Annotated in this window: 56 protein-coding genes (1 of these 56 running past the window's edge); 35 read left to right on the top strand and 21 right to left on the bottom strand. The window is 37.7% G+C overall.

Annotated features, from left to right (window positions below; genetic code table 11):
* Nucleotides 1-1257, top strand: partial view of a T9SS type A sorting domain-containing protein gene (locus V3Z67_RS16515; protein WP_330444365.1) — the 3' portion only. Its footprint begins 960 nt before the window's first position; 1257 of the gene's 2217 nt are visible here — the last part of the coding sequence; the start codon falls outside the window, past its left edge; its stop codon occupies nt 1255-1257.
* Between the two features lie 48 nt (nt 1258-1305).
* Here V3Z67_RS16515 and V3Z67_RS16510 read toward each other — a convergent pair whose 3' ends face one another.
* The 3 genes from V3Z67_RS16510 to V3Z67_RS16500 all read right to left on the bottom strand — a co-directional run bounded on the left by V3Z67_RS16510 (nt 1306) and on the right by V3Z67_RS16500 (nt 4154).
* Entirely contained in the window at nt 1306-1851 is a 546-nt protein-coding gene (locus V3Z67_RS16510) for a DUF4136 domain-containing protein (protein WP_330444364.1), read from the bottom strand.
* A gap of 60 nt (nt 1852-1911) precedes the next feature.
* Entirely contained in the window at nt 1912-3900 is a 1989-nt protein-coding gene (locus V3Z67_RS16505) for a urocanate hydratase (protein ID WP_330444363.1), read from the bottom strand.
* A gap of 74 nt (nt 3901-3974) precedes the next feature.
* On the bottom strand, nt 3975-4154 hold the full coding sequence (locus V3Z67_RS16500; protein ID WP_035135946.1) for a DUF5522 domain-containing protein: 180 nt from the start codon (nt 4152-4154) through the stop codon (nt 3975-3977).
* 31 nt (nt 4155-4185) lie between these two features.
* On the opposite strand from V3Z67_RS16500, the gene V3Z67_RS16495 reads away from it, so the two are divergent.
* The 3 genes from V3Z67_RS16495 to V3Z67_RS16485 all read left to right on the top strand — a co-directional run bounded on the left by V3Z67_RS16495 (nt 4186) and on the right by V3Z67_RS16485 (nt 6290).
* Nucleotides 4186-4509: a hypothetical protein gene (locus tag V3Z67_RS16495; protein WP_330444386.1), complete on the top strand. Its 324-nt coding sequence runs from the start codon at nt 4186-4188 to the stop codon at nt 4507-4509.
* An 80-nt stretch (nt 4510-4589) separates the two neighbouring features.
* Nucleotides 4590-5087: a DUF1761 domain-containing protein gene (locus V3Z67_RS16490; RefSeq protein ID WP_330444362.1), complete on the top strand. Its 498-nt coding sequence runs from the start codon at nt 4590-4592 to the stop codon at nt 5085-5087.
* 57 nt (nt 5088-5144) lie between these two features.
* Nucleotides 5145-6290 carry an 8-amino-7-oxononanoate synthase gene (locus V3Z67_RS16485; protein ID WP_330444361.1) on the top strand — a complete coding sequence of 382 codons (1146 nt, stop codon included), beginning with the start codon at nt 5145-5147 and terminating at the stop codon, nt 6288-6290.
* Here the strand turns inward: V3Z67_RS16485 and V3Z67_RS16480 are convergent.
* Nucleotides 6283-7170: a diacylglycerol/lipid kinase family protein gene (locus V3Z67_RS16480; RefSeq protein ID WP_330444360.1), complete on the bottom strand. Its 888-nt coding sequence runs from the start codon at nt 7168-7170 to the stop codon at nt 6283-6285. The genes V3Z67_RS16485 and V3Z67_RS16480 overlap by 8 nt on opposite strands.
* Before the next feature lie 66 nt (nt 7171-7236).
* Here V3Z67_RS16480 and V3Z67_RS16475 point away from each other — a divergent pair, with 66 nt between their 5' ends.
* A complete protein-coding gene (locus tag V3Z67_RS16475; RefSeq protein WP_330444359.1) occupies nt 7237-8205 on the top strand; it encodes an App1 family protein in 969 nt (322 codons plus the stop codon).
* Nucleotides 8206-8285: 80 nt separating this feature from the next.
* Complete coding sequence (locus V3Z67_RS16470; protein WP_330444358.1) at nt 8286-8567, top strand: hypothetical protein; 282 nt, start codon at nt 8286-8288, stop codon at nt 8565-8567.
* A gap of 28 nt (nt 8568-8595) precedes the next feature.
* Here the strand turns inward: V3Z67_RS16470 and V3Z67_RS16465 are convergent, their stop codons facing one another.
* Entirely contained in the window at nt 8596-10509 is a 1914-nt protein-coding gene (locus V3Z67_RS16465; protein WP_330444357.1) for an ABC-F family ATP-binding cassette domain-containing protein, read from the bottom strand.
* A 51-nt stretch (nt 10510-10560) separates the two neighbouring features.
* Here V3Z67_RS16465 and V3Z67_RS16460 point away from each other — a divergent pair, with 51 nt between their 5' ends.
* Entirely contained in the window at nt 10561-10953 is a 393-nt protein-coding gene (locus V3Z67_RS16460; RefSeq protein WP_330123329.1) for a DUF983 domain-containing protein, read from the top strand.
* On the opposite strand, the gene V3Z67_RS16455 is transcribed toward V3Z67_RS16460, so the two are convergent.
* The 7 genes from V3Z67_RS16455 to topA all read right to left on the bottom strand — a co-directional run bounded on the left by V3Z67_RS16455 (nt 10943) and on the right by topA (nt 20539).
* Nucleotides 10943-11983 (bottom strand): NAD(P)/FAD-dependent oxidoreductase, encoded by a 1041-nt coding sequence (locus V3Z67_RS16455; RefSeq protein WP_330444356.1) that lies wholly within the window; start codon nt 11981-11983, stop codon nt 10943-10945. The two genes, V3Z67_RS16460 and V3Z67_RS16455, sit on opposite strands and share 11 nt — an antisense overlap.
* A 70-nt stretch (nt 11984-12053) precedes the next feature.
* Nucleotides 12054-12980: a type IX secretion system ring protein PorN/GldN gene (gene porN / locus V3Z67_RS16450; protein ID WP_330444355.1), complete on the bottom strand. Its 927-nt coding sequence runs from the start codon at nt 12978-12980 to the stop codon at nt 12054-12056.
* Nucleotides 12981-13024: 44 nt separating this feature from the next.
* The gene (gene porM, locus V3Z67_RS16445) at nt 13025-14578 is read right to left on the bottom strand and encodes a type IX secretion system motor protein PorM/GldM (RefSeq protein ID WP_330444354.1); all 1554 of its coding nucleotides are present in this window, start codon (nt 14576-14578) and stop codon (nt 13025-13027) included.
* Between the two features lie 60 nt (nt 14579-14638).
* On the bottom strand, nt 14639-15271 hold the full coding sequence (porL, locus tag V3Z67_RS16440) for a type IX secretion system motor protein PorL/GldL (RefSeq protein ID WP_197429415.1): 633 nt from the start codon (nt 15269-15271) through the stop codon (nt 14639-14641).
* 65 nt (nt 15272-15336) lie between these two features.
* The gene (porK, locus tag V3Z67_RS16435) at nt 15337-16716 is read right to left on the bottom strand and encodes a type IX secretion system lipoprotein PorK/GldK (protein ID WP_330444353.1); all 1380 of its coding nucleotides are present in this window, start codon (nt 16714-16716) and stop codon (nt 15337-15339) included.
* A 163-nt stretch (nt 16717-16879) separates the two neighbouring features.
* Nucleotides 16880-18031, bottom strand: a complete 1152-nt coding sequence (locus V3Z67_RS16430; protein WP_330444352.1) for a formimidoylglutamase — start codon at nt 18029-18031, stop codon at nt 16880-16882.
* Nucleotides 18032-18034: 3 nt separating this feature from the next.
* Complete coding sequence (gene topA, locus V3Z67_RS16425; RefSeq protein WP_330444351.1) at nt 18035-20539, bottom strand: type I DNA topoisomerase; 2505 nt, start codon at nt 20537-20539, stop codon at nt 18035-18037.
* A 220-nt stretch (nt 20540-20759) separates the two neighbouring features.
* Between topA and V3Z67_RS16420 the strand changes: the two genes are divergently transcribed.
* The 11 genes from V3Z67_RS16420 (at nt 20760) to V3Z67_RS16370 (ending at nt 33934) form a co-directional block, all read left to right on the top strand.
* On the top strand, nt 20760-21464 hold the full coding sequence (locus tag V3Z67_RS16420) for a hypothetical protein (RefSeq protein WP_330444350.1): 705 nt from the start codon (nt 20760-20762) through the stop codon (nt 21462-21464).
* A gap of 78 nt (nt 21465-21542) precedes the next feature.
* On the top strand, nt 21543-22991 hold the full coding sequence (miaB, locus tag V3Z67_RS16415) for a tRNA (N6-isopentenyl adenosine(37)-C2)-methylthiotransferase MiaB (protein ID WP_330444349.1): 1449 nt from the start codon (nt 21543-21545) through the stop codon (nt 22989-22991).
* Between the two features lie 174 nt (nt 22992-23165).
* A complete protein-coding gene (locus tag V3Z67_RS16410; RefSeq protein WP_330444348.1) occupies nt 23166-24455 on the top strand; it encodes a sigma-54 interaction domain-containing protein in 1290 nt (429 codons plus the stop codon).
* A 9-nt stretch (nt 24456-24464) separates the two neighbouring features.
* Complete coding sequence (locus V3Z67_RS16405; protein WP_330444347.1) at nt 24465-24974, top strand: LptE family protein; 510 nt, start codon at nt 24465-24467, stop codon at nt 24972-24974.
* 36 nt (nt 24975-25010) lie between these two features.
* On the top strand, nt 25011-25514 hold the full coding sequence (locus tag V3Z67_RS16400) for an LptE family protein (RefSeq protein WP_330444346.1): 504 nt from the start codon (nt 25011-25013) through the stop codon (nt 25512-25514).
* Between the two features lie 32 nt (nt 25515-25546).
* Nucleotides 25547-26587, top strand: a complete 1041-nt coding sequence (locus V3Z67_RS16395) for a tetratricopeptide repeat protein (RefSeq protein WP_330444345.1) — start codon at nt 25547-25549, stop codon at nt 26585-26587.
* The gene (secG, locus tag V3Z67_RS16390; protein WP_330444344.1) at nt 26580-26933 is read left to right on the top strand and encodes a preprotein translocase subunit SecG; all 354 of its coding nucleotides are present in this window, start codon (nt 26580-26582) and stop codon (nt 26931-26933) included. Before V3Z67_RS16395 ends, secG begins: the two co-directional genes overlap by 8 nt.
* A 145-nt stretch (nt 26934-27078) precedes the next feature.
* Nucleotides 27079-27354 (top strand): co-chaperone GroES, encoded by a 276-nt coding sequence (locus V3Z67_RS16385; protein ID WP_035135923.1) that lies wholly within the window; start codon nt 27079-27081, stop codon nt 27352-27354.
* A 43-nt stretch (nt 27355-27397) separates the two neighbouring features.
* Nucleotides 27398-29032: a chaperonin GroEL gene (groL, locus tag V3Z67_RS16380; protein WP_330444343.1), complete on the top strand. Its 1635-nt coding sequence runs from the start codon at nt 27398-27400 to the stop codon at nt 29030-29032.
* Nucleotides 29033-29154: 122 nt separating this feature from the next.
* Nucleotides 29155-31530, top strand: a complete 2376-nt coding sequence (locus tag V3Z67_RS16375; RefSeq protein WP_330444342.1) for a hypothetical protein — start codon at nt 29155-29157, stop codon at nt 31528-31530.
* A 55-nt stretch (nt 31531-31585) separates the two neighbouring features.
* Nucleotides 31586-33934 carry a hypothetical protein gene (locus V3Z67_RS16370; protein ID WP_330444341.1) on the top strand — a complete coding sequence of 783 codons (2349 nt, stop codon included), beginning with the start codon at nt 31586-31588 and terminating at the stop codon, nt 33932-33934.
* Nucleotides 33935-33965: 31 nt separating this feature from the next.
* Here the strand turns inward: V3Z67_RS16370 and V3Z67_RS16365 are convergent, their stop codons facing one another.
* The 4 genes from V3Z67_RS16365 to V3Z67_RS16350 all read right to left on the bottom strand — a co-directional run bounded on the left by V3Z67_RS16365 (nt 33966) and on the right by V3Z67_RS16350 (nt 38554).
* Nucleotides 33966-35264, bottom strand: a complete 1299-nt coding sequence (locus tag V3Z67_RS16365) for a hypothetical protein (protein WP_330444340.1) — start codon at nt 35262-35264, stop codon at nt 33966-33968.
* A gap of 170 nt (nt 35265-35434) precedes the next feature.
* Nucleotides 35435-35788, bottom strand: a complete 354-nt coding sequence (locus tag V3Z67_RS16360) for a heavy-metal-associated domain-containing protein (RefSeq protein ID WP_330444339.1) — start codon at nt 35786-35788, stop codon at nt 35435-35437.
* A gap of 38 nt (nt 35789-35826) precedes the next feature.
* On the bottom strand, nt 35827-38064 hold the full coding sequence (locus V3Z67_RS16355; protein WP_330444338.1) for a TonB-dependent receptor: 2238 nt from the start codon (nt 38062-38064) through the stop codon (nt 35827-35829).
* A gap of 67 nt (nt 38065-38131) precedes the next feature.
* The gene (locus V3Z67_RS16350) at nt 38132-38554 is read right to left on the bottom strand and encodes an HYC_CC_PP family protein (protein WP_330444337.1); all 423 of its coding nucleotides are present in this window, start codon (nt 38552-38554) and stop codon (nt 38132-38134) included.
* A 148-nt stretch (nt 38555-38702) separates the two neighbouring features.
* On the opposite strand from V3Z67_RS16350, the gene V3Z67_RS16345 reads away from it, so the two are divergent.
* From V3Z67_RS16345 to V3Z67_RS16320, 6 genes are all read left to right on the top strand, one after another.
* Entirely contained in the window at nt 38703-39158 is a 456-nt protein-coding gene (locus tag V3Z67_RS16345; RefSeq protein ID WP_330444336.1) for a GAF domain-containing protein, read from the top strand.
* Nucleotides 39159-39292: 134 nt separating this feature from the next.
* The gene (gene rpsO, locus V3Z67_RS16340) at nt 39293-39562 is read left to right on the top strand and encodes a 30S ribosomal protein S15 (protein WP_035135916.1); all 270 of its coding nucleotides are present in this window, start codon (nt 39293-39295) and stop codon (nt 39560-39562) included.
* Between the two features lie 149 nt (nt 39563-39711).
* Nucleotides 39712-41955, top strand: coding sequence for a polyribonucleotide nucleotidyltransferase (locus V3Z67_RS16335; protein ID WP_330444335.1), 2244 nt, complete (start codon nt 39712-39714; stop codon nt 41953-41955).
* A 78-nt stretch (nt 41956-42033) separates the two neighbouring features.
* Nucleotides 42034-42627 (top strand): TetR/AcrR family transcriptional regulator, encoded by a 594-nt coding sequence (locus V3Z67_RS16330; protein WP_330444334.1) that lies wholly within the window; start codon nt 42034-42036, stop codon nt 42625-42627.
* A 76-nt stretch (nt 42628-42703) separates the two neighbouring features.
* The gene (locus V3Z67_RS16325) at nt 42704-43156 is read left to right on the top strand and encodes a hypothetical protein (RefSeq protein WP_330444333.1); all 453 of its coding nucleotides are present in this window, start codon (nt 42704-42706) and stop codon (nt 43154-43156) included.
* Nucleotides 43157-43158: 2 nt separating this feature from the next.
* Nucleotides 43159-43467 carry a DUF3817 domain-containing protein gene (locus V3Z67_RS16320; protein ID WP_330444332.1) on the top strand — a complete coding sequence of 103 codons (309 nt, stop codon included), beginning with the start codon at nt 43159-43161 and terminating at the stop codon, nt 43465-43467.
* 141 nt (nt 43468-43608) lie between these two features.
* Here V3Z67_RS16320 and V3Z67_RS16315 read toward each other — a convergent pair whose 3' ends face one another.
* On the bottom strand, nt 43609-44211 hold the full coding sequence (locus tag V3Z67_RS16315) for a CDP-alcohol phosphatidyltransferase family protein (RefSeq protein ID WP_330444331.1): 603 nt from the start codon (nt 44209-44211) through the stop codon (nt 43609-43611).
* 84 nt (nt 44212-44295) lie between these two features.
* On the opposite strand from V3Z67_RS16315, the gene V3Z67_RS16310 reads away from it, so the two are divergent.
* Together V3Z67_RS16310 and V3Z67_RS16305 are read left to right on the top strand one after the other, a co-directional pair.
* Nucleotides 44296-45267, top strand: coding sequence for a hypothetical protein (locus tag V3Z67_RS16310; protein ID WP_330444330.1), 972 nt, complete (start codon nt 44296-44298; stop codon nt 45265-45267).
* An 11-nt stretch (nt 45268-45278) separates the two neighbouring features.
* The gene (locus V3Z67_RS16305) at nt 45279-45731 is read left to right on the top strand and encodes a GNAT family N-acetyltransferase (RefSeq protein WP_330444329.1); all 453 of its coding nucleotides are present in this window, start codon (nt 45279-45281) and stop codon (nt 45729-45731) included.
* A gap of 46 nt (nt 45732-45777) precedes the next feature.
* Here V3Z67_RS16305 and V3Z67_RS16300 read toward each other — a convergent pair whose 3' ends face one another.
* Nucleotides 45778-47304 (bottom strand): DUF6770 family protein, encoded by a 1527-nt coding sequence (locus tag V3Z67_RS16300; RefSeq protein ID WP_330444328.1) that lies wholly within the window; start codon nt 47302-47304, stop codon nt 45778-45780.
* A gap of 2 nt (nt 47305-47306) precedes the next feature.
* The gene (locus tag V3Z67_RS16295; RefSeq protein ID WP_330444327.1) at nt 47307-48593 is read right to left on the bottom strand and encodes a M48 family metallopeptidase; all 1287 of its coding nucleotides are present in this window, start codon (nt 48591-48593) and stop codon (nt 47307-47309) included.
* A gap of 175 nt (nt 48594-48768) precedes the next feature.
* Here V3Z67_RS16295 and V3Z67_RS16290 point away from each other — a divergent pair, with 175 nt between their 5' ends.
* From V3Z67_RS16290 to V3Z67_RS16250, 9 genes are all read left to right on the top strand, one after another.
* A complete protein-coding gene (locus V3Z67_RS16290; protein WP_330444326.1) occupies nt 48769-50304 on the top strand; it encodes a helicase HerA-like domain-containing protein in 1536 nt (511 codons plus the stop codon).
* A 115-nt stretch (nt 50305-50419) separates the two neighbouring features.
* Nucleotides 50420-51283: a sigma-70 family RNA polymerase sigma factor gene (locus V3Z67_RS16285; RefSeq protein WP_020212501.1), complete on the top strand. Its 864-nt coding sequence runs from the start codon at nt 50420-50422 to the stop codon at nt 51281-51283.
* 303 nt (nt 51284-51586) lie between these two features.
* Nucleotides 51587-52249, top strand: a complete 663-nt coding sequence (gene rpe / locus V3Z67_RS16280) for a ribulose-phosphate 3-epimerase (protein ID WP_330444325.1) — start codon at nt 51587-51589, stop codon at nt 52247-52249.
* Between the two features lie 38 nt (nt 52250-52287).
* A complete protein-coding gene (locus V3Z67_RS16275; RefSeq protein WP_330444324.1) occupies nt 52288-53730 on the top strand; it encodes a glycoside hydrolase family 30 protein in 1443 nt (480 codons plus the stop codon).
* A gap of 241 nt (nt 53731-53971) precedes the next feature.
* Nucleotides 53972-54397: a DoxX family protein gene (locus V3Z67_RS16270; protein WP_330444323.1), complete on the top strand. Its 426-nt coding sequence runs from the start codon at nt 53972-53974 to the stop codon at nt 54395-54397.
* Nucleotides 54398-54428: 31 nt separating this feature from the next.
* The gene (locus V3Z67_RS16265; RefSeq protein WP_330444322.1) at nt 54429-54983 is read left to right on the top strand and encodes a dihydrofolate reductase family protein; all 555 of its coding nucleotides are present in this window, start codon (nt 54429-54431) and stop codon (nt 54981-54983) included.
* A 22-nt stretch (nt 54984-55005) separates the two neighbouring features.
* On the top strand, nt 55006-55536 hold the full coding sequence (locus V3Z67_RS16260) for an SRPBCC family protein (protein ID WP_330444321.1): 531 nt from the start codon (nt 55006-55008) through the stop codon (nt 55534-55536).
* 14 nt (nt 55537-55550) lie between these two features.
* Entirely contained in the window at nt 55551-55967 is a 417-nt protein-coding gene (locus tag V3Z67_RS16255; protein ID WP_330444320.1) for a VOC family protein, read from the top strand.
* A 66-nt stretch (nt 55968-56033) separates the two neighbouring features.
* Nucleotides 56034-56531, top strand: a complete 498-nt coding sequence (locus tag V3Z67_RS16250) for a DinB family protein (RefSeq protein ID WP_330444319.1) — start codon at nt 56034-56036, stop codon at nt 56529-56531.
* On the opposite strand, the gene V3Z67_RS16245 is transcribed toward V3Z67_RS16250, so the two are convergent.
* Together V3Z67_RS16245 and V3Z67_RS16240 are read right to left on the bottom strand one after the other, a co-directional pair.
* On the bottom strand, nt 56521-57330 hold the full coding sequence (locus V3Z67_RS16245; RefSeq protein WP_330444318.1) for a zinc-dependent peptidase: 810 nt from the start codon (nt 57328-57330) through the stop codon (nt 56521-56523). The genes V3Z67_RS16250 and V3Z67_RS16245 overlap by 11 nt on opposite strands.
* 155 nt (nt 57331-57485) lie before the next feature.
* The coding region (locus tag V3Z67_RS16240) for an OmpA family protein (protein WP_330444317.1) at nt 57486-57671 on the bottom strand (186 nt) is incomplete at its 5' end.

Here is a 57671-nt window from a genome sequence, read left to right as displayed (position 1 = left end):
TGTGGACTTGGCGCCCATTTTGGAACTGTTTATCTTGACGATATTTGTGGTACCACCTGCGACAATCCACCTTTTGGATCTATACAGCTAAACGATCAGGGATATAACTGCCCTACTGATCCTTTTGATGTATGTGGTACACTTACAGACCCCGAAGGCTCTGTACTTAGCTCAGTTGTATTAAATATACTTGATGAAAACGGAAGTATTTTTACCAGCGTTACTAACCCTACAATGAATGGCAGTGCATTTTGTTTTGAAGTTGATCCTGCGGTATTCAATAATACAGGGGAATATACTTTCCAGGTAATCGCCACCTACACAATAGTAACTTTTGTTTATACACTTTCGGCAACGGGAGCAACAGAAGCAACAGATTTAAGCTTCTCTAACGGAGCTAACATCCTCAACTCTTATGTAATTGAAGGCCAGTTATACTGGACAGACTCCGATGTTAGTTATGACTTAGAGTTTGTAGGAGACCCTACATGCTGCCCAGACGTTACTCATACCAACCCAAGAACAAATTATTTTGCAACTACTGTAGAGGAAAATAACATCAACCTTTACTACGTAGCTTATATGCTGAATTACGAATGTTTTAGATGGCGTATTAGAACAAGTTGCGGGAACTGGTCTGAATGGTGTTGTTTAACGACATCACAGGGTAACGACTTCCCTCCGGAAGCTGACTGGGGTAACCCTTATGAACCTGCCTGTTATGACGAAAATACAAACCTATGCGAGCAGTATTTATATGAAGATGAAAATGTACCGGCTGACGAGACATCATTTGAACAACGTGAAATTAGTATTACTGCTGTAAATACTATCAACGCCAATAATGGTAGAGCGATTTACAAAGCAGGTCATTTTGTAGAATTACTACCTGATTTCCATGCTGAATACGGAAGTTTCCTTATTGCAGAAATTGAAGAATGTGTACCACAAACAATATTCAACAATATCGCACTTAAATCTCTCGACGGAGGATTACAGGAAATTGCCCTTGTACAGCAAAGCTTACAGCCTGAAAATGGGTTTAAGGTATACCCTAATCCAACCAATGGTAGTATAACTGTACAGTTTGAAGAGGATGTAAATGAGTTTATCCTGTATGACGTTACCGGAAAACAATTAATGAATATTTCAAACACTTCAGAAAATGAAGCAGAAATTGATCTTTCCAATCTTGCACCGGGAGTTTACTTCCTAACTGCAGACGGAGCACCTATTCAAAAAATTGTAAAGAACTAATTTACCTTACACCATAAAACTAAAAAGCCGCTCAATGAGCGGCTTTTTTTATTTCTTATTGTCTTTTTGTGGCGGGAACTGAGCAAGTATATTAGAAACAAATTCTTTTATACGTTCCTCCTTCTTATCTCGGTCCAGTGTTAAAACTCCGGTACCTACCCCCTGCCACACTAAATCTTTTTTCCTGGTATCTATAAGGTCTATATACAACGTACCTTCGGTTGATGTGCTAACAGTGGTATAGTTACCTCCCCAGCCCCAGGGATAACCGTAATAGCCTCCCCAGCCCCAGCCTCCATAAAACTGGTTTACATTGACTTCTTTACGGGCTTTGGTAAAAAAGTTCACCATAAAATCAGGATTTTCACTTTTAGTAAATCCTTTTTTGGCAAACTCTTCATCAATGGCACGAAGAATCCTTTTCTTGTCAAGGTCAGATATATCAGCCTTATCTATACCCGGCTGAAAATAAGCATACGTCCTGTAAGTATTAAATTCGACAGCATCATCATAATCAGCAGCTACTTTAATAGAATTACAGGAACCTGCAAGGACCAAAACAAATAGTAACGATAGCAATTTTATTGTTTTCATAATCCAAAGAGTTAATAGTTCTTATTAATATACAAACTAATAACCTGCTCTTTGTGATTATTAGCCCAACAATGCGTCGTCTACCATATTAGGCATAGTCACTTTTAAAAGTGGCTGCACTTCCATTGCTCGTTTTATAGCAAAAACAGCCCCTTCGTTTCTCGCCCATCCTCTTCTTGCGATACCATTATTCACATCCCAGAAAAGCATTGATTCTAAACGTCTTGACGCATCTTTAGAACCATCAAGAACCATACCAAATCCGCCATTCATAACCTCTCCCCAGCCTACGCCTCCACCGTTGTGGATGCTTACCCAGGTAGCTCCCCTAAAGCTGTCGCCTATCACATTGTGGATAGCCATATCAGCAGTAAAGCGGGAACCGTCATAAATATTGGAAGTTTCACGGTAAGGAGAATCAGTACCAGATACATCGTGGTGGTCACGTCCTAAAACAACATAACCTATCTCTCCCTTAGCGATTGCCTGGTTAAAAGCTTCGGCAATTTTAATTCTTCCTTCTGCATCTGCATAAAGAATACGTGCCTGAGACCCCACTACAAGTTTGTTTTCCTGAGCTCCTTTAATCCATTTTATATTATCCTGCATCTGCTGTTTAATTTCAGTAGGTGCCGTTTTAGACATCTCCTCTAGTATATTTAACGCAATAGCATCGGTCTTGGCAAGATCTTCAGGTTTTCCTGAAGCACATACCCAACGGAACGGACCAAATCCATAATCAAAGCACATAGGCCCCATTATATCCTGTACATAACTTGGATATTTAAAATCGATACCGTTTTCAGCCATAATATCGGCTCCTGCGCGCGAAGCCTCTAGCAGGAATGCATTACCATAGTCAAAGAAATAAGTACCCTTAGCTGTGTGCTTATTGATTGCTGCAGCATGTCTTCTAAGTGTTTCCTGTACTTTTTCCTTAAAGGTTTCCGGCTCTTCAGCCATAAGCCTGTTAGATTCCTCAAAACTGATTCCGGCCGGGTAATATCCTCCCGCCCACGGATTGTGAAGCGAGGTTTGATCACTACCTAAATCAATATATATATCTTCTTCATCAAATTTCTCCCATACATCTACTATATTACCCTGATAAGCAATAGATACAACTTCTTTATTGACTTTTGCCTCAAGCACCCTTTTCACTAGAGCATCGGTATCGGTCACTACTTCATCAACCCATCCCTGAGAATGACGTGTATGAACTGCTTTCGGGTTAACTTCGGCACAAACCGTAATACAACCCGCAATGTTACCTGCTTTTGGCTGAGCACCACTCATACCACCAAGACCGGAAGTAACAAATACTTTTCCTTCAAGACCTTCTCCGTTTTTAGAGATTTTTCTACCACCGTTCATAACTGTAATAGTAGTACCGTGTACAATACCCTGCGGACCTATATACATATAACTACCGGCAGTCATTTGCCCGTACTGAGTAACACCAAGCGCATTGAATTTTTCCCAATCGTCCGGTTTAGAGTAGTTAGGAATCATCATACCGTTTGTAACAACCACCCTTGGCGCATCTTTATGCGAAGGGAACAATCCCATTGGGTGACCTGAATACATAACAAGCGTTTGTTCTTCGGTCATTTCACTAAGGTATTTCATAACCAGCCTGTACTGTGCCCAGTTTTGAAACACCGCACCGTTACCACCATAGGTAATAAGCTCATGAGGGTGTTGTGCCACAGCATAGTCCAGATTATTTTGTATCATCAGCATAATGGCTTTTGCCTGCTCTGATTTCCCCGGATATTCTGAAATAGGCCTTGCATACATTTCGTAATCAGGACGAAAACGGTACATGTAAATACGTCCGTATTTCTCCAGCTCATCAGCAAATTCTTTAGCCAGTTCGGCATGGTGCTGCGGTTCAAAATAACGTAATGCATTGCGTAATGCCAGTTTCTTTTCTTCTGCCGAAAGTATTTCCTTACGCTTAGGCGCATGGTTAATAGTTAGGTCATACGGCTTCGGTTGTGGTAACACCGAAGGGATTCCTTCCTGTATCTGCTCCTTAAATGTCATAGTCTCAGTATTCAGTTGTTAGTGTTCGTTTCTTATTACCTTTAGCAACATAAGCTGTTGTTATAGGCAAGTGCTTATTTCTTTTTAAATGTTCCGGTATTTTTATCGTAGCCGTAGGCACAATGCCTGCAGCCGTTTTTACAGCAATAGCCTCTTTTTAAATGAAACTTTTCAGTAAAAACTTTATAGCCTTCGGGTGTAAGATAATAATCTTCACCTTCTATTAATTTATTTTCAGAATTTTGCCCACTCATGCGCGCAAATTTATGAACTTTACATTTAATGATGGTAATTGTATCTAAATATTTAATTCCGAAAGGATATACTGCAATAACCCTATTCCCTTTTATCATTTTAAGAAAAGAGGAATATAAGGAGAATGCAATTTTGCTTAATCATGAAAAAATCCATTTAAGGCAACAGCTTGAATTGCTTATACTGCCTTTTTATCTTTGGTATTGTATTGAATTCCTTATACGCTTAGTGATACACAAAAAATGGCATAAAGCTTATAGAAACATAAGCTTTGAACGGGAAGCTTATGCTAAAGAAAACGCTCCCGGTTACCTAAAAAACAGAAGACTACTTTCTTTCATATTATTCATTTAAAAACCAAAATTACCAACAACACAATATTTATTAAGCCAATTAATTATACATTTACCATTACAAACACTAAAAAAATAATTATGAACATTAACTGGCTTGCAGTTTTAGTAGCTGCATTATCTACACTTGTTGTAGGTTTTATTTGGTACAACCCAAAGGTTTTTGGTACCGCATGGATGAAGGAAACAGGCATGACTGAAGAAAAAGCAAAAGGCGCTAACATGTTTAAAATTTTTGGTATGGCTATACTTTTTGCTTTTTTTATCTCATTTATCCTGCAATTTATGGTAATTCACCAGTTTGGACCTATGGGCATGGTAGGCGGACCTGATTTCTTTGCTTCAGCAAAACCGTCTTACGCTGCTTTTATGGCTGATTACGGAGGTGCATACAGAACTTTTAAACACGGGGCACTTCATGGCTTTATGGCCGGACTCTTTTTTGCCCTTCCTGTTATCGGCACCAATGCTCTTTTTGAAAGAAAAAGTGCTAAATACATACTGATTAACGGAGGCTACTGGATTGTATGCTGTACCATTATAGGAGGCATAGTTTGCTCATGGCCTCTAACCAAATAAAAATATAACACAATAAAAATCTCCCGAAGGAGATTTTTTTATTTTCTTTGCTTCACTTTGAACACCACATTTTCTTATACTATTTTCAAATCGGCGCAATCCCTTCCTCATGAATGGGACAATATTGCTGCGCAAAATATTTTCCTTTCCAAAAACTACCTCTCGGTACTCGAAAATGCTTCGCCTGCAAACATGGAATGTCACTTTATTGGCTTATTTAAAAATGACATCCTTTGCGGTATTGCCATAGCACAGTATATAGACCTTACCAGAATAAACACTTTTGGTGAAGAACAGGAGAAAAGATTCAACATTAAGGATTACCTGTTCAAAAAGTTTTCGTCACACATCCTTATTTTAGGAAACAACAAACTTACCGGACAAAACGCCTATTGCCTAAACCATGACATTGAGGAAAAAGTAGCGCTATCATTATTTAAACAGGCACTTAAAAAATTACGAAAACAGTACCTAAAAAAATGCACTCCTATTAACCTCACACTGGTAAAGGATTTTAATAAAAAAGAACTGCCCGAGTTTAACACTGCAGGGTTTAAGAACTACTATCAGTTTTGTACACAGCCCAACATGATTTTTGATATTATGCCTGGATGGGAATCTGTAGATGATTATCTGGTCGCACTCAACACCAAGTACAGGACACAATATAACCGAGCTCGCAAAAAAGCAGAAGGGATAGAGAAAAGAAAACTTAACGAACAGGAAATAAAAGAACAGGAAAACCGTATCCATGAACTATACTTAACCGTAGCACAAAACGCTCCGTTCAATACCTTTTTCCTGCCTAAGGGGCATTTTTACACTTTTAAGCAACAACTAAAAGACAGGTTTCTATTTTATGGCTATTTCTCTGGCGACACCTTAATAGGGTTCAGCACCCTTATTAAAAACAACAGTGATATGGATACCTATTTTTTAGGTTATGACGAGACCATACAAAAAGAAAAAATGTTATACCTCAATATGCTATATGACATGGTAGCCTACGCTATAAAAAAACAGTTTAAGCATGTAATTTTTGCCCGATCGGCTATGGAGATAAAAAGCTCAGTAGGCGCCCATCCCGAAGAGGTATATGGTATTATTAAGCATCATAATTCACTACTCAATATTTTTATGAGCAGGCTATTCCCCTATTTTGACCCTAAAATACAATGGAAACAGCGTAATCCGTTTAAGTAGCAACGGGCACAGCGACCTTCATCTGTTTGTGCAGTATTTTAATATCAAGTCGGTCTATTTCTCCGCAAAACTCTCCGTCTATCTGAAAACACACAGGAACATCGGTAGTTATAAGAGCTTCATCTGTAGATATAATTTCCACGTCCTCACTTTTATCCAAGGGCATTTTACCTGCCAATATACGCCCTATAAAAAACACATCCAGGCTTTTTAGTATTACAATCTCAAATTTACCGTCATCCATTTTCCCAACCGGATTTATGGTTACACCGGTACCATAGCGCTGAGTATTGGCAATAACAACCATACGCGCCTTGGTTTCAACCGTATCTCCGTTTGCTTCAATAATCACATGAAAAGGATCACGAAGCTCGGTTAGGGTATTTAAAGCCTGAAGCATATACCCCAACTTACCTCGTACATTACTATTCTCGTAATTACGTATCAGTTCGGCATTAACCCCTATATCACTTAAATGCAGACTCTTTTTATTGTTAATACTCACCATATCCATCTCCATATAACCTCCGTTAAAGGCAATTTCAAGATTCCCCTCCACATCTTCAGGCAATTTCAGGTCAACCGAAAGTCCGTTTGCCGACCCGGCAGGCAGCACTCCAATTACCACATCCTCATGACCTATGGCTTCGGCTATCATTTTTACAGAACCGTCTCCACCTGCCACTATAACCCTTTTGGGTTTATGTTTTTCGTAAAGTTCCTTAATCCTGCTTTCATCATCTTTACCCGTAGTTTCATATTCAAGTAACAAAACATCCTGATTTTTGGCATATTCACGGGCAGCCTCTATCAGGTCTGTTTTATCGTTACCTCCTGCTATGGGATTTACCACTAGTAAATATTCCTTTTGCGCTTTCATTTTCTTTTTTCATTAAATTTAATTAATTTACAGCAACGAACCTTCTTACAAAAATCATAAATTTTAATGAAACCAATTTTACGATTGTACCGCGGCTATGCCAATGAAGATGAACTAATAGTTTTTGGTCACGTATTTAAACCCAACAAATCCAATAGTTATGAGTTTGAGAAGAAGCGCTTTAAGAATGCTAAGTCCATTATCAGGATGTTCAGGCTAAAGACAATAGCAAATGCCGACGTGTATCTTGAACATAACGGCAGGAAAATACACACCAAAACACTTGATGACGGCTACTTTAAGTTTTGTATCCCTTTAAAAGAGAAAATAGGCCATGGCTGGAACGATTACCATGTAAGCACCACCTATAAAGGAAAACAAGTTAGGGAGCACGGTACTTACATAAGACCTTATGAGGGCAACTTGGGCTTTATATCTGATATTGATGACACCTTTTTAATATCGCACACCCGTAACCTTTTCAAAAAGCTTTACATCCTTTTATGGAAAAACATTAACGGTCGTAAAATTTTTGAGGGAGTAGTCCCCCATTATCAGGCATTAAGTACCGCGGGGCGTAATAAGAAAGATGAAAAGAATGCTTTTTTTTATGTTTCCAGTAGCGAATGGAACCTTTATAAATTTATTGTGAAGTTTACCGAGATTCACGAACTGCCACGTGCCGTACTCCTTTTAAAGGATATTAAAACCAGCCTGATGGACTTTTTTGTTACCGGGCGTGGAAATCACGGACATAAGTTTGATAAAATAAAACACATACTGGAATTTTATCCCCACTTGGAATACACCCTTTTAGGAGATGATTCACAAGATGATCCTTACCTGTATGAGCACATCTGTAAAATATTTCCTGTAACGGTAAGAGCAGTATACATAAGGCAAACCGGACACAGTAAAAAAGATAAAACTAAAAAGGCACTTAAAAACATTGAATCATTAAACATTGCCACCTGTTACTTTAAAGAAAGCCATGAAGCTATTAAACACTCTAAAAAAATAGGCCTTATTCAGTAAACTTTAAGTTTACCTTACCTCTTTTTTAACAATTTAAACCTTACCTTTATCATGTAACCTTTTTAAATACCTAAGTGATTATGAAAAGATTAATGATTTTATCAGGAATTATGGCTATGTTATTTGTAGCATCCTGTAAGGACAAAAAAGAGACACCACCAACACCGGCCCCGGTAGAAAACCCGGCACCTCCGGCAACGCCACAACCAACAACAACAGCTCCTGCTGAAGAAGAGCCTGACGGAACTTCAATAAGCATTAGCAAAGACGGAGTTAGTTATGAGAACAAAAATGGTGACAGCGAGAGTAAGGTAAATGTCTCAGGAAAAGATTCTGAGGTAGAAATAAAAACCAAAGAATAAAAAAAGCCCTGCTAATGCAGGGCTTTTTTTATTGCAAACTTTCCAGTTCTTCCTGAACGGTTTCCCATTCTTCCATCAAACCTTCAAGATCTTTTTTCTTTTTCTCATAGGCAGAAAAAAATGAAGCATCAGCCATGAGTTTCTCATAATCGGTTTCCAGTCGTCTGTCATCTTTCTGAATATCGCTTTCCAGACTTTGTATCTGCCCTTCAATTTTATTCAGTCTGTTTTGCAGGGTTTTGTTCTTTTTCTGATCCTCATAAGAAACCTGCTGTTTTACCTCCTTAGGACCTTCTTTTACAACAACATCTTTTTTCTCCACCTCTCTCATATTCTGAAGGTTTCGCTGTTCCAGATAGAAGTTAATATCACCCAGGTATTCTCTTATTTTCCTGTCCTTAAACTCATAAACGGTATTAGCCATTCCCTGAAGGAAGTCCCTGTCGTGAGACACAAGCAGTAAAGTACCCTCAAATTTCTTTAGGGCTGCCTTTAAAACATTTTTAGACTTAATATCAAGGTGATTAGTAGGCTCATCCATTACAAGCACGTTAATTGGCTGTAAAAGCATTTTACAAAGCGCCAAACGGTTTCTTTCTCCTCCCGAAAGCACTTTTACTTTTTTCTCAACATCATCTCCCCTAAAAAGGAATGCACCAAGCATATCTCTAACCTTAGATCTATTAGTATCGGTTGCGGCATTTTCCATGGTTTCCAAAAGTGTAATCTCACCATCTAGATATTCTGCCTGATTTTGAGCAAAATACCCTAACTGAACGTTATGTCCCAATTTTATATTACCGGTATAGTCAATTTCCTCAACAATAGCTTTTATCAGTGTAGATTTACCCTGACCATTTTGCCCCACAAAAGCAATTTTACTTCCGCGTTCAATAAGCAGGTCAATATCACTCAATATGGTTTTCTCTCCATACTTTTTAGTCACATTTTCGGCTTCAACCACAACCCTACCCGGAGTAACAGAAACAGGGAAAGAAATATTCATAACTGAATTATCGTCTTCATCAACCTCAATACGGTCTATTTTATCCAGTTTCTTGATAAGCGACTGTGCCATGGAAGCCTTAGAGGCTTTTGCCCTGAATTTTTCAATCAGCTTCTCTGTCTGCTCAATCTTCTTCTCCTGATTCTTTTGTGTAGCGAGTTGTTTTTCCCTTATCTCCTCCCGTAGGACCAAGTATTGGGTATAAGGTTTATTAAAATCGTATATCTTACCAAGTGATATTTCGATAGTTCTGTTTGTTACATTATCAAGGAACATCTTATCGTGCGATACAATGATTACCACCCCCGGATAGTTACGTAAAAACTGCTCTAACCAAATGATACTCTCAATATCAAGGTGGTTGGTAGGCTCATCCAGCAGAAGCACATCATTATATTGAAGCAGAAGCTTTGCCAGCTCGATTCTCATTCGCCATCCGCCCGAAAAGGTATCGGTTAACTTATCAAAATCCTCTCGCTTAAAACCAAGACCTAAAAGTATCTTCTCGGTATCTCCTACATAGTTATACCCTCCCAGTATTTCGTAGTGGTGTGTATGATCACTTAAATCTTCTATCAGCTTAGAATACGATTCACTTTCATAATCTGTTCTTGTGGTAAGCTGCTCATTGATTTCTTCAATCTTAGCCTCAGCCCTCTTAATCTCCTCAAAAGCCTGATACGCCTCCTCAAGCACAGTTCTTCCTCTCACAAAATCAATATCCTGGCGCAGGAAACCTATTTTAACCTCTTTCTCAGTAGCGATCACACCCGAATCTGGTGGTATATCGCCCGAAAGGATTTTTAGCATGGTAGACTTACCGGCACCGTTTTTACCAACTAGTCCTACCCTGTCTCCGGCACCAAGTCTAAAGGTTACTTCTTCAAACAAATAAGTTCCGCCAAAAGAAACCGATAAATTATGTATGTTAAGCATTATCTGTTTTTATTTAATTGTAAATTTGTATGAAAATCAAATTTTTTGCAAATGTTAAAAAAAGGATCCAAACTATATAGCATTTTAACAGGAACATGTCCTCGTTGTCAGGAAGAAAGCATGTACATAGATAAAAACCCTTATAATTTGAGCAAGGTATACAAAATGCATGAAAATTGCAGCCACTGCGGACTGCATTATAAAATAGAGCCTTCCTTTTTTTACGGAGCAATGTATGTTAGCTATGCCGTTGGTGTTGCCTTTAGTGTTGCGGCCTTTATAATTAGCTATGTTTTTTTTAACAGCAGCCTTAAAACAGCCTTTATTGCTATTGTAACTACACTTATAGCCCTAATGCCTGTTAGCATGCGTGTATCCAGAAATATTTGGATTAATTTCTTTATTAGCTACGATAAAAACTGGAAAAACAATACTAACGCTTAAAGCGAAGGAAACTTACTGTTTTATCTACAGGAATATCATTCTCAATAGAATCAAACAAAATTTTAGCCATAGGCGGACCTAACATTACACCACGTGTACCCAGTCCGTTTAAAAGGTGTACTCTTTTATACAACTCATGGGTACCAACCAATGGTTTCCTGTCTTTAACTGTAGGGCGTATACCTGCCAAATGTTCAAGGATTTCATAGTCACACGAAATTACCTCCTCTATTTTTTCTGTAAGTTCTTTTTTTCCCGCTTCGGTAGGAACAGGTGTTTTATCATACCATTCGTAAGTAGCTCCCACCTTATAAATATCATTACCAATAGGCAATATAAACACGCTTGCATTTATTGCTACATCAAGCCTTAGCTCTGGTGCTTTTATAACTAATAACTCGCCCTTAGTACCATCCAAAGGCAACCCTGTAAAGTATGGATTATCGTGTAGGCCAAAGCCTTCAGCAAAAACAATATGCTTTGCTTTTATCCCTTTATACTCAACACAATCAGCAGTAACGTTTAGTTGAGTATAATCAAAGGTTTCCTTTATAAGCTGATGGTTGTTTTCAAGATATTCCTGATAAGCATTTAGATAGACTCCGGTATCAAGATACCCGGTATGCAATACTTTACCAAAGCCATAAGGAGAATCAATACCGTTATACTTAGTATGAATAACTGAAGTAGACAAAAAAGGTGATAAAGCAGGCTTATCGGCCGCCTCAAACCAGTTATTTTGTTCTTCGGCCGAAACGAATTTTCTGCAAATAGGAATAGGAACATCAAACTTTACATTAAGCCTGTCCTGAATAGTACTGTAAAACGGCTTTATATATTCAATATGCTCTTTAGCATTAAGAGGCATACTAAATCGTTTTAATATTACAGGATTATATAATCCGGCTGCTACATAGCTTGAGTTTTGTGAAGCATCACTAATAACCGTAAATGATTTATCATTCAAAAATGCTGTTTCAGCAAAACTTACACCTGCCAACCCGGCTCCAACAATTATATAATCTTTCATGGTGTAAAAATAAAAAACTCTTACTTAAAAAAGTAAGAGTTTTTCATATTGTATATAAGACAACTACTTATTAGTAATTCCACATATCCTGTTCGAAGTTACGAATAACCTCTTTTAAACGCTCAGCTTCAAGAAGCTGCATTTGTGAATTATCTTTTAAATAGTCCTCAATAAGTCTGTCACCATATTCGTTTTCAACTTTAATCATAGTAGCTGAAAAACGTCTTGAGTTTAACAGGTGATCAAAAGTAATTGGCATTGCAGAGTTTCTTGGGTTGAAGGCATCCTCTCTGTGCAGAATATCTCTTGCAGCAGGGAAGTAAACCCAGAATAATTGAATTGGCTCAGCCTCAGACCCTTGTCTCATTTTAGTAAGAGCATCAACAGCCATAGGACATATACCTATCATTCTGTATTTTAATTCACCCTGTCTCTTGTCAAAATACCAGTACCCTTCAATCATGTACTTAGTAACATCGGCAGCAGTAACTTCGGAAGTATCATAATGCTCAACGGTTAAAATACCTTTTGCTTTAAGTTCTTCCTCAGATGTACCGATATATTGGTTCATCGTTTCAATACCGTAGTTGTTAAGCTCTTTGTAGCTAAATAACTGTTCGATATTTTCAGGAGTAATTTTATCCCTGAAATAAGAATCACCATATACTTCAGTTAATTCTCCGTCTTTGATTGCAGTTGTTAAAACATTGAATAGAGACTTTCTATTTTCGCCCAGGTTATCTTCAACCGGAAAATACAAAGGGAAATTAATTCTCTCGTCAAGGTCTATCACTTCCCATACTCTTTTGCTGAACAGGATATCTCTATCCCCAACATATCCATACGGAAGTGGGTTATCGTTGTCCGCAACCATCTCAGCTTCGGTTTTCTTACCTATCTCATCCGGAGTCTTAGCGTTAAGCACATTAGATTGAGCAAAAGCAGAACCAGCACCTAACATAAAAAGAGCCGCTAATAAAATTTTTCTACTATTCATATTTTAATTTTAAACTGTAAAAGAAAAACGTTCTTTTAAAAATATTATTGTACTTCCCAAACAAAAGGATTAGAAGGCTTAACCCTGTAACCAGGAGCACCTTTAACTGTTACCTTAACTTGGTTAATAGTAATTTGATCTCCTCTTGTAGCTTTAGAGATAGCTTTTAGAGCCTGAGCATTAAATCTGTTACCCTGACAAATAATAGCTGGGCTACCAGGAACATAAACTTCAAAACTTACTACAGTTGTCTCAACATCAAATACGAAATCTGAGAACACCGCATTGATTGTAGAGTTACCTAAGTCATTTTTGTTACCTTTTGCAGAACCCGTTTTACCTCTTACAGAAGCATTAGGTTGAGGAATATCTCTTACATTAAATGTTTTCTTATCAACAACTTTAGAACCGTCTGGTAAAGTACCGGTAACTGTTACAACAGCACTTGTACCCTGTACTCCGTTAACGTTCCAGTTGTACTGACCTGGCTTGCTCCCTTTAGAAAGCCCCTGAGCAGAAACAGACACGTTGTTATCAGAAATACCTGCGAAAGATATAGTCATAGGGTTTGAAACACCTCTATAAACAGAATTCATCTTATCTGCAGAAATTGTAGCTGAGTTTGGTCTTGGCACTACAACGTAGTTACCTTCGATTGGAATTTCAACCTCTTTACCATCCTCAAGGAACAAGAATTTACCTTTAATGTCGTGCTCACCTGTACCTCCTGCAGAGATTTCGAAATTAGCCTGACCATTTTTCATTTCAACTTTACCACCTTCAACGTTAACGCCAGTTGGAACAGTTGATTCGTCATAACGACCAAGTACTACTCTACCTGTTACAGCCTCACCAGAGAAGAACGCTGATTTATCAGTAACAACGATAGCTTTATAATTCTTCATATTGTTAGCCTCAAGAGCTGCTTTACCAAGAGCGAAGTTGTAAACGTTAGCCTCAAGCACTTTAACGTTATTCTGCATTGCAGAAAGTTTTGTTAAAGATGCAATTGCAGGGAAACCTTTATAGTGGTAATCAAGATACATCTTTTTAACACCTTCGTTATCCTTAACATCACTAATGTCGAATTTTTTATCAACATCACTAACAATTCCTTTGTATTTTACGTCGTTACCAACAGCAGCCTTAATATCAGACTTGTACTTATTGATAGTAGCAATAATTTCTTTACCCTTTTGAGAGTAACCATCACCACTAAACCAAAGTTCATCAATTTTATCACCCTTATCCATTGCTTCATAAGGAAGTTTACCTTCCTCTTTTTCAATATCTTTGGTGATATCAGTTTTCAGAGACTCTATGTACGCATAAAAATCTGCTGATATTTTTTTAACTTTATCTGCTATTTTTTTAGCTTCACCAAACTGAGCTGGCGCATCCTTAGCTTTCTGTTCGATTGCAGCATACATTAATTTGTTACTATCAGTAGTATCATTGTTTGAAGTCTCGAACTGCTCGTTCATCAAACCAAAAGCGGTAAGAACCTCTTTTGACATATTAAGAGCCATCATAGCGATGAAAACCAGATACATCAGGTTAATCATCTTCTGCCTAGGGGTTAATTTTCCTCCTGCCATTTCCTAATTAGTTTTTTTGTTTTTTGGTTAAAAAATATTTAAATAAAACTAATCAGTCAATTAGCCTCTGTTACCCATAGCAGAAAGCATTCCGCCATAAACATTGTTTAATGAAGCAATGTTTTGAGTCATTTGCTGCATTTGTTGCTTTAATTGAGAAGCGTTCTCAGCAATCTCTTTGTTAGCTTCAGCATTACGAGAAGCACTTTCTAACTGTACTTTGTAAAGACTGTTTAGAGACTCCATTTGAGCTGCTGCTGTAGACATCTCTTCGCTGTATTTTTTCTGAGAAGCGATAGAATCTACTGTAGGAGAAATTCCTTTAGCTGCAGATTCGAAGTTTTTGATACTGTTACCTAAGCTAGCCATTAACTCACCGTCAATTTTAGCGTCTTTTAACAGGTTATCTAATTTTTGAGATAATAATCCCTGAGCCTCTTTCGGATCTTCTTTTTTCTGACCTTTTTTAGTTGGTTCTCCACCAGCTAATTCAGGATAAACAAGAGACCAGTCTAATTCTTTCTCAACTGGATCAAAAGCAGAAAGACCGAAGATAAATGCCTCAACACTTAGACCGATGATAAGCATTGGACTTGCACCTGGCCAGTGCATAAGCTTAAATAATGCTCCGATGATTACAACTGCTGCCCCCATACCGTAGGCGAAATTCATAACTCTTTTAGGTAGTGCCATAATAAATAATTTTTAGTTTTTAGTTAAGTTAATCAATTAAATATTCAAGTTATTAAAATTGGTTATTAGTTAATTGTGTTACGTGTGTTTTGAGTACCCATGTAATCCTGTACTGTTCTGAAACCAATAAAGCTTCTTGCAGAATCTGCATACTCATAATCTCTCGTACTCACCTGAAGGAAGTAAGCAACATCCTTCCATGATCCTCCACGGATTACCTTACGTTGATTTTGGTGATCTGTAACGTTAGGGTTCATTGTAGAAACATACTCATAAGATGAAGCATCATATGAAGAATCTGTCCACTCAGAAACGTTACCCGCCATATTGTAAAGATTGTAATCGTTTGGATCGTATGACTTAGCTTCTACAGTGTATAGTGCACCGTCTGCAGCATAGTCACCTCTGTTTGGCTTAAAGTTAGCAAGGAAACAACCTCTGTCACCTTTAGCATATGGACCACCCCAAGGGAATGTACCTGATTCCAGACCTCCTCTTGCAGCATACTCCCATTCTGCCTCAGTTGGTAAACGGAAAGAGTTTACAAACTGTCTTCCTTTATCTTTTTGATAAGCATTTTTGTAAAGTGTTCTCCAAGCACAAAACGCTTTTGCCTGTTGCCAAGTCACACCTACAACCGGATATTCTCCATAAGCCTGATGCCAAAAATAATCATTATGCATTGGCTCATTGTAAGAGTAAGCAAAATCTTTAATCCAAGCTGTTGTATCAGGATAAACATCTACTTTTTCTTTAATCAAGTACTTACTTCTCTTAGTTCTTGTATTCTTAGACTTATCTTTTGCAGCCGCCTGAATATCCATCCACGAATAAGCAAATACAAGCTTAGAAACATCAATAGTTCTTAAACCATTGTATGACTCAGAAGCAGGAAGATACATAGAATCCATAACCTCTACATAGTACTCATCCGGGTATTTTTGAGGATCATCGATAAGCTTTACTTTATGGTTAAGCTTTCTACCGGCAAACGGATCATCATCTGTACCAATACTATAGTAGTTATCATACATATACTGATCGTAAGGAGATTTCTCCTCTTCTGTCTGATCCATGAATGCATACTCACCGATACCACCGCTACCTGGAGTCTGACCCATTTCTTCTGCTAGAATAGCTAGTCTTGTTCTGATAGTAGAATCCTTAACCCACTCTACAAACTGACGGTATTCACTATTGGTAATCTCTGTTTCATCCATGTAAAACGAACGAACAGTTACAGTCTTAGTTGGAGCATCCTGTACATTAGCCAAATCGTCGTCCGATTTACCCATAATGTAAGCACCTCCAGGAACCAAAGTCATACCATAAGGCTTTTCAGGCCTCCACTTTTTACCTTTAACACCTACAAGCTCTCCGCGGTCGCTAGAACCACAGCTAATTAAAAATGTTAAAGTTGCTGTTAATGCAATGAACTTCTTCATATAAAATTGGGTTATTAATGTAATTCTATTTTTTAAGGGCGTAAACCTATTTATTTATTTTCAAAAAAACAATTTTTTTCCTAAAAAAACCTAAACAAAAAGTAATCTAATGGTAACTTTAAGAAAATCTAAATAAAACTATGCTCTTTTTATAACATTATCATCAAATAATGTTTTTTCGCTGGGCCTTCCACCATCTTTCAGGTATCTCACTCCCGCAAGCACCCTTGTAATCTTCATGTGTACAAGGTAACAACGTATTTCTTGTTAATTTATTATTAACATGAGACACATACGGTATCTCTATCCACCATCTGTCTGTTCTGTCGCTCTTATAAAAAACCAGTTCCTCGTCTTCCAGAGGAACAATATATTTAAGGTAGTGCTCTTTACTCCCAAAAGGATATTCATTAGACCTGTAATGAAAGCCTTCTATAAAATACCACAACACCTGAGCTATTAAAACGGACTCCTGAGCAGAATTATTGTGATTGAATACTCCAAACGAAGTAACCTTATCACTTATCCCTGCATACCGCGCTAAAATACAAATTTCTTTTCCATCAAAGCCATTTGGGATAAATTTAACATAATTACCGGAATCACTGGATTTTACAGCCGTCATATCAACCGAAACGATATCTGCATCCCTAAAAACAGGCTCGGCAATCGTCGAATTATTACTTATTTCACCTAAACGGTAAGCATCAAAATACAATTTTTCAATTAAATCGATCTCTTCTTGAGAATTATAATACGTTTGATAGCCTACGTTGCTAAAATTAAAAAGATTATTGGGTTCTTCTACGATTATCTTAGTTAAATATGAGTTAGCAGTAAGACCTTCTCCTTCACTACCAAAATCAAACTTACTGTCTATCGAAACCAGATTTACCATCTGCTCAAGCCTGTCATACCCCCTATACATAGCATAAGTAATATCCTGAGACCCTCCCAGCACTAAAGGCACCACTTTTTGCTTAACCAGTTCCTCAACCAGCATCTTTACAACATAGTAAGTATCTTCCGGAGTGTTTCCTGCAGCAACATCACCAAGATCAATAACATTTGCATGCCAGTTACCCGGAAACAAACCGTAAAATTCCTTTCTTACATGTTCAAGATTTACTCGCTCGTCCTGCCCCAGGGAACCCCTGTTTTCTAAAACACCAATAATAGCAATAGCTGCTTTATCCAAATCAGGAAAAACATCAGATGTATGTATACTGACCCTCCTCCCCAGAGACTGCTCAGGAAGTTCACTTATAAACTCCAGTAAGCTATCGTCTACAGGTTCTAAAAAATCAAACACCATACTTTATTTCTTTTTTGTTTTTGCAGTTGTTTTTTTAGCTGCCGTTTTCTTAGTAGTTTTTTTTGCTGGAGCTTTCTCCTCTATCAGAGCCTTTACCTGATCAAGCGTTAGCTTCTCAGCATCCACATCTTTGGTTAGTTCTATTTTGGTTTTGCCTTTAAGGATAACCGAACGTCCCCAACGGGCTTTTTCAACCCTTATACCTTCATCCTCCCAGTTATGAATAAGCTTATCCCTGTCTTTTTGAAGCTTATCTTCAATAAGGGTCACTATATCCGACTGTGAAAGATTATCAAAGTCATATTTTTTATTCACATTGATAAACATTCCGTTCCATTTGATAAACGGACCAAAACGCCCAACTCCTTTTTGCACCGGCTCGTTTTGATAAGTACCAATTGGCGCATCTGCCTGCTCTTTCTCTGCAATAAGCTTAGATGCCGTCTCAAAGTTCACATCCAGCGGATCCATCCCTTTAGGAAGTGAGATAAATGTTTTACCAAAACGAACATACGGGCCAAAACGACCGTTGTTCACCTCAACTTCTTCTCCTTTGTAAGTTCCAAGTGTTTTTGGCAACATAAACAAACCAAGAGCCTCATCAAGGGTAATACTACCTATGTTCTGCTCAGGCAACAGGCTGGCAAATCGTTTTTCTTCATCTTCAGCATCACCAATTTGAGCCATTGGCCCAAATTTACCTAAACGAACACTTACCGGTTTTCCACTGTCAGGATCTGTACCTAAAATACGTTCTCCAGATTCCCTGTCGGCATTTTTTTCAACATCAATTACATTAGGATGGAAGTGACTGTAAAAATCGTTCATCATTTTTGTCCAGTCTTCATTACCCGATGCAATCTCATCAAAATCCTGCTCCACTTTAGCGGTGAAGTTATAATCCAGTATGGTTTCAAAATGATTTACAAGAAAATCATTTACAATCATACCTATATCTGTAGGCACCAGCTTTCCTTTGTCTGAACCCACGTTTTCTTTTAATTGCTGTTCTGAAACCGCTCCCGCCTTTAAGGTTAGCTGAGCATATTTTCTTTCCTGTCCTTCAAAACTTCCTTTCTCCACATAGTTTCTGCTTATAATAGTAGAAATTGTAGGAGCATAAGTTGACGGACGGCCTATACCAAGCTCTTCCAGTTTTTTAACCAGTGCAGCCTCAGTGTAACGCGCAGGTGGTCTTGAAAAACGCTCGGTAGCTGTAATGTAATTATTACGCAGTTTCTCGTTTACTTTTAATGCAGGCAGCATACCTTCCTGTTCCACATCCTCATCATCATTTCCTTCAAGATATACTTTAAGGAAACCTTCAAACAACAGCACCTCTCCCGATGCTGCAAATAATTCTTTATGATTGTTAGCTTCTATCTTAACATTAGTACGCTCTAATTTAGCGTCACTCATTTGAGAAGCTACTGTTCTTTTCCAAATCAAATCGTAAAGTCTCGACTGATCCCTGTCTATATTCACCGTATGACGGGTCATATCTGTAGGACGGATAGCCTCGTGAGCTTCCTGTGCCCCTTTACTTTTTGTAGCATAGTTACGCGGTCTGCTATACTCCTTACCGTATGATTTTGTAATCTCTGCTTCGGCAGCAGCCATTGCTTCCTGAGAAAGGTTAACACTATCCGTTCTCATATATGTTATAAGTCCGGCCTCATACAGTCGCTGTGCCAACATCATGGTTACCCCAACAGGGAAATACAATTTTCTTGATGCTTCCTGTTGCAGTGTAGATGTGGTAAACGGAGCTGCCGGCGATTTTTTACCCGGCTTAGTCTCTAAATCAGTTACCTTATACTCAGACCCTATATTTTTATTCAGGAAATCCTGAGCCTCCTGTTTTGTAGTAAAGTTTTTAGGAAGTCTTGCCTTAAACGTTTTACCAGCCTCATTTACAAACTCGGCAGTTATTGAATAAGAAGCCTCAGCATTGAAATTTTGTATATCACGTTCTCTTTCTACGATAAGACGTACAGAAACCGACTGTACACGTCCGGCAGAAAGTCCGCCTTTTACCTTTTTCCATAATACCGGCGAAAGTTCATAACCCACTAACCTATCCAATATTCGTCTTGCCTGCTGTGCATTTACAAGGTTGTAATCTATAGTTCTTGGATTCTCAATCGCTTTCTGGATTGCGGTTTTTGTAATTTCATGAAAAACAATACGCTTGGTTTTATTCTTATCCAGCTTAAGCTCTTCGGCAAGGTGCCAGGCTATAGCTTCTCCCTCACGGTCCTCATCACTCGCTAACCAAACTGTCTCGGCTGATTTAGACAGATCCTTAAGTTTTTTAACCAAAGCCTTTTTATCTGAAGACACCTGGTATTTGGGTTTAAAGCCGTTTTCTATATCTACCCCTATCTCCTTTGAGGGTAAATCGGCTATATGCCCGTAACTGGACTCCACCTGGTAATCTTTACCTAAAAACTTCTCAATGGTTTTTGCCTTTGCAGGCGACTCAACGATCACTAAATTCTTTGCCATATTTGCTTTCCTTTGTCGCAAAAGTATAGGATTTTTTTAAATATTAAATTTTGGACATTTCAAATTCATACTTTTTTATCACAAATAAATACTAAAACATCACTTTATACCACACTACACCTTATTATATATATACCCAAAATAAAAAACAGGAATACGCATTGCCATTCCACCCTAAGTTTATTAAATTTAAGGCTTTACACATAATTCCAACCGTACTATGAGAGAGATAAATATAAAGCTGTTACTACCCTATAATTGGGGACACATCAGAAAAATTAAAATTTATGATAATAAAAAACAGTTAGTCACCAAAATTATGCACGGTGAAGAACTCACCTTAAATATAGACACCGATATTGAAGAAGTGGTTATTAAACTTGATTTTTACAAATCTGTAATAAAAATCCCGAAAAACGAAAAAGTATATCTGGGTATGTATATGGATTTCAGGGATCGCTTTCCGTTCAAATATCTGGACACCTTAAAAAGAAAATGTTTAACAGGCCGTTTCATGACCGAGGAGGAATATAAAAATTTCAATCTGAGTTTTTATACCGAATCATTTCGATGGGTTCCAAAAGCCGGAATTGATAAGCCTACCGTGTTTTTAGGTTTACTCCTATCTGTTGCCATAGTAGCCCTATCCATAATACAACAACACAACCCGTATCAGGATATTGTTTTCTTTATAGGAGCATCGGGCACCATATCACTTGCTCTATTGTATTTTGAAAAAGATAAAGTAGAGCTTTACGATTACCGAAACAGAATGATAGCCTCAGGTTGCTCATTCATACTCGCAGGACTACTCGCCTCGTCTTCGCTTTCTGCCGGAGGTTTAATAGTACTTCTGGGCTTTACTTTTATATTACGATCTGTTGCGGGAGTAAAGCGTTTATTCAACGCTGCGAATTTAACCTGAGAGAATATGTCAATATGTCATATTTTACAAATTAAATAGTATCTTTGCGAATTCAAAAAAGCACTACAGTAGCGAATCATGGAAAAGATTATAGAAGAGAACAAACAGGGAGAAAGTCTTGTTTTAGAGCAAAAAGACGGAAACAGCAAAAAGCTTTTTATAGAAAGCTACGGTTGCCAGATGAACTTTTCTGACAGCGAGATTGTTGCATCCATCCTTGCAAATGAAGGATATAACACCACCCAAAACCTTGAGGATGCCGATTTGGTATTGGTTAATACCTGCTCCATCCGCGATAAGGCAGAACAAACTGTACGTAAAAGACTGGACAAGTACAACGCTATAAAAAAAATAAACCCGGGAATGAAAGTGGGCGTTTTAGGCTGTATGGCCGAACGTTTAAAAAGCAAATTCCTGGAGGAAGAGAAAATCGTTGATATGGTAGTAGGCCCCGATGCCTACAAAGACCTGCCTAACCTTTTAAAAGAGGTTGAAGAAGGACGCGACGCCATTAACGTAATCCTTTCTAAAGAGGAAACCTATGGAGATATCGCCCCTGTACGCCTTAACAGCAATGGGGTAACTGCATTTGTTTCCATCACCCGCGGTTGTGATAACATGTGTACATTTTGTGTTGTACCGTTTACCCGCGGACGTGAAAGAAGCCGCGACCCTCAAAGTATTACCGAAGAGATTACTGCTCTATGGGAGAAAGGCTTTAAAGAGGTAACACTGCTTGGCCAAAACGTAGACAGTTACCTGTGGTATGGCGGCGGACTTAAAAAAGATTTTGAAAAAGCAAGCGAAATGCAAAAAGCAACAGCTGTAGATTTTGCCCAGCTACTTGACATGGTTGCTACACAGTTTCCTAAAATGCGTTTCCGTTTTAGCACTTCAAACCCGCAGGATATGCATCTTGAGGTAATTGAGGTAATGGCTAAACACCATAATATATGTAAGTACATTCACCTGCCGGTACAAAGCGGTAGTACACGTGTACTTGAGGTAATGAACCGCCAGCACACCCGTGAGGAATACATGGAGCTTGTAGACAACATTTACCGAATAATCCCTGAAATATCACTTTCTCAGGATATGATTGCAGGTTTCCCTACCGAGACCGAAGAAGATCATCAGGATACATTAAGCCTTATGGAGCATTGTAAATATGACTTCGGGTTTATGTTTGCCTACTCTGAGCGACCGGGAACACTGGCTGCCAGAAAACTGGAAGATGATATCCCTGCCGAGGTGAAAAACCGTAGACTAACAGAGATTATCAACCTACAGCAAAAAATGGCTTTTGAAAGAACCCAGCGTTTTGTAGGACAAACGGTTGAAGTACTTATTGAAAAAGAGTCAAAACGTTCTAACGAGCACTGGAGTGGGCGCAATTCACAAAACACAACAGTAGTATTCCCTAAAGAAGGCAACTATAAACCAGGCGACTTTGTAAATGTAAAAATAAGCAATTGTACTTCGGCAACCCTTATTGGTGATGCAGTAGGTTACAGTGAGATGAATTAAGCATACCATTTACCATCCACTATTACTATTAGCGGATATTGTAAAAAACAGGCACAAATAAAATAGTCCATACACTATAATCTTATTCTATCATATAAATTAAGATTGTGTAAAACATGGACAGTTTTATCGGTAAGAAAAATCAACAAAAAAAACAAACGAATTAGCATTCGAATGGAAAACATACAAGCCATAAAACAGCGATTCGAAATTATAGGTAACGATCCTAAACTTAACCGTGCTTTGGAAAAAGCGATACAGGTGGCCCCTACCGATATTTCGGTACTGGTTACAGGAGAAAGCGGTGTAGGTAAAGAAAGTATTCCTAAAATTATACACGCCCTTTCTCACAGAAAACATGGTAAGTACATTGCCGTTAACTGTGGTGCAATACCTGAAGGAACTATAGACAGTGAGCTTTTCGGTCACGAGAAGGGAGCCTTTACAGGAGCTACTTCTACCCGTGAAGGGTATTTTGAGGTTGCCGACGGCGGTACTATTTTCCTTGACGAGGTTGGAGAACTACCCTTAACCACACAGGTTAGGCTGCTTCGTGTACTTGAAAACGGAGAGTTTATAAAAGTAGGTTCGTCTCAGGTACAAAAAACCAATGTGCGTATAGTAGCAGCAACAAACGTAAATATGTTTGAAGCCATTGAAAAGGAAAAATTTAGGGAAGACCTTTACTATCGTTTAAGTACAGTAGAGATTTTACTCCCTCCCCTGCGTGAACGTAAAGAAGACATCCACTTGCTGTTCAGGAAATTTTCTTCTGATTTTGCACACAAATATAAAATGCCTCCTATTAAACTGGATGATGATGCGGTACAGTTATTGTTGCGTTACCGCTGGAGCGGAAACATTAGGCAGCTGCGTAATATTGCAGAACAGATATCGGTACTGGAAACCAATCGTGATATTTCGCTTTCCACACTGCGCTCTTACCTACCGGATACAGGTACTAACCTGCCTGCCGTAGTTAGTGAGAAAAAAGCAGAAGGTGACTTTAGTAACGAAAGGGAAATACTGTACAAAGTACTGTTTGACATGAAAAGCGATTTAAACGATCTTAAAAAGCTTACCATGGAACTGATGCAAAACGGTAATACCAGCAAAGTACAGGAATCTAATAAAGGGCTTATCCAAAAAATTTACGGCAACAGTACAGTAGAGGATAACAGTCACAATTTTGAAGAGAGAATCCGTACAGAGGTTATGTCTCCACAAAACATAAGCCATCCTACCGAAACCGTAATAAATCATCATGACGATGACGACGACGATGATCATTACCTTTTTGCTGAAACGGTTGAGGAAGAGGAAACACTTCGTTTAGATGAAAAAGAAGTTGAGCTTATAAAAAAAGCGCTGGAACGAAATAAAGGAAAACGTAAGGCTGCTGCCGATGAGCTAGGAATATCTGAAAGAACATTATACAGAAAGATTAAGCAATACGATCTTTAATAAGGATTAATGAAATATTTAAAATTCATACTGGTTTTTGTAATAGCAGCTACTTTTAGCAGTTGTAACACTTATAGCTTTACAGGAATAAGTGTAGATGCCGATTCTTTTCAGGTAAAACATTTTCAGAATAATGCCGAACTGGTAGAACCGGGCATAGAGCGCACCTTTACCAATAAGTTACAGGAGCTGATACAAAACCAAACCCGCCTTAACCTAACCAACTCTAATCCTGATTTGGTTTATGAAGGCGAGATTACACAGTACCGCATATCTCCTATGACAGCCACTGCCAATCAGGGTGCGGCTCAAAACAGGTTAAGCATAACTGTAAATGTGAGATTTTCAAACAAAAATAATCCTGATGGGGATTTTGAAAAGCCTTTCAGCTTTTATTATGATTATAATGGGAACGACCTCCCTACAGGATCAGTACTTACAACTGCTGTTAATGAAATTTTTGAGAGGATAAGTCAGGATGTTTTTAACGAGTCGCTTACAAACTGGTCAAAAGCCTAATTAATAAAACACAACCTTTACTAATAAAAAAGGATAATGAGATATTTAAAATTCATACTTGTTTTAGTTGTAGCCACTACATTAAACAGTTGTAGTGTGTATAACTTTACAGGAACAGGTAAAATTGATGCCGAAACTTTCCAGGTAAACTATTTTCAAAACAGTGCCGAAATTGTAGAACCGGGTATAGAACGTACTTTTACATTAAGATTACAGGACCTGATACAAAACCAAACCAACCTTACCCTTACAAACTCGGGAGGTGATTTGGTTTACGAAGGTGAAATTACACAATACCGTATTTCGCCAATGACAGCCACTGCCGATCAGCGTGCGGCACAAAACAGGCTAAGCATTACAGTAAACGTAAGGTTTACCAATAAGAAAAACGACGACGACGATTTTGAAAAGCCGTTTAGTTTTTACTATGACTTTAGCGGTGATTCGTTACCTACGGGATCAGTACTTACAGCTGCTTTAGATGAAATTTTTGAAAGGATAACCCAAGACGTTTTTAACGAGTCGCTGGCAAAATGGTAATTAAATAAAAAGCTCCCTTAAAACAAATACATTTGAACACGAAAGATTTTACATACCTGCTTAATAAACCCTACAGTGTTACAGACAAGCACACCATGGATCTGGAAAGCGTACTTTACGAATTCCCGTATCTGCAAAGTGCGCGTGCCATACACTTAAAAGGCTTATACAACCAGGATAGCTTTCGTTATAATATGGAGCTAAAAAAAACGGCGTCACACACTAACGACCGTTCGGTACTTTTTGACTTTATCACCTCAGAGAATTTCCAGAGCATTCAAAAAGATTTTTTAGAGGAGAAAGAAAAAGCTATTGAGGAAATCACTGTTAAGGATACCGAAACTATACAAACAGAAACAGAAGAGACAGAAACTCCTACCCCTCCTGCTAACAGACTGGAGCGCTCTATAGAACAAACCATAAAAGAAGCAGAAGAAAATAAAAGGAAGGAAGAGGAAATTCACGACATCCCTGCCATAGTATCCTCACCTGTTTTTGTTCCTAAAGAAGAAAATGAGAAGCAAGTAAAGAATAGTGAACAGGAACCTCAACAGGATGAAACCGAAAAAAAACTGGAGATAGGCAAACCACTGGAGTTCAATAAGGCCGAACAGCATTCTTTTCAGGAATGGCTACAGCTTTCAAAACTCATGCCTATAAACCGCGAAACCGAACCGCAAGAAGAAATAACTGCGAAAAGCACAAACACAGTTGTAACTGAAGACGCCCCGATTGAAGAGCCCGAAAAGGAAGAAACAGAGAATTCAGGACCAACTTCTTTAGATAAAAAACTTGAACTTATAGATAAATTTATAGAATCAAACCCTAAAATAGTTCCTGTAAGAAATGCCACCCAACCCGTGGCAAACATAGAAAGAAGCAGCAGTGACAGCTCACTGCCTATGACTGAAACACTTGCAAGAGTATACCTGGAACAAAAAAAATATCAGAAGGCAATTCAAGCTTATGAAATTTTAATTTTGAAATATCCGGAAAAAAGTGTTTTCTTTGCAGACCGCATAGCGGATATAAAGATCTTACAACAAAATAATAATATAAATAACAATGGTTGACTTTTCAATTTTTCTGGTACTAATTGTAGTAGTAAGTTTCCTTTTGGTTTTAGTAGTTATGGTACAAAACCCTAAAGGAGGAGGATTATCTTCTTCATTCGGAGGAACTCAAATGATGGGTGGTGTACAAAAGACAACAGACTTTCTTGATAAAAGTACCTGGACTCTTGCCACTGTTCTAATCGCTTTAATTTTATTATCTACTTTAAGTTTCTCTAACGGAAGTACAAATAGTATTATTGACGAGAGCGCTGTTCCAACTACAACGGCTCCTGCTGCTACTGAAGAAGCTGCACCCGCCGCTACTGAAACTCCTGCTGTAACAGAAGGAGAAGCTCAGGAATAGTTTCAACATACAATATAAAAAAATGCCAGCCTGTCAGTGCTGGCTTTTTTTTTGCCATAAACCTGACAGTTTTATGGATTGGCACAATTTCTGAAAAATTCAAAACAGTTAATTTTAAAAACAATAAACATAAATAGTAATTCATATGGCTTTAAACATTAAACCACTTTCAGATCGAGTTCTGATAGAGCCCGTAGCCGCAGAAACTCAAACTGCTTCAGGTATTTTTATCCCTGACACTGCTAAAGAAAAACCACAAAAAGGTATTGTAGTAGCCGTAGGTAACGGAACTAAAGACCATGACATGACAGTTAAGGTTGGTGATACTGTTTTATACGGTAAATATGCAGGAACTGAACTTAAATTTGAAGGTAAAGATTACCTTATAATGAAAGAAGAAGAGATTTTTGCAGTAATCTAATAAGAGTTTAATATTTTTTAAAAACATATAACCAGAATACAACATGGCAAAAGAGATAAAATTTGATATAGAGGCACGCGACGGTTTAAAGCGTGGTGTTGATGCGTTAGCTAATGCTGTAAAAGTAACATTAGGGCCTAAAGGACGTAACGTAATTATAAGCAAATCATTTGGCGGACCAACCGTAACTAAAGACGGTGTATCGGTAGCTAAAGAAGTTGAACTTGAAGATCCACTTGAAAACATGGGTGCTCAAATGGTGAAAGAAGTAGCTTCTAAAACTAATGACCTAGCCGGTGACGGTACTACAACAGCAACTGTTTTAGCACAGGCTATCGTTAAAGAAGGACTTAAAAACGTAGCTGCAGGCGCTAACCCAATGGACCTTAAAAGAGGTATTGACAAAGCGGTTGAAGCTATTGTAGCTAACCTTTCTGAACAAACTAAAGAAGTAGGAAGTACTACAGATAAAATCAAACAGGTTGCTTCTATCTCTGCAAATAACGACGAATCCATAGGTGAGCTTATCGCTACTGCTTTTGGTAAAGTAGGTAAAGAAGGTGTTATCACTGTAGAGGAAGCTAAAGGTACAGATACTTATGTTGACGTAGTTGAAGGAATGCAGTTTGACAGAGGTTACCTATCGGCTTACTTTGTTACCAACTCAGAAAAAATGGAAGCGGAACTAGAGAACCCTTACATTTTACTATATGACAAAAAAGTATCTTCAATGAAAGATCTTCTTCCTGTACTTGAGCCCGTAGCTCAGTCTGGAAAACCACTTCTTATCATTGCTGAAGATGTAGATGGCGAAGCTCTTGCTACACTTGTAGTAAACAAATTAAGAGGTGCGCTTAAAATTGCTGCTGTTAAAGCTCCTGGCTTTGGTGACAGAAGAAAAGCACTTCTTGAAGATATCGCTATCCTTACAGGGGGTACTGTAATTGCTGAAGAAAGAGGTTACACTCTTGAAAACGCAACACTTGATATGCTTGGTACTTGTGAAAAAGTAACTATAGATAAAGACAATACTACAGTTGTAAATGGTGCCGGTGATGCAGAAAACATCAAAAACCGTGTTAACCAGATCAAAGCACAAATGGAGTCGACCACTTCAGATTACGACAGAGAGAAACTACAGGAACGTCTTGCTAAGTTAGCAGGTGGTGTTGCTGTACTTTATGTTGGTGCTGCTAGTGAAGTGGAGATGAAAGAGAAAAAAGACAGAGTTGACGATGCATTACATGCAACAAGAGCTGCTGTTGAAGAAGGTATTGTAGCAGGTGGTGGTGTAGCTTTACTTAGAGCTAAAGCCGTACTAGCTAACATTAATGCTGATAATGCAGATGAGGCTACAGGTATCCAGATTGTTTCTCGTGCTGTTGAGGCTCCGCTTAGAACAATCGTGGAAAACGCGGGTCTTGAAGGATCTGTAGTAGTTTCGAAAGTTGCTGAGGGTACTGGTGACTTTGGTTACAATGCTAAAACAGACGAGTATGTAGACATGCTGGGCGCAGGTGTTATTGACCCTAAAAAAGTAACTCGTGTAGCTCTTGAAAATGCTGCTTCGGTTGCAGGTATGATACTTACAACAGAGTGTGCTTTAATCGATATTAAAGAAGAAGGTGCTGCCGGTGGCGGAATGCCAATGGGTGGCGGAATGCCTGGAATGATGTAATAACTAACATCACAACAATATACACAAAGGAGCCTTAGGGCTCCTTTTCTTTTTTAAAATAATTGAAAAAGGCATACTTTAGCAAAACCAAAAAATAATTGCACAATAACAATCACACCTACATGAAAAAGAAAATTAAAGCATTGCTACTATGCATTGCACTCGCAAACGGGCTAGCCTCTTTTGCACAGCAATCCAGAAAAGAAGAGATTGCAAAAAAGTTTGAAGATTACTTCCTCCTCGAACGAGAAAACATCCATGCACACTTTGACAAAAATGTTTTTTTAACAGGAGAAAGCGTTTGGTTTAAAGGCTATGTATTTCATCGAAAATACAATATTCCTTTTTTCTCCTGCGTAAATATTTTCGCAAACCTTATTGATGAAAACGGAACTGTTTTAGAAACAAAACTCCTGTACGGTAACCTTGGTGATTTTACCGGAAACTTTAAACTTAACAACAGTTTAAAGTCCGGAAAATATTATATCCAGTTTTACACTAACTGGATGAACAACTTTACCGAGGACGAGTCCTCAGTGTATGACATAACAGTTATAAATGAAGAAATGGGTATACCGGCTTCCCTAACTAAAAATGCAGAAGCCGAGATAAACATAACCCTAAAACCCGAAGGCAACTTTATTAGCGATTGTACAAACACAATAGCAGTACATGTAACCGGATGCGACAATACTCCTCTTAATATTGACAAGGCTATAGTGCTAAACAATAAAGGAGAAGAGACAAAAGAGATAACTTTAAACAAGTTAGGCTATGGCAGATTTGACATTTCTGCAAACAACTCAGCAGATTATACAGTACAAATAGAATTAAACGGACATAAATACAGCCAGCCCTTACCTCCTATTGAGGCAAAAGGAATCATCATGGATGTAAACAGCTATATAATGGCCGAAAAAACCATTATTAAGCTAAGAACCAACCCCTTTACCTACAACGACATTAAGGGCAAAACATACTACGCAGTCATAAACAAAGACAACAAAACATCTGTTATTGATTTCTCTTTTAACGACAATCAACTGGAACAAACTATCCTTCTTCAAAACAAAGATCTTTTTGAAGGAGTAAATACACTACGCATTCTGGATACTGACCTTAAAGAAATAGGACAGCGACTTTTTTACATACACCCTGAAACCACTGTAAATACCGACATCAAAAAAACATTTGACGATAACGGAACCGTAGAGTTTAAAGGAAAAGTAAACAGCAGTAGCATGAGCCTTAGTGTATCTGTTTTACCGGCAAACACAATAAGCATAACCGAAAAAGAAGACATTTATAGCGATTTCCTTCTCTCTCCTTATATTGACGGACAGGTAAAAACTACCGCTAAACAATATTTTAGTAACCTATCAAGAACAAGTAAATATGAACTTGATCTGTTCCTAATGTGCCAAACCAGTAAATACAACTGGAACAGCATAAAAAACAACCCTCCAAAACAAAACTATACTTTTGACATTGGACTGTCTCTAAAAGGCATAATAAATAAGAGAAGATCATTAAAAGGGCATTATGTTATAATCTCCTCTTTTAAAGGCTTACTGAATGAAAGGGCTTATGTAACCGATAATAATGAATTTTACCTCAACAACTTAATTGTGCCTGACTCATGTAATGTAAGTTTCTCTTTGGTCAAACCAGGACAAAAACCAGAACCTTTAAGATTGACCCCTCAGGTATCAAACAATATAAGATCGTTTAATAAGCCCTACAAACCCGTTAAAGTTTCCTGCATCAATTATACTACAGATACTGATTCAGAAATTGCTTTACCTAAATATAACTCTCAAAGCGTTATGCTCGAAAACATAACTATTGATGCTGATGCTACTAAAAAACTAAAATATGCAAGAGGATCTGGAAATGGCTTACTAAGAGGATATAAAATTAGTGAAGATGATGCTATCAGCTTTTTCTATCTGCTTGATTTTATAAGATACCATGGTTTTGATGTAACCAAAACGCCAATGGGAGATATTAATATTACCGGAAGGACAAGAAACACCTTTAACGGGCAGCCTACAACCCCAATGATTTATATGAATACCTGGCTATTAATGAGCTTTGATGTATTAGATGGTATTCAAACCTCTGAAGTCGATGAGCTTTACATTAACCAACACATGCCTGTACCGGGAGTTGACAACAAAATGGGAATGATTAAAATTTACCTTAAACCAGGAGGAGGTTTTAAATCGAAAAAGAAACAAACTGAAACTGCTTTTCTTATCAAAAATGGGTTTGAAGAAAATAAGCAATTCAAAAACGCTGAATACCTTTCAACTTATGATGATATAGGTTTTCAAAACTTCGGACTGATAGATTGGCATCCCACAATAATTACAAACGAGAAAGGAGAGTTTAGCTTTAGTATACCTAAACTTTATTCGGGCAAAGTTAAAATACTTATAGAAGGTATTGCCCCCGACGGAAAAATGGTTTCGGAAATAAAAACAGTAAACTTATAAAAAAGAGGGTGTTAAATATTTTAACACCCTCTTTTTTTTGTACCTTACCCAAACTATGAAAAAGTGCCTTACAACAATAGTATTTTTCTGTATCTCAATATCATTACCTATTTACGGACAGGAAAATAAAATACAGCAAATCTCTTCAATAGTTAAAAATTACTATTCTCTTGAGAGAGAAAATATACATGTCCACTTTAGTAAAAATATCTTTATTACTAACGAAAACATATGGTTCAAGGGCTATGTATATTACAGTAAAAAAAACGCCCCTTTTTTCACCACAACAAACATTTTTGCTGTACTAAAAAACTCTGAAAACAAAACTTTAGACTCAAAATTATTATATGGTAGTTTAGGAAGCTTTGAAGGTAGTTTTGAACTCCCGACTAACATGGCTTCGGGCAGTTACTATTTACAGTTTTATACCAACTGGATGAATAATTTTAAAGAAGACCAGTCTGCCATATATAAAATTGAAGTAATTAACCCCGACAATCCCAGCCAAAGTACTACAAACGATGCAGAGGTTAAAATAAATGTATACCCCGAAGGAGGCGTGTCTCTCAAAAACAAAACAAACACAATGGTCGTATCGGTTAAGGGTTGTAAAAACCAGCCTTTACCTGTTACAGAAGTTACTCTTTTCAACAACACCGAAACAATTCAAACTATACCGCTTGATAATAACGGTTACGGAAAATTTGAATATTATTACCTTGAAGAAAATCCGGCAGACTCATTAAGTCTTGATTTTCTCAACCAAACTTATAAAACAGCACTACCAAAAGCCCTAAAAAAAGGAATAACTGTTAAGCTCACTAACAAAACAGGCACTAACAATACTTCGCTGGAATTAAAAACCAATAAAAACACTTATCAGGATATAGAAAACAAACCTTTTTATATTTTGATACATAAAGACGATAATGCTTTTTTACTGGAAACTAAATTTACCGATAACGTTACAGACCATAAACTGGTTATCAATGACGATTACTTATTTAACGGATTAAACACTATAAGGGTGCTGGATAATGATTTAAATGAAGTAGCACAAAGACTACTATATAAAAGATTTGAAAGCAATTCACATGTAAAAATCACCGGAAATAAAGCAGAAAATACAGATATAGTATTTACTGCCGAAACAACAGCCAATACTAATTTAAGCATCACCATATTACCTTTACAAACTAAAACCCTTAACAATAACAACATTCTAAACGACTTCTTACTTGTGCCTTATATTGAGGATTCTCCTGATATAAATACTTCTGAATATTTTAACAACAGTTCACAACCTAATGAAAGCCTTGACCGATACCTTATTTGCTGTAAGAGTAAATACATATGGCAAAATATGAAACAAAACCCGCCAAAAGAAAACTATACTTTTGATATGGGCTTAAAAATTAAAGGTGTAATTAATCAAAACTTAAAAAACGGTAAAGAATATTCTGTGAGACTTACCTCCTACGGAACCATTATTGATGAAAAAACCGAGGTTGTAAACAATAATGAGTTTTATTTTGACAACCTGATACTGCCCGATTCCACTAAGCTTACTTTTGAATTACTACAAAACGGCAAAAACATAAATCCCAAATTATACACAACAACATTAAACAATACTTCACAGTACAACGCTTCACATGTACCAAGCCAAAATATTTGTTTTACTGATAGTATCAGCAAACCTTTCGCCTACATACCTGATATACAAAAAAACACAATAGCATTAAAAGAGGTTATTGTTAAAGGAAAAAGAGAAGAGCTTAAGTATGCAACAACACTAGGCAATGGACAACTAAGAGGGTATAAAATAACAGAGGAAGACTACCTGAGTTCCCCTACTGTTCTCGACCTCATAAGATATGAAGGTTTTGAGGTAAGAAACAGGCCCGATAGTGCTATTGCAGTTTATGGTCGCTGGAAAAATACCATTAACGGTATGAAAAACTCACCCGATGTGTTTTTGGACGGTATTCGCCTTATAAAGCTGGATATTTTAAGAGACATTCTAACCAGTGATATCGATGAATTTTATATCAACAAGCACATGTCGGTACCAACATTACAAAACAGAATTGGAATAATAAAAATATACCGTAAAAGAAAGTCTTTCAGTAAGACTAAAGATAAACCTGTATTTGATTATGTTTTAGAAAACGGATTTGAAAAAATAACGCCTTTTACAAACACTACATATACAAATGGTTACACCGGTAGTGGTTTTAATAACTACGGACTGATTCACTGGATCCCCACAACAATAAGCGATGAGAACGGAAAATTTAGCTTTAGCATTCCGCAGACATATAAAGGAGAAGCTAAGTTGGTTATTGAAGGGCTTTCGCCCGAGGGTAAAATCATCTCTCAGATTATTACCATTAACTTATAATTAAAAAGCGGGTTATATACCCGCTTTTTAATTAGTTGAACAAAACCTGATACTGGGCTATAATAGCACCCTTACTTCCGGTTTTCTCTCCTCCTATATCATATATTGGTCGGCTTTGATAAGCAACGGTAAACTTAGATACATTTCCGTCCAATAACCAGTTAACCCCGGCATCAAAAAAGTTCATAGCATCATTCAGTCTGTCATAATCGGCATGCTGCAATGACACATAAGGCATTAGGGTGGTTTGTCCTATAAGGTTATCCTTAAACTTATAACCTACCTGAGCATAAATCACAGTCCCTGTACCATACATAGGGAAACTGTTTCCTCCCCCGTTAAGTATAACAGGGTTATTACTGCCGTTTGCCGGATTCATAGCTCCGCCATTACGAATGTAGTTTTTCCCAAAGTCATAACTGGTTACATTACCATAAAAACTCACAGCCTGCCCACTAGCGCCTATAGGAGCATCATAAAACACATCGGCAGCAAAGTGTACCATATCGCTTTTCTCTACATCTCCTGTGCTGTTAAGCATCCACATAGCATCCTTTTGGTAAATAAAGCCTGCTCCTATATTAAACACCTTCTTTTTACCCTGATATGTTCCGGTTAAATAGGGCGTCATGTTAGACTCCTGATCCAAAAACTGGTATTGGAAATAACCGTTCCACTGCATTTCAGATGGATCGGTAGAAAAAGTAGCTTCGTTTACTACCGGAGGTGAGTTTTTAACCTCCAGCGGATCGGCCATTTGCAGGCGGTAGTCCAGCTTACCCAACTTACCTTTTAGAAAAACCGAAAGCTTCCTTAAAAACTGATCGTTCACATCATTGGTCGTTTGTAAAAACAACGGTGCATCTATCCCTAAAACAGAACCAACAGAAGGCGACGAGAAACGTGACAACCCGCTCCATCCTGACAAACCTATACCTATGGAAAGTCTGGCTTTATCTACGGCATATTCACCATAGGCATCGTGTACAAAAAAACCAAGTTTCCTGTCGGATATGGTATTAAAGTTATTTTCTCCAAACTGACTGTATGCAAAAACCCTGTCGGTTAACTGCCCGTACATTTGTACTCTGTAACGACGGATACCAATATCGGCACCGCTACTTTTCTCAACTCCGTTTATAGTAGTCCCGGGATTATAATCCATACTCCTAAGCCAGGCTTGGGTCATAAAGGTAAATTTCACATAGTTACTTCCGTCTTCATTAAGGTAGAGTTTCCGGTCTTTAAAAAATTCCTGCGCCTGTGTGCTTTCAGGTAAAAATGTTGCGGATAGCCCCAAAAAGGCCAGCGCATACTTTAGGTTTTTCATAAGGTGATTATGGTTAATAGTAAGTACTTGCAATTTAATGATTCCGACTGTAGGGCACAATCAAAGCACTTGCTTTAACTATAAAAAAGTGAAAAAATAAGCTGTTTTAATAACAATAGGGCAAAAAAAATCCCGAATTGAATTCGGGATTTACTTTTTTATCTGTTTTTCTATTCCATACGGTCATACATACAGCAGGTATGCAGTTTCTGAAAATCCTCTTCGGTCGCTTTTACAATTTCGGTATCATGCCCTACTTTAGCTACGGCTTTACAAACATCCTCAACACTGGCTTTGTTCTCATCCAATATAATGTGAAGATCCTGATGATCTGCATGCCATTCGGCCGACTTAACACCTTTCACACTGAAAGCCGCTTTTTCAATACGCTTTTTACACATATCGCAGTTACCGTTTACAGCAAATTCATATTTAGCGTTCTTACTTTTTTTAACTTCTTTATCCTGTGCCTGTGCTGTTAATCCGAAAAGAGTTACCAACACTACTAATACTATATTTTTCATGATTTAATTTTTTGACTGTTAAATATATACTTTTTTTATTACTTGATTTTAAACCTTAGTCCGGCGTAGTACATCTGTCCAAAAACCGGAGCATATACAATAGATGTATCAAAATACTGGCCAAAAGGGTCATCTACCCCAACAATAGCCTTATTTTGCCTATAATTACCAATATTCTCCCCTCCTACATATACCTCAAACACACTTGAGAAGGTTCTTGTAACTTGGGCATTCATTAGCGAGAAAGCCGGAGCATAATCCCCCATTCGGTACTGAACAGGGTTACTACCCGTATATGGCAGACGTTGTTTACCCATCCAATTATAGGTAAAGTCAAACTTCCATTGCTTACCACCTTCGGCAATATGGGTTTCATAAGCTAAGTTGGTAAAGAAGCGGTGTTTTGCCTGTAATGGTTTATCCTGTGCACCCGAAAGGTAGTCGGTTTGAATATCGTAGTACTTGTATGCTGTACGGATATTAAAATGACGGGTAATTTCATAGTTCAGCTCTACCTGCAGGCTATTAGCATACGACTTACCGTCTAGATTATAAAACAATACCTGTTGCGGACTGGCATACAAATCGACCACTGCCTGATTTTGGAAATCGGTTCTGTAAAAATCGACAACAAACTCGGCATTTCTGTTAAACAGAGGGAATCCCTGTACAAAGCTCAAGCCGTAGTTCCATGCAATTTCAGGATCCAATCCATACACTTTACCCCCTGAGTTAAGGATACTCATTACCCTAGAGCTACCAAACAGCGATTGATTTTCGGCAAAAATATTAGCTGCCCTTTTCCCGCGTCCAAATGATGCTCTTACCGTTGCCTTATCCCACGGATTATATTTTAAGTGCATTCTTGGTGTTAAAAATGCGCCTAAACGATTATGGTAATCAAACCTACCTCCGGCAACTATACTAAAGTTTCGGGTATTATCATAAGTATACTCAAAAAAAGCACCCACACTGTTATCAATACGACTATGGTCTATAGTATTTACAAACTCTCCATAATTATCGTAAGTAACATTAAGACCTGTAGAAAATTTGTTTAGAGTATTACTTATTATCGAACTGAATATCAAATTAGAGTAAAAACTCTTCTGGTCTATATCATACTGATTAAACCCAAAGTAAGAATCCTGATTATGCCAGTTAAAAGCCGTTTGCCAACCAATGCTCTGGTAAGGCATATCGGGGAAAACATACCCAAGTTTGGTAGAGATATCCAGTTTATCGGTATTTATCTCGGCACCCCAGTGATTAGTAGTAAACTTATCGGTATCCGGATCAAAATCAACCTCACCGGTTTGTTTCTCATCCCTCATATAACGAAGGTTAATAAAACTTATCCATCCGGTTTCAGGATTATTGTACTGCCAGCGGTTCATTACATTGATTTGCTTTGCCAACGGATTATCTAAAAACCCATCGTCGTTCATATCGTTTTTAGACACCCTTGTATTACCGTGAACAAAAAGACTACTGCTCCAGTGATCGTTTAGTTTTTTATTGAAATGAGTATTCAGTTCAAAACGCCCACCCTGCGAACCATATGCATTTAAAAAGAACGGAATATCCATAGCAGGCTTTAACAGCTCGTAGTTGATCTGTCCTGATATACTCTCATAACCGTTAATAACAGGACCTGCACCTTTGGTTATCTGGATACTCTCTACCCATGTACCCGGTATGAATGATAATCCATATGCCTGTGAGGCACCACGAACAGAAGGAATATTCTCTTCAGATATTAACAGGTACGGACTGGTAAGTCCCAGCATTTTAATTTGCCTGTTTCCTGTAAGGGCATCAGAGAAGTTTACATCAATAGAAGGATTGGTTTCAAAACTCTCGGCTATATTACAACAAGCCGCTTTAAGCAACTCACCGGAGCTCATATTAACAACATTAGCTGCCGATGCGCTTGTACGCTTTAGACTTTTTCTTGTTTTATCTATCACCACATTATCAAGCTCACTCTCTTTAGATGGTTTAAGCGAGTGACTTATAAAATCAGGAGATGAAACAGTAAGCGTATCGGTAGTATAACCAATATAGCTCACCAATAGTTTATTGTATTCCGTTTTGTAAGGGATTTCAAAAGTACCGTTAGCTTCTGTAGAGGCGCTAACGTTTGTATTAAGCCAGTAAAGGCTGGCTCCCGGTAGCGGCTGGTTGTTTTCATCAAGCACCTTACCGCTTAGCTTATCCTGTGCCTGTACCATAATGGTGCACAGCAAAGCCGTGTAAAATAATATATTACGCATAAAAATATTTTAATGTTAACGAGTAGCATTCCCCATTACAGGGACATCAAACTGAAAAACATTAAAATCAGGCGTATAGAATGTATTGACAATAGAGCTTAAAGAGCGGGGGCGCATTGGCCTCGCAGTAAAAGGAAGTATTTATCTGTTTTACAAAAGGAGTTTTGTAAGCAACATCAATTGGTTGCCAGGTATCGGCAACATAAAAAGCACCAAGATCAAGCTGAAGTGATTTTACAAGTATATTATCACTCTTATCATGAGGTTTTACAACGTCATTCTTACAGCATTTTTTACCGGTTTCGGTTTTCATGACACAACAACCCTTGTCCTCTTTTTGGGTATTAGCCATGCATGGCTCATCCAGTTTATAGGCAAGCGTAACCGATGCTATCTCTCCGTGGCAATAATGTACATTAAGCGCAAACCCCGTGTTAGACATTAACAGGAGTGCAGCCAAAAGTATGTTTATGTGCCTTTTAAGTTTCATTGTGCCACAAATTTATACATTTAATTTAAAGTGGTATCACCCCACCCTCTGTTAAAACGCAAAATGTGTGAATTTTATATTTTTTAACACAAAAAAAACATAAGCCAGAATGTTTTAATAAATAATTTTGTATTAAATAATATACACTATGACATTTGAAGAGTTAAAACCGAAAGTTACAGATATACTGCACCATGACAACACTTTAAGAGATGAGAAACTATTACAGCTTTGCCATCTTTTAAAAGACAATATTGATTATTATGACTGGGTAGGCTTTTATTTCAGGAACGGAGACAAGGAAGAACTTTTACTGGGACCTTATGCCGGCGAACCTACAGATCATACCGTTATCCCTTTTGGTAAAGGTATTTGCGGGCAGGTAGCAGTTTCTAACGAAAACTTTGTGGTACCCGATGTAACTGCACAGAACAATTATATTGCCTGCAGTATTACAGTAAAATCAGAAGTGGTGGTTCCGCTTTTTGTAGATGGAAAGAACATAGGCCAGATAGACATTGACTCTAACGTACTGGATGCTTTTAGCGAACTGGATGAGCGTTTCCTGGAATTTGTAAACGAACAGGTAGCCAAGTTATTCTAACTTACTGATTACCTGATAAACTAAGTAGCTTTTAAAGTTATTTAGCAAAGTATTGCGGATATTAAAATATTGATTACCTTTGCACCCAATCGGGATAGGCCCGTTACATAAAAATTATTTAAACAAATATTGGCATGTACTTAACTAAAGAAGTAAAAGAGCAAATCTTTACAAAACACGGTAAATCTGCAACTGATACAGGAACTGCAGAAGGACAGATTGCGTTATTCACATTCAGAATTAACCACTTAACTGAGCACTTAAAAAAGAATCGTCACGATTTTAACACTGAGCGTTCTCTTGTTAAGCTGGTAGGTAAAAGAAGAAGTCTTCTAGATTACCTTAAGAAGAAAGAGATTAACAGATACCGTGAGATTATCAAAGAATTAAACATCAGAAAATAATCGAGATGAAAAGAGGCGCCTGCGCGCCTCTTTTTGTTTTTATATATTTTGCATAAAAAAAGTTTTGGTTTTTCATTGGGGTTTAAACAACTACACACAACAACTACACAACTACAACGTACCCATTGTTTAATCAAAGAAATGGATTTATGATTCCAAATGTAACAAGAGAAATTATCGATCTTGGAGATGGAAGAAGCATCTCGATCGAAACGGGGAAACTAGCAAAACAGGCAGATGGTTCTGTAGTAGTACAAATGGGCAATGCCATGCTGCTAGCAACTGTAGTTTCCGCAAAAACTGCCGCTCCGGGCATTGACTTTTTACCGTTAACGGTAGATTATCGTGAAAAATTTGCGGCCGCGGGCCGTTTTCCGGGCGGATTCTTTAAACGTGAAGCAAGACCAAGTGACGCAGAGGTATTAACCATGAGGTTAGTAGACCGTGTACTTCGTCCGCTTTTCCCGGATGATTACCACGCTGAAACGCAGGTAATGATTCAACTTATGTCTCACGACGAAAACGTAATGCCTGATGCACTTGCAGGTCTTGCAGCTTCTGCTGCACTTGCAGTATCAGACTTACCTTTCCACACACTTATCTCAGAAGTTCGTGTAGCACGTGTAGATGGTAAATTTATCATCAACCCAAGCAGAGAACAACTGGAGCAGTCTGACATCGATATGATGATTGGTGCTTCAAGCGACTCTATCGCAATGGTTGAAGGTGAAATGAAAGAGATATCTGAAAAAGAAATGGTGGAGGCAATTAAATTTGCTCACGATGCCATTAAAGCTCAGATAGCTGCTCAGGAAAAACTTAAAGCTGCCATAGGCAAAGAAATCAGAACTTACGAAGAGGAAGCTACTGATGCCGATGTTGAGAAAAAAGTATACGACCTTTCATACGACAAGTATTTTGCTGTTGCTAAGGAAAGTTCTTCTAAACAGGAACGTTCTGAGAAATTCAGCGTTATTAAGGAAGAGGTTCTTGCTGCCTTTACAGAAGAGGAGCAACTTGAACTTGCCGACCTGATTAGCAAATACATTTACAAGTCGCAAAAAGAAGCTGTAAGAAACGTAATCCTTGATTTAGGCGTACGTCTTGACGGAAGAAAAACAAACGAGATACGCCCTATTTGGTGTGAAGTGGACTACCTACCTTCAACACACGGTTCAGCTATATTCACAAGAGGTGAAACTCAGGCACTGGCAACAGTTACCCTAGGTACATCACGTGAGGCTAACGTTATCGACCTACCGTCTGAGCAGGGAGAAGAGAACTTCTACCTACACTACAACTTCCCTCCTTTCTCTACCGGTGAAGCAAAACCGCTAAGAGGAACTTCAAGAAGAGAAGTTGGTCACGGTAACCTTGCACAACGTGCACTTAAAAACATGCTTACAGACGAGAACCCATACACTGTTCGTGTAGTATCTGAAGTACTTGAATCTAACGGTTCATCTTCTATGGCTACTGTATGTGCAGGTACACTTGCCCTTATGGATGCAGGTGTTAAAATTGCAAAACCGGTATCTGGTATTGCAATGGGATTAATCTCTGACGATAAAACAGGCAGATGGGCTGTACTTTCAGACATCCTTGGTGATGAAGATCACTTAGGTGACATGGACTTTAAAGTTACAGGTACTGCCGATGGTATTACTGCATGCCAGATGGATATCAAGATTGAAGGACTTAACTACGAAATCATGGAGCAGGCTCTTGAGCAGGCTCGCGAAGGTCGTCTTCATATCCTTGATAAACTTACTGAAGTTATTAGCCAGCCAAGAGAAACTGTTAAGAAACATGCTCCTAAAATTGTTAAGGTTACCATACCTGGTGCATTTATTGGTGCTCTTATCGGTCCTGGCGGAAAAGTTATCCAGGAACTTCAAAAAGCTACAGGTACAACTATCGTTATTAACGAGGTTGACGAGCAGGGTGAAGTTGAAATTCTTGGTACTGATCCGGACGGAATGCAGGCTGTACTTAGCAAAATCGACTCTATCATATTCAAACCACAGGTGGGCGAAACTTACAGCGTAAAAGTTGTAAAAATGCTTGACTTTGGTGCAGTAGTAGAGTACGTTCAGGCTCCGGGTAACGAAGTACTGTTACACGTATCTGAATTAGCATGGGAACGTACAGAAAATGTTTCTGACGTTGTTAATATGGGTGACGTGTTTGATGTGAAATACATTGGTATCGATCCTAAAACCAGAAAAGAGAAAGTTTCAAGAAAAGCATTATTACCAAGACCTCCAAGAGATGAGAATCGTCCGCCAAGAGACGAGAACCGTGCTCCAAGAGAGAACAGAGGACCTCGCCCTAACAGGGATAATAACAGAGGACCAAGAAATAATGACAAAGACGGTAATAAGGAAGCTTAATATTTTATAAGGTTAATTCATAAAAACCCTGCTATATAGCAGGGTTTTTTATTTAACTTAGCGTTTTGTTTCTATAATATGTCATCAAAAAAAGCAGCAGCCACAAGGCTTAACATACTACAAAAAGCATTTGAGCTGGTTTACCAAAACGGTTACCGCACCACCAGTGTAGACGAGATTATCGCAACCACACAGGTAACTAAAGGTGCTTTTTTTTATCATTTTAAAAATAAGGACGAAATGGGACTTGCCATGATAAACGAGGTTATGCAACCCGGCATGCGCAAATCACTTATAGAAGCACTACCTAATAACGGCAACCCGGTTGAGGAAATTTACAACATGATGGAATCCCTCCTGCTTAAAGATCCGTTTTTTATTATAAAATACGGCTGCCCTGCTATAAATATGGTGGAAGAAATGGCATCATACAATGAGGCTTTTAATAAAGCGCTTTCCCAACTGGTCATACAATGGGAAGAAGCCATAACCACTACCCTGGAAAACGGAAAAGCTATTGGAAAGATAAATAGTAATACCAACTCAAAAGAAGCGGCACAGTACATTATATCAGGCTATGGAGGAATAAGAAACCTAGGAAAAATTCACGGAAAACCAAGCTATATAAGCTATTTATCACAGTTCAAAAAATATCTCAACACCTTGAAATAATTTTTTTACCCAAAAACATACTAATTAGTATGTTTTTATTATTTTTGCCCTGTCAATCATCAATCAAAACACAGTTATGTATTCATTTTTACTCCCCGTCCACTCGGTTTTCAGGTGGGCTGTAGTTTTTAGTCTAATCTATGCCATAATTATTTCGGCAAAGGGTTACTTCGGCAAAACCGCCTTTACCAAAACCAGCAATTCCATAAGGCACTCGACTGCTACCATTGCACACATACAGCTTATTACCGGAATAATACTGTATGTAAAAAGTCCGTTTGTAAAACAGTTTTTCGCCACAGCAAACAATACAGGTGAAACCCTGTTCTTTGGGATCATTCACATATTGCTAATGTTATTAGCAATTGTTTTAACCACTATAGGTTCGGCAAAATCAAAAAGAGAAAAAACAGACGAAACAAAATTTAAAACCATGCTGATATGGTTTAGCCTAGCCGCCCTGCTAATATTATTAGCAATACCCTGGCCTTTCTCACCTCTCGCTAACCGACCTCTAATCCGCTTTTAATTATGAAAAAAATACTTAAAACTAATGTTGGAAGACTGAGATTAATAGGCTTTCTGGAAGGTACATCGTTACTTGTGTTACTGTTTGTAGCTACTCCCTTAAAGCACTTTTACGGTTACCCACATCTGTCAACCACACTTGGAACCATACATGGAGCATTGTTTCTTTTATTTGTATTTAACACCCTAAGCGTAGGCGTGGAACAACAATGGCAGTTTAAAGTCACCACCTGGAAAGTTCTGCTCGCCTGTATCATTCCGTTTGGCACATTTTATATAGATAAAACGATCCTTAAAAAAATCGAATTATAATTTTAAAAAAGCCCTGCTATGCTATGTAGCAGGGCTTATAATTTTAAACTAAGCCAGTACAGTACCCTTGCTAAAAAATAACAGGCATCGAGAAAAAATAAAGAATGTTGCCACAGCCTGCACAAAAAAACAAGCATTTTACTAACCGTTAAAAAACCTGTTCCGTTTAATATCCTTTCCCTGTCTTATTAACCATGCATGATAACAACTGGGAACATCGTGTGTCCAGCGCGGAAGGAACAGAATAATAAGATAGACGTCCAAATGAGATATAAGAGCAAAAGCCACAGCTAGTGTAAATGTCCAGCCTGCATAACCGAAACCTAATATCCCAAAAAAAGCAACAAAAAGAGTTAAGCCCCATATTTTGGAAAGAAAGGCATGCGTACAGGTTTCCTTTCCAAATTTTAAAATACTAAACAAATAAGTAAGACCTTCCATCACAAATATCATAATAACGGCATATTTATTATGTATCACAATACCGGGATTAAGTAACCAGGCACACCATCCGGCAGAGAGCCAGAAAAGTAAATCTGTCTGGCTATCCATTCTCCTCAATTTCTCTGTTGAAACTCCAGTATTCCTAGCCACTATACCATCAAATATATCCGACAAAATACCTAACAGTAATAAAATAACTAAAGGGAGCCGGGCATCATCTTCATAAACATAAGCCAACGCAATCATTACAGGAGCTAGAAGAAATCGAAAACCAATCAATAAATACGGTACATTTTTCATAATAAGCTGATTAAAAGTTCAGCTCAAAACTATTGTGTATATTGCAATTAACTTTGCGGTAATAAATTAAAAAGCAAATAGTATTTGCGATTTTCACAAATGAATAATCAGGATAAACTTTTAAAAACCATAAGACAGCACAGCCAGTCGGCATCATTTATAGACGAGATTGCTTCTATACTCAATATTAGCTATGATGCTGCACACAGGAGAATATCCCAAAAAAGCAAGTTTAGTATTGACCAAACAATAGCACTATGCAGTCATTATGCCATATCAATGGATACCCTGTTCAGTAACAGCAGTAAGGTAGTCGTAGAAAAAACAGCCGAAATAAAAAACATGGCAAACCTAACCGACTACTTTAAAGACTCGGCACAAAAACTGGAAGCTTACAAAAACTACACTGATTCGGTTATGTATTATTCGGCAAAGGATATTCCGTTATTCCACACCATTAGCGGAACATTACTCTCCAAGTTTAAGCTCTATGTATGGCTTGATCTTCTTAGCGGACAGCAACACGAAAAGTTTGAGAATTTTACCGTTAGCGGTTCGTTGCTTGAACACAGTCAAAAACTTAACAACGTATACAAAAATGTAGAGGTAAAAGAGATTTGGAACGACACTACTATAAACAGCACCATACAACAGATATATTACTTTTTTCAGTCGGGACTATTAACACTGGCTAACGCTATGCTTATTTGTAACGACCTTAAAGCCATACTTAATGAAGTTGAGCAGAAATGTTCCAAAAATGATTCGGGTTATCATTTGTACTATAACGAACTGCTTTTACTAAACAACAACGTACTGTTATCATCGGTAAAACAAAAATCACTGTTTATACCCTACACCATGTTAGGATACTTTATTACGGGAGATAGTGATACCTGCCAAAGCACAGAAGATTACTTTAACTATCAAATAAAAAACTCAAAATCACTTAACCAGTCGGGTACACGCGACCGTAAACTGTTCTTTAACCGAATGCACCAAAAAATAGATTTCTACATTCAGCGTATGAACAGCGAACTGGATTACAACTTCTAAAACACACAACCATGCAAACCGATTTAACTTACAGGGAAGCATTAATTACCGATATTCCGCAAATACAATATGTAAGGCATGCTGTTAAGGAGAATACTCTCTCTAACCCCGAATTGGTTAAAGACAGCGATGTGGAAGATTATATTACCCGTCGCGGTAAAGGCTGGGTTGCCATAGCAAACAATACTATTGTGGGGTTTGCTATAGTAAGCACAGCAGATAATAACGTATGGTCATTGTTCATTTTACCGAAATTTGAAAACAAAGGCATCGGCAAAACCCTTCATAATATAATGATGGACTGGTATTTTTCACAAACGCAGGAAACCATTTGGCTTAGTACCGGTACAGGCACACGTGCCGAAACATTTTACCGCCTTAAAGGATGGGAAGATGCCGGGGCTTATGGCACTCAGGAAATTAAATTCATAATGACTTATAGTAAATGGAAAAAAAAACAGTAATCATAAAGTAAAAATCCCTGCAATGCAGGGATTTTTACTTTATGATCTAGAAATTAACTTTCTCTAATCGTAATTCGGTAGCTTTCGTCTCATCGTCAAAATTTTCAACCAGTAACATATATCCTTTTTTGGCGCTAGTAGCAAAAATAGTACTAGTCTCAGTCTTCAGGTTAAGAGTCTGCCTTTTAAACTCACCGTCTGAATAGGATATTATACCATATAAGGTTGTTTTCTTTCTGTTTTTAGAGTTTTTCTCATTATCATTAAGAAAGAAAAGATATTCATCATCTCCCAAATCCTGATAATCCATAAAATCAAACAATCCATATCTCTTTATAGTAGACGAATATGCATTGGTATTAGAAAATTTATTTCTGAACTTCTCAATTTCAAAACACTGGGAAACAGAAAAATCTTCGGCAAGTTCAAACAAATACATATTATTGGTAATAATTGGTTTATTCAAAAAGGTTTCACCAACTGCTATAACCTTACCGTTATCAAGCATAAGCATATTGTGTATATACATTTTGCCTTCTTTTTTTACAACCCCGTTTTTATTTATTGTTATACTCTTATTGTTTAGTAAATTCTCCCACAACAAATATTTCTTATCCAAAAGCTCTCCGGTTTCCTTGTCAAAAACAAACTTGTAAAGTCCTTTGCCTTTCGAATCATGAACAAAACCTTCTTTAGTTTTTTCAGACATGTTGCCCATCACATAAATCCTGTCATCCTTTATAGCACAATCTACTATCCTATATGTATAATCATCTTTAGGAAAAGGTACTTCTTTTATCAGGTTACCATTTTCAGAATTTATGAAAGTAACAGATAACTCATTAAGATACTTAGTAACGCTACTATTTTTTAGATAATGATTAAGCATCACAATTACTTCATTATCTGAATTAAGATAGCTTAAGGTAGTCAACTTTTTTGCTTTTATCTGATCATACTTAAAAGTCCACAATTCATTAAGGTCATCATCATAACGTACTAATCTTCTATCTGTCACCCCCTGTTTTTTATTCATTGTTTTAGAGTGAGCCATAAGTCCTACCCCGTTATAAAAAGTTATTTCTTCAGACTGGTTACTTGCAACATTGGAATGCTTACGATCAAATTCAGGGTTTTTAACTAAGGTATTTTTGTTATATATAAAAGGGTCACTTAACTCATTTGATGCAATATCAAGTATTCTATATCTTTTAAAATATTCTTCTCCCGCTATATCGTCTGCAAACCCAATAAGTAACTTACGCCCTTCCAAAACCACTTCAACATTAATTTTTTTAGCTGTAAAAAACCACGACTCATATTTCATTTCAGTGATAAAGCCATTAGTAACCTTAGTAAGATTCTCATCAAGAAGTACGTACTCCAGCTGATAGGTTTCCTTTGCCACTTTATCTGTTTCATAAAGCAGGAAGTACCCCCTGGTATTGTTGTGCTTATCTTTAATTTCAGCAGATGAATAAAACTTTCCTCGTGATAACTTACCCAAATCGGCAACCTGTCCGTATGTAAGCGATAAAACAAAAAACAAAATCAGTAAAAAACGATATTTCATGTTTAGGATTTAAAATTGTTTATAATAGTTTCCAAATCGGTCATTTTTATATTGCTTATAAAGCTAATAAACCTGTTAAGGCTTTTGGTGTTATTCAGGTTGTCGTGTTTAGGCACATACCTGTTTATGGTATAATTTTTTCGGGAATCATATATCTTAACAAGATTAAGATATATGATGTTTTTAAGCACGGGATCTTGCAGCTCATACTTATATAACTTCAACGCCTCATATAGTGATATACCATAATCCTGGGCCGAAAACATATTGAAAAGATTTTGATATACGCTGTTCCTTTTTATTTCTTCAAAACCTGTAGAACTAGCCGTACTGCTTTCAATAAACTTGTTATCAAGATAATCTTTAATGAGCGTTATACGTGTAGAGCAATCAGGATGTGACTTGAGTGAATCAGCATTAAACCTTTCATCTTTTGTATATGTTTGAAATAAACTTTCTTCCTGTTCAAAATAGCGTTGTTTAACCACAAAACCTCCCTTTTCAAAAATCTTTTTATAGTCCTCCACAACAAGAGAGTCTTTCTCAGTATCTGATACATCAAGCTTTTGAAGCAAGGATATAGCTGCCGCAGGGCTACGCTTGGTTTGCCTGTAAAAAACCAAACCTATAGAGTCGGCCTCAATCTCCTTTTCCCTTCGCTCACTATAACTCTGGTAGCGTATGTTTTTAAGTAAATTAGTCGCCATAGAGGCTTTATTATATTTTTGCTTTTTTATCTCCTTAGTCTTTTTAATCATTTCTTCAGAAGTGGATAAACGGGCATAAGCCTCTACATCCTTCTTTAAATGATCAAGAAACTGGTGCCCTATTTCATGACAAATCACAAAAACCAATTCATCTTCGTTATCAACAGCAAGAAAAAGTCCGTAGTTAACCACAACTGTACCATCGCCGGTATTATAAGCATTAACCTGAGGATCTTTTGACAACAGTATACGGTATATACCCTTATCAATACTGTTACTTGTAAGTATTTCATTCATAAGACCATTCAGGTAGCTATTAATATCACCGTCACAAATAAAATTATTATCATCAATCTTTTCTATAAAGTCTTCCTGTAAGCCTCCATATATCTCTTTGATGATATTTTTTTGTGCAGATGTTTCATACTCCCTGCTATTATTGATATTCTTAAACTTTTTTACATACTCAACTTTAAGCTTGGTAGCACAGGTATGAGATAAAGTATCAAGAGGTGAGAATGAAGTTTGCCCTTCAGCATAAAAAAAAGAAAAGAAAAATAAGAGTAGTAAACTGTGTTTCATAATGGTAAGGCTATAATAAAGTTCTCAAAAATACATTTTTTAACACAACAAAATAACTATAAATCAAAAAAAATGTTAAAAAACATATTACCCAAATAAAAAAGAAAAAGCAGCCCTCTTGCCAGATAAAAATTATTGCCCGAAATTTAGATTCGTAAAACAAACCAAAACCTTTATGGCAGATACAGCTCAATTTCTAAACACCATTACTAAAGGATATACCACAAAAGGCGACGCTATAACACTGGGAACAGCTATGCTTAACGGCGAACCTGTAGAGGGGGCTTATGTAAATGTTCCGCTAAAAACATTAAACAGGCACGGACTTATTGCCGGGGCTACCGGTACGGGTAAAACCAAAACCCTTCAAATCCTGTCAGAACACCTTTCCAACAACGGCATACCTGTATTGATGATGGATATAAAAGGAGACCTTAGCGGTATTGCCAAACCGGGGGAAGAAAAAAGCTTTATTACCGAAAGGCATGCCAAAATAGGACTTCCGTATGAAGCTAAAGGTTTTCCGGTTGAACTGATGAGCCTTTCCAAACAACATGGTGTAAGGCTTAGATCAACGGTTTCAGAATTTGGTCCTGTTTTGTTTTCAAGGGTTTTGGATCTTAACGATACCCAAACCGGGATTATGAGTGTTATCTTCAAATACTGTGACGATAACAACATGCCTTTACTGGATTTAAAGGATATTAAAAAAGTACTGCAGTATATAACCGATGAAGGTAAAGAAGAGATTGAAAAGGAATACGGACGCATATCTACGGCTTCAACGGGAGCGATACTCCGCAAAATAATTGAACTGGAACAGCAGGATGCCAACCTGTTTTTTGGCGAACTATCCTTTGAGATTGACGATCTTATGCGCATAGACAGCGAAGGCAAAGGCTATGTAAACATTATGAGGTTAACCGATATACAGGATAAACCGAAGTTGTTCTCAACCTTTATGCTCTCGTTACTGGCTGAGATTTATAACCAAATGCCCGAAAAAGGCGATGCCGACAGACCGGAACTGGTAATTTTTATAGACGAGGCACACCTTATTTTTGACGAGGCCAGTAAAACACTACTGGATCAGATAGAGACTATAGTAAAACTTATACGTTCTAAAGGTGTAGGACTGTTTTTTGTAACACAAAACCCTGCCGATGTTCCTAACGGTGTATTGAGCCAGCTGGGATTAAAGGTACAGCACGCCCTGCGCGCCTTTACTGCTACCGACCGTAAAGCCATTAAACTAACAGCCGAGAACTACCCTATCTCGGATTTTTATGATACTGATGAAGTGATTACGCAACTGGGTACCGGGGAAGCACTCATTACTGCACTTAACGAAAAGGGCATCCCTACCCCGCTTGCCGCTACTATGCTGCGTGCCCCTATGAGCCGAATGGACATACTTACAGAAGAGGAAATAAGCGAAATAAACAATAGCTCCAAGCTGGTTAAAAAATATGCCGAGGAAATAGACCGCGAAAGTGCCTGTGAGATACTTACCAAAAAAATTGAATTAATCACCGCACAACAACAGCAGGAAGGACAGCAAAAAGCTAAAGAGAAAGCCCGCAGGCAAACTACCCGAAGCTCACGAACAACTTCTACAAGCAGCACACTGGAAAAACAAATCATCAAAACGGTTACCAGTGCTACTTTTATTAGAGGAGTTTTTGGGGTATTGAATAAAATGTTCAAATAAAAAAAACACAAAACATTAACAATAAGCTAATTAAAAATAATTTCAAATTTTCTGTAACTTTTTTGCAACTCATTACGTATAACTATCTCAACACATAACTCAGAGGAGATTTTAGATGAGACAGCTTAAGATTACCAAGCAGGTTACCAACAGGGAAACTGCTTCATTAGACAAGTACCTACAGGAGATTGGAAAAGTAGATTTGATCACTGCAGATGAAGAGGTAGAGTTAGCACAACGTATTAAAGCCGGAGACCAGAGAGCACTTGAAAAACTTACAAAAGCCAACCTGCGTTTCGTTGTATCGGTTGCAAAACAATATCAAAACCAGGGATTAACACTTCCCGATTTAATTAACGAAGGAAATTTAGGACTTATTAAAGCTGCACAGCGTTTTGACGAAACCCGTGGTTTTAAATTCATTTCATATGCCGTATGGTGGATTCGTCAGTCAATATTACAGGCACTTGCAGAACAGTCCCGTATTGTTCGTTTACCACTTAACAAAATTGGTTCCATAAACAAGATCAATAAAATGTATGCTTTGCTTGAGCAAAGTAACGAGCGTGCCCCTTCTGCCGAAGAGATCGCTAAAGAACTTGACATGACAGTAAACGACGTAAAAGAGAGTATGAAAAACTCAGGTCGTCACCTGTCTATGGATGCACCACTTGTTGAAGGTGAAGATTCTAACTTATACGACGTTCTTCGTTCGGGAGAATCTCCAAATCCTGACCGTGAGCTTATTCACGAATCACTTCGCACAGAGATTGAAAGGGCTCTTGAAACCCTTACTCCGCGTGAAGCCGATGTGGTACGCCTTTATTTTGGCCTGGGTGACCAGCACCCTATGACACTTGAAGAAATTGGCGAAACTTTTGACCTTACCCGTGAGCGTGTACGCCAAATTAAGGAGAAGGCTATCAGAAGATTAAAACATACTTCAAGAAGCAAAATCCTTAAGACTTACTTAGGATAATCGTAAAAAGCCAAAAAAGAGCTTCCAAAATTCGCTTTTTTAGATTAAATTTGTATTTTGGCACTCCAAAATTTTGACTTTCAACATGAATAAAAATATTTAAGACACTTACAGTTCAATAACTGTTCGTTTTTTGATTGATGATTGAACTCCGGCTGATTACCGGAGTTTTTTTTTACACATACTTTAAATTTCCTGCTCAAAAATTATCATTTATCCACAATAACATGACTTTGCAAAGGTTACGCTACGCATTTTAAAAACTTTGCGCTTATATTTGCATAAATTCATACTCTAACAATAATGAAAAATACATTAATTGCACCATCTGTGCTTTCGGCTGATTTTGCCAACCTGCAACGTGACATCGAAATGATTAACAACAGTGATGCCGACTGGTTTCACATAGACATTATGGATGGCGTTTTTGTGCCTAACATTTCTTTTGGTATGCCGGTTTTAGAGGCTATTACACGCCATGCTAAAAAAACTATAGATGTGCACCTTATGATTGTAAACCCAGACCAGTACATTAAAACATTTGCTGCTCTTGGTGCTACAAACCTAACCGTTCATTATGAAGCATGTACTCACCTGCACCGTACCCTACAGGCAATTAAAGCCGAAGGTATGAAAGCCGGTATTGCTGTAAATCCACACACTAACGTAGCGCTTTTAGAAGATGTTATTAAAGATACTGATGTGGTTTGTATGATGAGCGTTAACCCTGGTTTTGGCGGACAGTCTTTCATTGAAAACACTTACAACAAAATCAAACAGCTTAAAGAAATTATCGTAAAACACAATGCTCCTACCATTATTGAGGTTGATGGTGGTGTAAACGATAAAAACGCCAAGTTACTTGTTGAAGCAGGTGCTGATGTACTTGTTGCCGGAAACTTTGTATTTAAGTCGGAAAACCCTACGCAAACTATTACCGATCTTAAAAAGCTTACATCGTTTTAATTTAATTACATATATACACTAATCTCAAAACCGCATCTATGAGACAGTATCTATTAACCATCCTGATGGTATCGGGGGTGGCATCGTTTGCCCAAAAAACACCCTATACCACCTCAGGCAAAAAAGTAACGGTATACAATACCGTTAAGGAAACAAACCAAAGGCTAACACCGGCACGGGGTACTATTTCGTTTAGCGAAAAGAAACAACCACTGGAAACAGAAGTATCTGTATTTGTAGATCCAACCCACACTTTTCAAAGCGTAATGGGTTTTGGTGGCGCTATTACCGATGCATCTGCCGAAGTATTTGCCAAACTGCCTAAAGAAACACAAAAACAGCTTCTTGAAGCATATTACGACAAAGAAAAAGGTATTGGGTACAATCTTGCCCGTACTACCATTCACAGTTGTGATTTTGCCAGCGAAAGCTACACTTATGTAAAAGAAGGCGACAAGGAACTAAAGTCTTTCAACATAAGCCACGATAAAAAATATCGTATTCCGCTTATTAAAAAGGCTATTGAAGCTGCCGGAGGAGAACTTACACTTTATGCTTCTCCATGGAGTCCACCTGCCTTTATGAAAAGTAACGGCAGTATGCTAAAAGGCGGTAAATTACTACCTGAATTCTATCAAAGCTGGGCTACTTACTACACTAAATTTATCGCTGCTTACGAGAAGGAAGGAATCCCTATTTGGGGGATTACTATCCAAAATGAGCCTATGGCAACCCAAAAATGGGAGTCTTGTATTTACACTGGCGAAGAAGAGCGTGATTTCCTTAAAAACTATTTAGGTCCTACAATGCATAAAGCAGGCTATGCCGACAAAAAAATCATTGCCTGGGACCACAACCGCGATATGCTGTTCCAAAGAGCTGCAACGGTACTTAACGATCCTGAGGCGGCAAAATACCTTTGGGGCATAGGCTATCACTGGTATGAAACATGGAATGGTAGTTTGCAAATGTTCAATAACCTTAAACTGGTTCACGAAACTTTCCCTGAAACCAACCTTATTTTTACCGAAGGCTGTAAAGAACAGTTTAAACTGGAAAAAATAAACGACTGGAAACTGGGAGAATTATACGGACACAACCTTATCAATGACTTTAACAGCGGCACAACAGCATGGACCGACTGGAACATTCTTCTTGATGAAACGGGAGGACCTAACCACGTTATGAACCTGTGCTTTGCACCTGTACACGCAAATACCAAAACAGGTGAGCTTATGTTTACCAATGAGTATTACTATATAGGTCATTTCTCAAAATTTGTTCAAAAAGGAGCTAAAAGGATTGCCTGCTCTACAAGCCGTAGTGCTATAGAGGCTACTGCTTTCCTTAACCCTGACGGAAAAACTGTGGTAATTGTAATGAACCGTGGTGAAGAGAAAGTAAACTATTTCCTTTGGATAAACGGTCAGGCTACAGAAGTAGAAAGTGCTCCGCATTCAATACAGACACTTGTTTTCTAAATCCTGAATAAAAAATATAAAAAAGCCTCCCGTTGGGAGGCTTTTTTCGTTTATAACCACTGTGTCCTAAATCCCCCCTTATAATGACGTTTAAACCTTCCTTTTACAATAACACTACCTCCTAACTTTGTAATATCAAAAGGGAAAAGCTTTTAAGTAATAATAATTATTATATCGTTTTCACAAACCGTAATAAACTAATATTCATAACTTTATAAAACCAACTACAAAATCAACCAAGATGAAAAATCTGATTAAAGTACAGGCACTTAACATTGATTTGGCCACTTTATTATTAAGGCTAATCTTCGGCGGAATGTTTGTTTATTATGGTTATATGAAAGTAGCAAATTATGAGGCATTCGCACCAATGTTTCAGGATTTTATAGGAATAGGAGCCAAACTGTCTTTTAACCTGGTAATTTTTGCCGAACTGGTATGTGGTTTCTTTATCCTTATAGGACTGTTAACCCGTTTTTCGGTAATACCGGTATTTATAACTATGATAATAGCCTTTTTTGTAGCACATGCCGGTGACGGATTTGACGCAAAAGCTATTGCCTTTGTGTATATGCTACTATGTATAGTGATTTTCATTCTCGGTAGCGGAAAATATTCGGCCGATGCCGTTCTTTTTGGTAAAGATTCAACCCCTTCAGATGAATAACCATTAATCAATCATAAACTTAAAATCAGCTATGAGAAAACTAAAGCTTCAGGTACAAATGTCTATTGACGGATATATTGCAGGTCCAAACGGTGAAATGGACTGGATGGTTTGGAACTGGGATCAGCAACTTAAAGACTATGTTACCGCTCTAACAAAACCTGTTGATACTATTGTACTGGGCAGAAAACTTGCCGAAGGTTTTATTGCACATTGGGAAAGCCAGTACAATAATCCTGAAACGAAAGAAGAAGCTCGTGATTTTCACCAAATCTCTAAAGTAGTATTTACTAACACCATTAAGGATAACCCGTGGAATAACACATCTCTGGCTCACAACCTTACCGATGATATTAAAAAATTAAAAGAATCAAACGGTAGTGACATCATAGCTTATGGCGGCGGAACTTTTGTTTCTTCTCTTATCAAAAAAGGACTTATAGATGAGTTTTTCCTGTTTGTAAACCCAATTGCTTTAGGCAAAGGCATGCCTATTTTTGAAGAGCTTACCGACAGGCAAAGTTTAAAACTTGTAGAGAGTAAAACTTTTGACTGCGGAATCACCCTATTGCATTACACCAAATAATATAACTTAACAATCAATCAACATGAAAATAATTAAACGAATACTAATAGTACTTCTTGTAATAATTGCTATCCCTTTTATACTGGCAATTTTCATTAACAAAGAATATAGAGTGGAAAGACAAATTACCATTAACAAACCTCAGGCAGAAGTTTTTGATTATGTATCACATCTTAAAAACATGGACGAATACAGTGTATGGATGAAAGATCCAAACATGAAAACCAAGTTTACAGGCTATGATGGCTATAAAGGGTTTATTTATGGCTGGGACGGAAATGAAGATGTAGGTGAAGGCGAACTGGAAATAACCGACATAAAAATCAACGAACACCTTGATATGGATCTTCGCTTTATAAGGCCTTTTGAAAGTGAAGCCAAAGTATACATGACAACTGAAAATTCAGGAAATAACAGTACAGATGTACATTGGGTTATGCAGGGCACCAACTCCTATCCTATGAACTTTATGAACCTGATGATGGATAACATGATAGGTAAAGATCTTGATGCCAATCTACAGAATATCAAATCTAATCTGGAAAAACAATAAAAATCAATCATAAAATGAGAGCAGTTAATCCTTATTTAAATTTTAACGGTAATACCGAGGAAGCATTCAACTTCTACAAAGCGGTATTTGGCGGAGAGTTTGTAACCGTTATACGTTTTGGCGAAACTCCGGGGTGTGAGAGCATGCCCGAAACTGAAAAAAATGGCATTATGCATATTGCCCTTCCATTAGGCAGCAGCTTACTAATGGGCACCGATGTACCTAAATCTATGGAGCAGGTAAAGTTTGGGACTAATAGCTCCATAACCATTGATGCAGAAAGCCGTGAAGAAGCCGACAGGTATTTTAACGGGCTTGCAGAAGATGGTAAAGTAGGAATGCCTATGGACGATATGTTTTGGGACGCCTATTATGGTATGCTAACCGATAAGTTCGGGGTACAGTGGATGATTAATTTCCAAAATCAATAATTAATTAAAACAGTCGGTTATCCGGCTGTTTTAATTTTAAAAAAATACTTAACTAAAAGAAATAACATGGAGACAATCATAAGTCAACTGGAAAAATCATTTAATGAAACAACTCAACTTCTTTCTGAATTCAACCAGGAAGAGATAAATACTATTCCTTTTAAGGACAGCTGGACAGCTGCTCAGGTTGGCTGTCACTTACTGAAATCAGGAACAGATAATATCCTAACCGAGTCTACACATCCCGTAGATGGTGCTCCCGATGAAAATATTGAAAACCTGAAAAAGCTTTTTCTGAATTTTGAAAATAAAATGCAGGCTCCTGATTTTATAATCCCTGAAGATAAAATATATAATAAGCAAGAATTAATCACTTCCTTAAAAGAGCTTAGTAGAAAAACCATTGAGGCAGCGCATAAAAGTAATCTTTCTCAAACAACATCACTACCCGACATTCATCCGTTAAAAGAAATGTCAAAACTGGAAATGATACATTTTTTAACCTATCATACCATGAGGCATAACAATCAGATTAGAAACATCAGGGCAAGCCTTAATGTTTAAAGTTTATCATTTTGCTTACCATATCATACAGTTCAGGTAATTTTTGCCTGAACTCATTTGGTGTTTCAAAAAAGTACTCTAATATAACCGCTATGAACTCAAACTGATTGGTATAAGCGTATAATCTGAAATAATCGGCCTGCGCAAGTTTCTCCCTATTAGCCGGCTTGCTTAAGTATTTCATAATGTTATCAAGCATATCCCTATACAATACAGAAGCTGTACCTACTGTCTTTTTACGAAGTGAACTAAAATGAAGAGCATGAGCAAACTCATGCAATCCTAAATTCAGGTTATCATTATCATACTCTATACCTTCCATAAAATGACGCCATGAGAACACTACAGCACCTACAGCCGGATTAAATTCCCCTTTATGATACTCCTGAGTTGAAAGAGATAAAAAAGTATCAGGATAAACTATTATTGTTTGAAATACATCTGTAAGATACTGTCGCATTCCAAACGTAAGCATCACACTTGTAGCGGCAATTCTTATTTTCATAGCATCGGTAACCTCTAATCCTTCTCTACCTACAAAATCATAGTATTCAATAAAAGCATGTACTCTGTGCCTAAAGTATTTTTTCCTTGCCGGAGAAAGATTCCTGTAGAACCTAAACTCTTTATTTAGTATTGACTGAGCTTCTGTAGGGATCTCATTGGTAAACAGGTACCAATGTACATACACAGGCTTATCAAACATAAGCATATAGGCCGGCTCAATAAGCACATTAAATGCCAGAAAAAGAAAAAACAAAGCTATGGCTATACATAAAAGCCCAACAAATAGTTCCAAAATACAATACGGGTTTACAGTTGCAAAATACTATTTTAAATTACATAAGAGTATAAAAAAACTGCTATCCTACATGTGCACAATAATGGCCATGAGGATAGCAGGGTTCAAACATAAACAATTCTATTTATGTTGTATATAAATTTAATTCTTTTTTAAGCCTTATCTCCTTTAACGATAATAAACTCAGATCTTCTGTTTTGAGCATATTGCTCTTCACTGCAGTTTTCTTTACAGTCAACCTTAGGCTCACTCTCACCATACCCCTGTCCGGAGATACGCTCTTTAGCAATACCTTTTGAGATGACATACTGAACTGTAGCCTTAGCCCTTTTGTTAGA

The organism is Flavobacterium sp. C4GT6, from assembly GCF_036347315.1.
Classification (GTDB): Bacteria; Bacteroidota; Bacteroidia; order Flavobacteriales; family Flavobacteriaceae; genus Flavobacterium.
Note: the sequence above shows the minus strand (reverse complement) of the source record. Positions and strands in the feature narration are given on the sequence as shown.

Coding starts and splice junctions, on each gene's coding strand:
- V3Z67_RS16375 (WP_330444342.1), top strand. CDS start 29,155: ATGAAAAAGAAAATTAAAGCATTGCTACTATGCATTGCACTCGCAAAC.
- V3Z67_RS16400 (WP_330444346.1), top strand. CDS start 25,011: ATGAGATATTTAAAATTCATACTTGTTTTAGTTGTAGCCACTACATTA.
- V3Z67_RS16360 (WP_330444339.1), bottom strand. CDS start 35,788: ATGAAAAATATAGTATTAGTAGTGTTGGTAACTCTTTTCGGATTAACA.
- V3Z67_RS16300 (WP_330444328.1), bottom strand. CDS start 47,304: ATGAAATATCGTTTTTTACTGATTTTGTTTTTTGTTTTATCGCTTACA.
- V3Z67_RS16320 (WP_330444332.1), top strand. CDS start 43,159: ATGAAAAAAATACTTAAAACTAATGTTGGAAGACTGAGATTAATAGGC.
- V3Z67_RS16460 (WP_330123329.1), top strand. CDS start 10,561: ATGTTAAAAAAAGGATCCAAACTATATAGCATTTTAACAGGAACATGT.
- V3Z67_RS16315 (WP_330444331.1), bottom strand. CDS start 44,211: ATGAAAAATGTACCGTATTTATTGATTGGTTTTCGATTTCTTCTAGCT.
- V3Z67_RS16480 (WP_330444360.1), bottom strand. CDS start 7,170: ATGAAAGCGCAAAAGGAATATTTACTAGTGGTAAATCCCATAGCAGGA.
- rpsO (WP_035135916.1), top strand. CDS start 39,293: ATGTACTTAACTAAAGAAGTAAAAGAGCAAATCTTTACAAAACACGGT.
- V3Z67_RS16275 (WP_330444324.1), top strand. CDS start 52,288: ATGAGACAGTATCTATTAACCATCCTGATGGTATCGGGGGTGGCATCG.
- V3Z67_RS16505 (WP_330444363.1), bottom strand. CDS start 3,900: ATGACATTTAAGGAGCAGATACAGGAAGGAATCCCTTCGGTGTTACCA.
- V3Z67_RS16420 (WP_330444350.1), top strand. CDS start 20,760: ATGAGAGAGATAAATATAAAGCTGTTACTACCCTATAATTGGGGACAC.
- topA (WP_330444351.1), bottom strand. CDS start 20,539: ATGGCAAAGAATTTAGTGATCGTTGAGTCGCCTGCAAAGGCAAAAACC.
- V3Z67_RS16325 (WP_330444333.1), top strand. CDS start 42,704: ATGTATTCATTTTTACTCCCCGTCCACTCGGTTTTCAGGTGGGCTGTA.
- V3Z67_RS16490 (WP_330444362.1), top strand. CDS start 4,590: ATGAACATTAACTGGCTTGCAGTTTTAGTAGCTGCATTATCTACACTT.
- V3Z67_RS16250 (WP_330444319.1), top strand. CDS start 56,034: ATGGAGACAATCATAAGTCAACTGGAAAAATCATTTAATGAAACAACT.
- V3Z67_RS16455 (WP_330444356.1), bottom strand. CDS start 11,983: ATGAAAGATTATATAATTGTTGGAGCCGGGTTGGCAGGTGTAAGTTTT.
- rpe (WP_330444325.1), top strand. CDS start 51,587: ATGAAAAATACATTAATTGCACCATCTGTGCTTTCGGCTGATTTTGCC.
- miaB (WP_330444349.1), top strand. CDS start 21,543: ATGGAAAAGATTATAGAAGAGAACAAACAGGGAGAAAGTCTTGTTTTA.
- V3Z67_RS16295 (WP_330444327.1), bottom strand. CDS start 48,593: ATGAAACACAGTTTACTACTCTTATTTTTCTTTTCTTTTTTTTATGCT.
- V3Z67_RS16290 (WP_330444326.1), top strand. CDS start 48,769: ATGGCAGATACAGCTCAATTTCTAAACACCATTACTAAAGGATATACC.
- V3Z67_RS16465 (WP_330444357.1), bottom strand. CDS start 10,509: ATGCTTAACATACATAATTTATCGGTTTCTTTTGGCGGAACTTATTTG.
- groL (WP_330444343.1), top strand. CDS start 27,398: ATGGCAAAAGAGATAAAATTTGATATAGAGGCACGCGACGGTTTAAAG.
- V3Z67_RS16475 (WP_330444359.1), top strand. CDS start 7,237: ATGAAACCAATTTTACGATTGTACCGCGGCTATGCCAATGAAGATGAA.
- V3Z67_RS16410 (WP_330444348.1), top strand. CDS start 23,166: ATGGAAAACATACAAGCCATAAAACAGCGATTCGAAATTATAGGTAAC.
- V3Z67_RS16345 (WP_330444336.1), top strand. CDS start 38,703: ATGACATTTGAAGAGTTAAAACCGAAAGTTACAGATATACTGCACCAT.
- V3Z67_RS16470 (WP_330444358.1), top strand. CDS start 8,286: ATGAAAAGATTAATGATTTTATCAGGAATTATGGCTATGTTATTTGTA.
- V3Z67_RS16270 (WP_330444323.1), top strand. CDS start 53,972: ATGAAAAATCTGATTAAAGTACAGGCACTTAACATTGATTTGGCCACT.
- V3Z67_RS16370 (WP_330444341.1), top strand. CDS start 31,586: ATGAAAAAGTGCCTTACAACAATAGTATTTTTCTGTATCTCAATATCA.
- V3Z67_RS16495 (WP_330444386.1), top strand. CDS start 4,186: ATGGTAATTGTATCTAAATATTTAATTCCGAAAGGATATACTGCAATA.
- porK (WP_330444353.1), bottom strand. CDS start 16,716: ATGAAGAAGTTCATTGCATTAACAGCAACTTTAACATTTTTAATTAGC.
- V3Z67_RS16365 (WP_330444340.1), bottom strand. CDS start 35,264: ATGAAAAACCTAAAGTATGCGCTGGCCTTTTTGGGGCTATCCGCAACA.
- V3Z67_RS16335 (WP_330444335.1), top strand. CDS start 39,712: ATGATTCCAAATGTAACAAGAGAAATTATCGATCTTGGAGATGGAAGA.
- V3Z67_RS16255 (WP_330444320.1), top strand. CDS start 55,551: ATGAGAGCAGTTAATCCTTATTTAAATTTTAACGGTAATACCGAGGAA.
- V3Z67_RS16405 (WP_330444347.1), top strand. CDS start 24,465: ATGAAATATTTAAAATTCATACTGGTTTTTGTAATAGCAGCTACTTTT.
- V3Z67_RS16430 (WP_330444352.1), bottom strand. CDS start 18,031: ATGGTGTTTGATTTTTTAGAACCTGTAGACGATAGCTTACTGGAGTTT.
- porL (WP_197429415.1), bottom strand. CDS start 15,271: ATGGCACTACCTAAAAGAGTTATGAATTTCGCCTACGGTATGGGGGCA.
- V3Z67_RS16305 (WP_330444329.1), top strand. CDS start 45,279: ATGCAAACCGATTTAACTTACAGGGAAGCATTAATTACCGATATTCCG.
- secG (WP_330444344.1), top strand. CDS start 26,580: ATGGTTGACTTTTCAATTTTTCTGGTACTAATTGTAGTAGTAAGTTTC.
- V3Z67_RS16355 (WP_330444338.1), bottom strand. CDS start 38,064: ATGCGTAATATATTATTTTACACGGCTTTGCTGTGCACCATTATGGTA.
- V3Z67_RS16350 (WP_330444337.1), bottom strand. CDS start 38,554: ATGAAACTTAAAAGGCACATAAACATACTTTTGGCTGCACTCCTGTTA.
- V3Z67_RS16260 (WP_330444321.1), top strand. CDS start 55,006: ATGAAAATAATTAAACGAATACTAATAGTACTTCTTGTAATAATTGCT.
- V3Z67_RS16330 (WP_330444334.1), top strand. CDS start 42,034: ATGTCATCAAAAAAAGCAGCAGCCACAAGGCTTAACATACTACAAAAA.
- porN (WP_330444355.1), bottom strand. CDS start 12,980: ATGAATAGTAGAAAAATTTTATTAGCGGCTCTTTTTATGTTAGGTGCT.
- V3Z67_RS16285 (WP_020212501.1), top strand. CDS start 50,420: ATGAGACAGCTTAAGATTACCAAGCAGGTTACCAACAGGGAAACTGCT.
- porM (WP_330444354.1), bottom strand. CDS start 14,578: ATGGCAGGAGGAAAATTAACCCCTAGGCAGAAGATGATTAACCTGATG.
- V3Z67_RS16385 (WP_035135923.1), top strand. CDS start 27,079: ATGGCTTTAAACATTAAACCACTTTCAGATCGAGTTCTGATAGAGCCC.
- V3Z67_RS16510 (WP_330444364.1), bottom strand. CDS start 1,851: ATGAAAACAATAAAATTGCTATCGTTACTATTTGTTTTGGTCCTTGCA.
- V3Z67_RS16265 (WP_330444322.1), top strand. CDS start 54,429: ATGAGAAAACTAAAGCTTCAGGTACAAATGTCTATTGACGGATATATT.
- V3Z67_RS16500 (WP_035135946.1), bottom strand. CDS start 4,154: ATGAGTGGGCAAAATTCTGAAAATAAATTAATAGAAGGTGAAGATTAT.